Raw genomic sequence first — 56,539 nt, 5'->3', positions numbered from 1 at the left:
GTGGGTCACTGGGCTGGGGCAGCCGGTCGCCTGGTTCACCGCCGACGCGGCGGATCAGCAGCCCGGGATGTTCTGGGCGTACGTGCTCCAGGCCCTGCGGGCCTCGGGCGTGCCGGTCCCCAGCGACATTCGCTGTCCGGTCGACGCGAGCCGGGTGGACCGCAAACTGCTGGCACGGCTCGCCGCCGAACTGAGCGGACGCGACCGGCCGGCGATCGTCGTGCTCGACGAATACGACCGCGTGACCGCGCCGGAAATCGCGGAACAGCTGGAGTTCGTCCTGCACCATGCCGGAACGGGAATGCGCCTCATCCTCGTCACCCGCACCGAGCCGCTGCTGCCGGTGCACCGTTACCGGGCGGCCGGTGACCTGACGGAGATCCGGAACGCGGAACTGGCCTTCACACCCGAGGAGGCGGCCGTACTCCTGGAGCTGCACGGCCTGCGCCTGCCCGCGCACGCGGTGGGGGCGCTCGTGGACCGCACCGGAGGATGGGCGGCCGGTCTGCGGCTGTGCGCCCTGGCCGCGCGGGAGAGCCCGGATCCGGAGAGATACCTGAAGGAATTCGAGGCAGGGCGGAGTACGGTCGCCGACTACCTTCTGGCCGAGGTGCTCAAGCGGCGAACCGCCGAGACGCAGGACCTCCTACTGCGGGTCAGCGTCCTGGAGCGCCTCTGCCCCGATCTGGCCAACGCGCTGACGCAGCGCACCGACGCCGAGCCCCTACTCGCCGAGCTGCACCGCGAGAACGCGTTCGTCGAGGACCTCGGACACTCGTGGTACCGACTCCACCCGCTGTTCGGGGAGATCCTCCGGGCCCATCTGCGGGAGCGCTGTCCTGGACTGGAGCCCGAACTCCACCGGCGGGCGGCCCGGTGGCTGCTGATCTCCGGATCCCTCCCGGAGACGATCGTCCACGGCGCCGCCGCGGGCGACTGGGAGTTCACCGCCGGCGCCTTCGTCGACGGCCTGGCGATCGGACAGCTCTTCACCGGTCTGCGCCGTGACGAGCTGGCCGAGCTGTTCTCCCGGATGGGACCCGAGGCCACGAGCCCCGCGACGGACGTCGTCCGAGCGGCCCAGGACCTGTCCCAGTGCGACCTCGACCGTGGTCTGGCCCGTCTGCGCCATGCCGAGGCGGCCCTGGCCGCGGACGTGCCCGACGCGGCCACCGAGGTGCCCGGCCCGGCGGCGGCACGGCTGAGCTGCGCACTGCTGGAGGCTCTGGCGGCCCGTCTGGCCGGGTCCCCGCTCCAGGCGGAGAGGGCCGCGGAGGCGGCCGAGGAACTGAGACAGGCGGTTCCCGCCCACCTCCTGGGGCAGCATCCCGAACTCATCGCTCTGCTGCTGACCCATCTGGGCTCGACGCGCCTGTGGGCCGGGCGCTTCGAGGACGCCCGCACCGCGCTGTCCGCGGCGGCGGGCTGTCCCGGCGGGGCCTCGACGGTGCTTCCGCGCGAGGACTCCTTGGGGCACCTGGCGCTGATCGACTACTTGAACGGCTGGCACGGCAGGGCGGAGCGCAAGGCACGGGCGGCGACGACCGACTCGGAGCGGTTCGGTCTGTGCGGGTCGTCCGGCTCGGACATCGGGCGGGTGGTCCTGGCCGCCGTGGCCGTCGAACGGAACGAACTGGATCAGGCCCAAGCCCTCCTCGACGAGGCGGTCGGCTTGCGCCTGGCGACACGGGACCCGGTGTCGGCCACGGGCCGGTCCATCGCGACGGCACGTCTGCTGCTGGCCCGAGGCAAGACCCGAGCCGCCCTGGCGGCGGTGGACGCGGCGGTCTGCGCGGACGTGGCATCACCCTGGGCGCAGGCTCATGTCGCTCTGGTCGCCTCCGCCGCCCACCTGGCCGAGGGGCGGCCGGACGCGGCCGCCGAGGTGCTGCGACAGGTGCCGGACGACCAGCCGGCCTGTGTGGTGGAGGCCGCGCGGGCCCATCTGACGGCGGGCCGCCCCGCCGCCGCGCTCGACCTGCTCGACCGTCTGCGCACCGAGGGTCCGGCCGGTCCGGCGGTGACCGTGCGGGCCACGCTGACACGGGCGCAGGCCGCACTGGAGGCGGGCGACTCCGCCGCCGCGGGCAAGCTGGTGGGCCAGGCGCTGCTGGAGGCCCGGCGCGAGCGGCTGCGACGTCCTTTCCTCGAGGCCGGACCGTGGATCCGACGTCTCCTGGGCACGGCGCCACTTCGACCACTGGCCGCGGGCTGGTTGACGACCGGCGAGGCGCCCCGGCTCGAAACACCCGCGCCGCTCGTCGTACAGGAGCTGAGCGAACGCGAACGCGACGTTCTCCAGCGGCTGGCCCAGACGATGTCGACGGAAGAGATCGCGGCCGACCTCTGCGTGTCGGTGAACACGGTCAAGACCCACCTCAAGAGCGTCTACCGGAAACTGGCGGTGAACCGGCGCAACGAAGCGGTGCGCCGGGCGCGCGAGCTGCGGCTGCTGTGAACCCGTACCGGTGAGCACCCTCGCCCGTCACGGGTGAGGCGCGGGACGAGCCGTTCGGATGCGATGGGAGTGGCGGCACCACGCACCTCCCGACCGGGCGGGGCGCCCGAAGCATCACGAATCCGGCGATGCGGCCGACGCCTGTCCTCGGTCCGGTGCGCCGAATCGGAAAGAAGGCCCTGATGTCCCGGACCGAACCCGCCGTACCCGCAGCGGCCGACGCCGACCATCGGGCGCAAGCCGACTACACCGGTGGTGTCTACGGGTCCATGCTCGCCGCATCGGTGGTGATCGGCACCGGCACGCTGGGCTCGTTCCCCCACCTGGAACTGGCGGTGTTGCTGTTGGGCACCGGCGTGGCGTTCTGGATCGCGCACGTGCACGCCCAGCTCTTCGGGGCGCGTCTGGCCCGGCAGTCCCTGGACCGGAGGACCGTCGTCGAGGTGTGCCGTGCGGAGTGGCCGATCGTCAAGGCCGCCGTCCCGCCGACCGTGGCCGTGGCCGTCAGCCCGCTGCTGGGCCTCGACCTCCAAGGCACCTTCTGGCTGGCGCTCGCCGTCGCCGTGGCCGGGCAGGTGGGCTGGTCGGCGGCCGCCGCACGGAGTGCGGGCGCCTCCTGGTGCCTCACGGCCGTCACTGCCTCGATCAATCTGCTGCTCGGCCTGCTGATCATTTCGTTCAAGCTCGTCCTGACGCATTGAAAGGTCGTTCTGAGCCCATGCGCTACGAGATCCGTGTCGAGGGACACATGACGCAGACGCTGACCAAGGCGTTTCCGGAGATGGATCACGTGGTGATGTCCGGTCAGACCGTCCTGTTCGGCCCCGTTGTCGACGAGGCGCACCTGTACGGGCTGCTGGCCCGCTGCCAGTCGCTGGGACTTCACGTCGTGGAGATGCGCCGACTTCCGGAGTGACCGGGCGTACGCCGTCCCGAGGCTAGGGACGATCACCCGCCCCGGGGTAGGGACGATCACCCGCCCCGGGGTAGGGACGATCACCCGCCCCGGGGTAGGGACGATCACCCGCCGGGGGTGACCCGGCAGCGGGCGGCGCGCGGGACGCTGACCCGGTGAAGTCCCCGCACACCGTCCCGTCGGCGGTCCGGCGACGACCCGCTCGACCGCGTGAGGAGGAGCCATGACCGAATCGCGTGGTCCGGCGCCGCGTACCGAACCCGGGCCAAGGCCCGGAGGGCAGGCCTCCGCGCCGCCCACCGACCCCGAGGAACTGCTGGCGGGACTCGGCCGCTCATGGACCTGGATCCTGGGTTCGGCGATCTCGACGCTGGTGCCGGGCATCCTGGTACTGGTGTGGCCGGACGAGACCCTGCATATCCTGGCAGTACTCATCGGTCTCTACCTGGTCGTGACCGGGGTGTTCCGCTTCGTGGCGGTCTTCGGCCGCGATGAGCACGGCGAGCGGCTCCCCGGGCTGCTGCTTTCGGTGCTGTTCGTCCTGGCCGGGGTTCTCTGCCTGAGGAACCCGCTGCAGACCATCGCCGCGCTCTCGCTGATCGTCGGCATCGTCTGGCTCGTGTCCGGCATGCTGACCGCCTACACGGCCATCGCCATGAAGGCCCTCCCGCACCGTGGCGTCGTCTTCTGCGCCGCGGCGCTCGGCATCGTCGCGGGAGTCGTGGTGCTCGCCCTGCCGACCGAGTCCGCCCGCGCCCTGACCCGGCTGCTCGGCCTGTGGCTCGTGCTGCTCGGCCTGATCGAACTCGTCCTCGCCTTCGCCTGGCGGGCCGCACTGCGCCGCGCACGTGCCGCGGACCCGTACGGCTCCGCCCCGTCGCCCTGAGACTCCGCGCGGACGTTCACCCGTCCCGGGTGAGGCCGGACGAACCTTGCCGTGCGCATGCTGAATCGGGAGGAACGACTGCCGGGCGAACGCCCGGGATGGAGGAGCGACATGAGCACACGGATGTACCTCGCGTACGACTACCCGCTGTTGAGCGTCTTCTGGAGCATGCTCTGGTTCTTCCTGTGGATCATGTGGTTCATCCTGCTCTTCCGGATCATCATCGACATCTTCCGTGACGACGACCTGAATGGTTGGGCCAAGGCCGGCTGGCTCCTGTTCGTGATCCTTCTGCCCTTCCTGGGCGTCCTCGTCTACGTGATCGCCCGCGGCAAGAACATGGGCCGCCGAGAGGTGAACCAGGCCCGCGCGCAACAGGAGGCCTTCGACTCCTACATCCGGCAGACGGCGGGTGGCGGCACCGGAACAAGCAGCGTCGACGAACTGGCCAAGCTGTCCGAGATCCGCGCCCGAGGCGACATCACGGACGACGAGTTCCGCCGGGCGAAGGAACTCGTCCTGAGCGGTCAGGGCCCGTCCAGCGGCTCGGACACCGCCACCTCGTCCGGCCAGTGAGCGCCGGACGAGGCGACGCCGGGCAGCACGACGCCGGGCAGCACGATGCCACCAGGCAGCACGACGACGGCGGGTCCGCTCACAGGTGGAGGGTGAACCAGGTGGTCTTGCCGTCGTCGGTGGGTCGTACGCCCCAGTTGTCGGCGAGCGCGCGGACGAGGATCAGTCCGCGCCCGGACTCGTCGTCGGCGGCCGCGAAGCGGGGTTGGGGCAACTGCGGGCTGTGGTCGCCGACTTCGACCGTCAGGTCCGAGGCGGTCCGGCACAGGTGCAGTCCGATGGGGCCCTGGGCGTGCTGAACGGCGTTGGTGAGGACTTCGGAGAGCAGCAGCCGTGCGTCGTCCGCCTTTGTGGTGCATCCCCACGAGGTGAGGGCCTTGCTGAGGAAGGCTCGGCCCTCGGGGACGGAGTCGGGGACTGCCGGGAGGTCGAGGGAGACGGCGGCCAGCGGCGCGTCGGGCAGTCGAGTCAGCAGCAGGGTGACATCGTCGTTGTGACCCTCGGCGTCGGGCAGCAAGGTGGACAGGACGTGGTCGGCAGCCACCTCCAGGTCGGGGGCGGTCGTGAACAGGTCGCTCAGCGTGGTGGTGAGCTGCGAGAGCTGGTCCTCGATGTCGCTGCCGGGGGTTTCGATCAGTCCGTCGGTGTAGAGCACGAGGGTGGCGCCGGGCGGGATGACAGCGCTGCACTGCTGGTAGAGGACATCACCCACGCCGAGGGGCGCGTTGACGGGCGCGGGCAGCGCACGGGCGCCCTCGCCAGGGGTGGCCACCAGGGTGGGCAGATGTCCGGCGGAGCAGATCGTCACCGCGCCCGCGTCGGCCGCGATCACCAGGTAGCAGCAGGTGACCAGTTGGTCCGGGACGTCGAGGTCGGCGACGGCCGCGTCGAGGGCCTGCATGAGCTGGCGGGGCTGCATACCGGTCTTGGCCAGGGCGTGCGCCGCGGAACGCAACTGGCCCATGACTGCGGCGGCTTCCAGCCCGCGTCCCATCACGTCGCCGATCAGGACGCCGACGCGGCCGGCGCCCAGCGGGACCAGGTCGAACCAGTCGCCCCCCACCCCGGCCCCCTGGGTGGCGGGCCGGTAGCGGCTGGCGGTCGTCAGACCGGGGATGGCGGGCGGAGTGCCCATCAGACTGCGCTGCAAGGTCAGCGCGATGTGCCGCTGTTGTTCGTACAGGACGGTCAGCTCGGCTTCGGCCCGCTTGCGATCGCTGATGTCGCGGACGATGGCACACGCGCCGATGACCTCGCCGTCGCGGGAACGGGTCGGCCACAGAGTGATGTCGACGTCGAGGAGGTCGCCGTGCCGGGTGACCCGCAGTGTCTCGAAGTGCTCGACTCTTTCCCCGTTGCGCAACCGGTCCATCAGGTCATCGATCTCGTGGCCGTGGTCGGGCGGGGCCAGCAGGGACACGTGGTGGCCCATGACCTGGGCGCGTGTGTACCCGTAGAGACGTTGGGCCGCGGCGTTCCAGTAGGTGATGTGCCCGTCGAGGGTCTTGGCGAGGATCGCGTCCTGAGAGGACTCGACGAGCGCGGCCAGCTCGTTGATGCGTTCCTCGGCCGCCTTGCGGTCGCTGACGTCGCGGACGGCGGCGGAGACGAGGAGGCCGTCGGTGGTCTCGAGGGGGCTGAGGCTGATCTCGACGGGGAATTCGGTGCCGTCCTTGCGCAGGCCGTGCAGTTCGAGGCCGGCGCCCATGGGGCGCACCTGGCGGTTGTCGGTGTAGCCGGTGCGGTGCAGGGTGTATTGGGTTCGGAAGCGGTCGGGTACGAGCAAGTCCACTGTTCGGCCGAGGAGTTCCTCGCGGCCGTAGCCGAAGAGCGCTTCGGTCTGGGCGTTGACGAGTCTGATGGTTCCGGTGTCGTCCACGATCACCATGGCGTCCGGCGCCGCCTCCAGCAATCCCCGGAACCGGTCCTCGGCCGCCTTGCGGTCGCTGACGTCGCGGACGGCGGCGGAGACGAGGAGGCCGTCGGTGGTCTCGAGGGGGCTGAGGCTGATCTCGACGGGGAATTCGGTGCCGTCCTTGCGCAGGCCGTGCAGCTCGAGGCCGGCGCCCATCGGACGCACCTGACGATTCTCGGCGTAGCCGGTGCGGTGCAGTGAGTGGTGGGTTCGGAAGCGGTCGGGTACGAGCAAGTCCACTGTTCGGCCGAGGAGTTCCTCGCGGCCGTAGCCGAAGAGCGCTTCGGTCTGGGCGTTGACGAGTCTGATGGTTCCGGTGTCGTCCACGATGATCATGGCGTCGGGCGCCGCTTCCAGGAGCCCGCGAAACCTGTCCTCGGCGCCTACCGAGCCAGTACCGCACTCCCCGGCACAGCACGTCAACGCCGCGCAGCCCGACGCAGAGCCCGGTGTGGCCGAAGCCGAACTGATCGTTTCTCCCACGTTCGCCCCCCACGGACCCGCCGCATGGGGTCGTTCGGGCCATCTCAGCGCACTTGGGGCACGATCACTCGGGCATGTCTCATTCTGGCCGCACCGCGGTCGATCGTGTCTGAGGTGAGCGCGGGCTGCGTCCGTCTGCAGACATGTTCGGTCGCCGTTACGTCCGCTCGTTCTGGATGTCGATCTCCGCCCAGATCGACTTCCCTCCGGGCAGGTGGCGTGTGCCCCAACGCTCGGCGAACTGGGCCACGAGCAACAACCCGCGCCCGCCCTCGTCGAAGGTGCGGGCCCGCCGCATGTGCGGGGCGGTACTGCTGCCGTCGGAGACCTCGCAGATCAGCACGGTGTCTTGGATCAGGCGCAGCTGAATGGGAGGGCCGCCGTAGCGGATCGCGTTGGTGACCAGCTCGCTCACCACCAATTCCGCGGTGAAGGAGACCTCCTGCAGTCCCCACTTCGCCAGGCGACGGGAGACCTCGCCACGCGCGCCCGCCACGGCGGCCGGGTCGGCAGGCAGATCCCAGGTGGCGACCCGGTCCGAGTCGAGGGCGCGCGTGCGTGCGACGAGCAGGGCGACGTCGTCCGACGGCTGCGCGGGGAGCAGAGTCTGCACCAGGTCGTCACACAGGGCCTCCAGCGAGCGAGCGGGCCGCTCCAGGCGCCGGCGCAGCAGCTCCATGCCCTTGCCGAGGTCGTGTTCGGGGACCTCGACGAGGCCGTCCGTGTACAGCGCGAGCAGGCTGCCGCGGGGCACCTCCCATTCGACCGCCTCGAAAGGCAGCCCGCCCACTCCCAGCGGAGGGCCGACCGGCAGGTCGATGAACTCCGCCGTGCCGTCGGGCGTCACCACGGCGGGCGGGGGATGCCCTGCTCCGGCGGCCGTGCAGCGGCGCGAGACCGGGTCGTAGACCAGGTACAGACAGGTGGCGATGAGATCGGTGACGTTGTCGAGCTCCGGGTCCTCCGTGCCCGTGCCCTCCTCCGCCCTGAGGTGGGTGACCAGGTCGTCCAGATGGACGAGGAGTTCCTCGGGAGGGAGGTCGACGTCGGCCAGAGTGCGTACCGCGGTCCGCAGCCGTCCCATGGTGGCGGAGGCGTGCAGACCGTGGCCCACCACGTCTCCGACGACCAGGGCGGCCCGGGCCCCCGACAGGGGGATCACATCGAACCAGTCGCCGCCCAGCCCGGCCCGGGAGCGAGCCGGCAGGTAGCGGTGCGCCACTTCCACGGCCTCCTGGGCGGCGAGCCGCTGCGGAAGCAGACTTCGCTGCAGGGCCAGGGCAGTGGACCGCTCGCGCGTGAACCGGCGGGCGTTGTCCACGGCCACGGCGGCGCGCGCGGCGATCTCCTCCGCGAGGAGCAGATCGTCCTCGTCGAAGGGGTCCTGGCGCCGGTGGCGGACAAGTACGGCCACCCCGAGCGTGATGCATCGGGCGCGCAGTGGGATGACCATGAGCGAGTGCATTCCGAAGGTGCGGACCTTCACCGCGCGTTCGGGGTCGGCCGTCCCCCAGCTCTCGACGGCTTTGTCCCGGGTGCTGTGCAGCGAGGAATGCCCTGTGAGCAGGCAGTGGGCGGGCGGTGAGGAATCCGGGTAGTAGTCGACATCTCCCGGCTGGATCACCGACTCGGGGACGCCGGGAAGGACGGACTGCTGCGCGGCGCGGCGCAGACCGATGGAGCCCTCGCCGGGAGGCCTGGGCTCGAAACCGCGGAACAGCGAGTCCAGCAGGTCGATACTGATGAAGTCGGCGAGCCGGCCCACCGCGAAGTCGGCCATCTCCTGAGCGGTGCGCGTCACGTCGAGGGTGCTGCCCACCTGTGCGCTGACGTCGTTCAGCAGGGCGAGCCGTTCCCGGGCCCGGTGCTGCTCGGTGACGTCGAGCGCGACGACCTGTACGTGTCGCACCTCTCGTGCGGGGTTCCTGATGGGGGACACGGTGACTGCCCAGAACCTTCCGTGGGCTCCGGGCCGGGGTGGGCCATGTACGTGGAAGAGCTCCGGTTCCCCCGTGTCGAACACCCGGCGCATCCCCTCTTCGACCGTGGTGCACACATGGGGCGGCATGATGTCGGTGACACGCCGACCGCGCATCTGCCGCTCCGTGAGCCCCAGCTGACGGGTCGCGCCGGCGCTGCCGCGCAGGACCCGCAAATCGGAGTCGTAGATCATCACAGGAAGGTGGCTCTGCGCGAAGGCTTCCTCCGTCGTCGCCTCGTCCTTGTCCGGATGTGGCTCCTGACCCGGACGAGGCCGTTGTGGCGGCGTGGCCACGATGAGCCATTGCGCGTTGCCCTCACGGTCGAGTGACGGGTACGCCCCCAGCTCGGCTTCCACATGATGGCCGTCACGGTGTCGCAGCGGGGTCGTCCCGCCGCGACCCTCGAGTACCGCGGAGAAGTCCGCCGGGGCATCGGCGGCGCAGTCGAACAGACGCGCCGCGGGGCGCCCTACGACGTCCTCGTACGGGTACCCGAGCAACCGCTGCGCGCCGGTACTCCACCCCGTCACGGTCCCCCGCGCGTCGACGACCGCCGTGGCCGAGGTGACCGGGTCCGGAAGCTGACCGAGGCCGTTTCCCACGGGGCCGGCATTCTCCATGTCCCATCATCGCCCATCCTGCCCCCCGGGAACTCTCGGGTTCTGGGGAGACACAGCAGAGGCCGCAGGTCGGCGGAACGTCGCATCGCGTCGCGTTGGTTCCTTCCCCCACTTGTATCTCTCCTTGAGCGCACACGCAGGTCGGCGTCCGCCCCCCCGCGCAGGAAGGTGCTGCCGCACCGCGCTCGTCAAGGTGACAGTTGGGTGTGGCGCGGTGAGTCGGCGTACAGGTTTTCGGAGGTGTCGTCCGTCCGGTGGCTCAGATGTTCGGTGACCTCCACGACTCCGTCCACGCCTTGGCACATCCGAACGGCGACGGGGATGAGGGATTTCCGTTCGACGGTTCCCGTCAAGGAGACCTGGCCGTCCACGACCCGCACGGTCACCGAGTCGGGCGCGATGCCCAGGGTGCGGACCAGCACGTCCCCGGAGATCTCCTCGCGGATGGCACTGTCACCGCGCAGGAACACCCGCAGCAGGTCGGCGCGGCTGATCAGCCCGACCAGCCGGTCGGCTTCGTCCACCACCGGCAGCCGCTTGACACGGTAGCGCTCCACCACCTGCGCGGCCTCCACCACCGTCCACTGCGGCCGGGCCGTGATGGCCGGGCTGGTCATGAGCCCGCGGGCGGTGGTCGCCTCCTGCTTGGTCCGGTCGGCGGGGCGCGGGTGCAGGACCGGCAGCAGTCCCGCGGGGTCCAGCTGACCCGCCTCCTTGCGCAGCAGATCCGCCTCGGACACCATGCCCACGGGCCGGTCGTCGTCGTCCACGACGGGTATGGCCGTGATGTCGTACTCGGCCAGCAGTTTGGCGATGTCCTTGAACCCGGTGTCCTCCCGCACCCGTACGACCGAAGTGGTCATCAGATCGCTCACCATCCGGTGCCTCATGACTTCCGCCTCCTTCGTCACGTGCGTTTCCCTCCACTGTGCGGTGCTCTCGGCCGTAGCCCCATGGGCCGGTCGGCCCCGGCCACGGCCGACAGGTCCCGGGGGGAGGGGTGATTCGTCCTCGGTCAGTACCGGTCTCCTTGAGGGACGGCGCCGTGGAGGTCGAGGAAGAGCCGCGGTGTGCGACGGGGCGTGGGAGGCCCTTGCGGGCCGTAGCCGCATCGGATGAGCATCTGCACGTGGTCGAAGGGGGATGCAGTGGGGCGCAGGTCGTCGCGGAGGTCGGGTCCACTCCAGAGCCTGGTGCAGGAGTGAGGTGCGCAGACCGTGCGCCGTGGCGACGAGCAAGACGCACTCAAGCGCCTGACCGGCCCGGAGCCAGTCGGTGCGCCGGTCGTGGCCGGTGCTGAGCGACGCGAACGCGGGTGTCCGTTCGAAGGGCCGGGCCGGCAGCCGCCCCAGGGACCGCCGCGCGCCGAAATCACGCATGGGGAGCTGCTCGAAGGTGTCCTGCGGCCCCAGTGCCGCGGACGGGATGCCCGTGTCCTCGGCCCCGTCGCGGCTCGACCAGCGGCGGCTTTCGGCGCTGCGTGCCGGGTCGGCGTGGTTGCGGCGTTCCGCTTCGGTGGTGATCCGCAGCAGCCGCGCCGTCTCGCGCGGGCCGGTGACGGCGAGCGTGGCGCCTTCGGCCCGGGCGGCTTCGGCAAGCTCGTGGCGAACGGACACGGGAACCGGCTGGTCGCCGAAGGGGAAGCGGCTGCTGTGCCGGTGCCAGATGGCCTCGTACAGGTCGTCGCCGTGGAGTGTGCGGGGGCTGGTGCGCCCCGTGATGTGCACCGAGGCGAGCAGACCGGGGTGGCGGGGATCCGGGAGCAGCCGAGTGACCGGCTTCCAGCCGAAGTGGCTCACCGCGACCCGCAGGTTGAACAGGGCCGCGCCGGCGGCGATGTGCAGGGCCCGGCCGTGCGGATCCTCGTGCGGCAGTGCCCGTCCGGCGTCGGCGTGGATCTCCACGGTGGTCGATTCGGCGTCGAGGCGGAAGCGCCAGGGCTGCGTGTTGTGCATCGAGGGCGCGGCGACGGCCGCAGCGATCAGCTTCTCGAAGAGACGGTGTCCTCACCGTCGGCGTTCCGGTGCCGGAGTCGAAGACGGGCACCGGGACGATCCCCGTGCATGACGTCCGCCACGCCATCGCCGGCTCCGTCGCGATGCCCGGAGAGCCCGGAGCGCCGCCCATGAGGGCCGACCGGCCCTCGCGGTGGGACGCCCGTGGGGCGATGCTGAAGACGGTGACGAAGGGAGCCCCATGTCCGAGCGCCCGGGTGCGGCCGCCGGGGAAGGCCGACGCGGTCTCGTGCGGCGGGTGGCTCCAGGACTCACCGTACTGGCCGGCTACCACCGCTCGTGGCTGCGTGGCGACCTGCTGGCCGGAGTGACCGTCGCGGCCTATCTCGTTCCGCAGGTCATGGCCTATGCGGGCCTTGCGGGACTGCCGCCGGTCGCGGGGCTCTGGGCGATCCTCCCCGCCCTGCTGCTGTACACCCTGCTGGGTTCGTCACGGTTGCTGTCCGTCGGGCCCGAGTCGACCACCGCACTGATGACCGCCACCGTGGTGGGGCCGCTCGCCGCGGGCGCCCCGGACCGGTACGCCGCGCTCGCCGCCGGGCTCGCGGTCGTGGTCGGGGCGATGTTCCTGGTGGCGTGGGTGGCACGGCTCGGCTTCCTCGCCGACCTGCTGTCACGGCCGATCCTGGTCGGCTACCTGACGGGCGTGGCGCTCATCATCATCGTCGACCAGCTCCCCAAACTGACCGGTGTCAGCACCTCGGGATCCGAGTTCTTTCCTCAACTGCTCTCCTTCGTGAGGAACCTGGGGGACGCCCATCCCGCCACGGTGATCTTCTCCGTGGCGGCGATCGCGTTCCTCTTCGCGGTCGCGCGGTTCTTCCCCGGTGTCCCGGGCCCCCTGCTGGCCCTGGTGCTCGGCACGGCGGCCGTCGCGGTCTTCGGACTGGAGGACCACGGCATCGCCGTCATCGGCGCGGTACCGGCCGGGCTGCCAAGCCCCGGCCTGCCGACGCCGGGCGACCTGCCGCAACTGGTACTGCCGGCACTCGGCGTGCTCCTGGTCGGCTACACCGACGTCATCCTCACCGCGCGCGCCTTCGCGGCTCGCGGCGACGAACTCGACCCCAACCAGGAACTGCTGGCCCTGGGAGGCGCGAACCTGGGCGCGGGCGTGCTGCACGGCTTCCCGGTGAGCAGCAGCGCCAGTCGTACCGCACTCGCGCACTCGGCCGGGGGCCGCAGCCAGGCGTACTCGCTCGTCGCCGGGGCAGTGGTCCTCGCCGTGCTGCTGTTCCTCAGCCCGCTCCTCGCGCACACGCCGTCGACCGTGCTGGGCGCCCTGGTCGTCTATGCCGGGGTCCGCATGATGGATCTGGCCGGGTTCCGCAGGCTGGCAGCCTTCCGGCGCCGGGAGCTGCTCCTGGCCCTGGGCTGTCTCGCCGGAGTGCTGGCCCTTGACATCCTGTACGGCGTACTCGTGGCGGTCGGCCTCTCCGTCGCGGAACTGCTCACCCGGGTGGCCCGCCCGCACGACGCGGTCGAGGGTCTGGTGCCGGGCCTGGCCGGGATGCACGACGTGGACGACTATCCGCAGGCCCGCACGGTCCCCGGCCTGCTTGTCTACCGCTACGACTCTCCCCTGTTCTTCGCCAACGCCGAGGACTTCAAGCGGCGGGCGCTGGCGGCGGTCGACCGACACGAAGGTGCTGTCGACTGGTTCGTCCTCAACACCGAGGCCATCGTCGAGGTGGACATCACCGCGCTCGACGCGGTCGACGCCCTGCGCCAGGAACTCGAACAGCGTCACATCGTCTTCGCGCTCGCCCGCGTCAAGCAGGACCTGCGCGACGACCTCGACGCCTTCGGGCTGACCGAGGCCATCGGCACCGACCGGATCTTCCCGACTCTGCCCACGGCCCTGGCCGCGTACCGGGAGTGGCTCCGACGCGGCGGCCGTCACTGGGCGAGGGAGAAATAGTTCTCCTCCTCCTGCGTGAAGTGCAGGCGCAGCACGCTGTGCAGGCCGTACAGACAGGCGCGCAGGTCGTCGAGTTGTTCGGGGTGCGGTGCGCCGTCGGGCCCGCTGAGCGCGAGGTGTGTGGCTGTGCGTCCGGCGAGGCGCTCGATCTCGGCGTGGGCGCGGCTCATGGTGGCGGTGGTCTCGGGGCCGCCGAGCGAGGAGGCGAGGGCCGGGTAGAGCTGGTGCTCATCCCGTGGGAACTGTTCCGCCGCCCCACCACCCTGCTCTCCGGCAACGTGGGGCGACTGCCCGGGGCCGCTTGCGCGCGCAGTGCCGCCGAGATCCCGTACGGCAAGCCCAACAGCCCCCGCAGACAGGGCCGTTCGGCCCCCCGATCACGGCCCTTCGGCACCCGGTGCTGCCCGTCCCGCGCCACCAGAGTGGTCGCTGTCGGGCACCGGTCCGACACTCTCCGATTCCCCGAAGGGACCACCGCCATGGCCGTGCACGAGCACCCTCACCGGAGCCCGGGGTTCCACCTGCCGTCCTTCCGCAGGAACCGGGCCGCGTCCACCTCTGGGTCCGCCGTGTCGGCGAGCACCGACACGTACGCCTTGAGGGCCTACTCCTTCGCCTCGCTGCGCCTGCTGACCGGATTCGTTTTTCTGTGGGCGTTCCTCGACAAGACCTTTGGGTTCGGCTACGCCACCCCCTCCGGCAAGGGCTGGATCGACGGCGGCTCGCCGACCAAGGGCTTCCTCAGCGGCGTCGCCGCAGGGCCGATGCAGTCCACCTTCCACTCCTGGGCGGGCGACACCTGGGCGGACTGGCTGTTCATGGCCGGACTGCTCGGCATCGGGCTCGCCCTGATCGGCGGGATCGCGCTACGCCTGGCCGCGGTCGCGGGCACCGCGATGATGGCGCTGATGTGGGTCGCCGAGTGGCCGCCCGCCAAGCACCTGTCCGACGGAACGGCGAGCATGTCCACCAACCCGTTCGCGGACTACCACCTCGTCTACGCCGTCGTCCTCATCGCCCTCGCACTGGCCGCCGCCGGCGACACCCTGGGCGTCGGCAAGCTCTGGGCCAAGCTGCCGGTCGTCCGTGACCACGGCTGGCTGCGCTGACCGCGGAAGGGAGGGAGGCACCCGGAAAGGGCCGCCCTCCCACGCCCGCCCCGCGGTCCATAGGGCCGATCGGCCCCTTCCGGGGACCTGCGGCCCCTGCACCGCGAACCCCCACGACACGACGCTGGAACCGGGACCTCGCGATCCCGGTTCAGGAGGTGGAGAGCATGCCCCGCACCGTCACCGTAGGTCTCGACGGCTCGCCCGAGAGTCGTGCCGCCGCCGACTGGGCGGCCCGTGAGGCGAAGCTCCGCGGACTGCCGTTGAAGCTGGTCAACGTCTGGGAGCCGGTCCCGGAGCCCATCGCCCAGGCCCCACTGCTCGGCCCCGAGACCCACCAGCACTGGAGCGAACGGGTACCGCGTGAAGCGGCCGAGGAACTGCGGGCGGCTCACCCGGAGGTCGACGTGCTCATCGAGCAGGTCACCGGGCGGCCGGCCGAGGTGCTGACCGGCGCCGCGAAGGACGCCGAACCGCTGGTGCTCGGATCCCGTGGCCTGAGCGGGGTGGGTGGATTCATGGTCGGTTCCGTCGGCCTGGCCGTCGTGGCGCACGCCGAGCGTCCGGTCGTTCTCGTACGGGCCCAAGGAGACACCTCGGGCACCGACTCCGACGTGCCGCCCTCGCGGCCCGTCGTGCTCGGGTTCGACACCAGGGCTCCCGACGACACCCTGATCGGCTTCGCCTTCGAAGCGGCGCTCCTGCGCGGCACCTCGCTCCGTGTCGTCCACGGCTGGGACGCGCCGCCCTACATCGCACACGGTATGGCCCCGGATTTCGAACTGAACGCCCAGATCGCCGCGGAACAGGGCGCCGCCCTGACCGAGGCGCTGCGTCCCTGGAAGCTGAAGTTCCCGGACCTGGAGGTCGCCGAGGACTCGCTGTCCGGGAAGGCGGCCGATCACTTGGTGGACGCCTCCCACGAGGCCTCCCTGATCGTCGTCGGCCGCCGTATCCGCCGCGCGGCGCTCGGCGCCCACATCGGGCCCGTCACCCACGCGGTACTGCACCACGCCACCGCCCCCGTCGCCGTGGTCCCGCACGACTGACGCCCGGCACGACTCATCACCAGAGACGACTCACCATCCGAGGAGAGACCCCCATGAAAGCGGCAGTCGTACGAGCGTTCGGTGAACCCCTGGTCATAGAGGAGCGCCCCGACCCCGAGCCCGGCCCCGGCCAGGTCCGCATCCGGGTGGAGGCCTCCGGGCTGTGCCACACCGACATCCACGCCGCGCACGGCGACTGGCCGGTGAAGCCGAACCCGCCCTTCGTCCCCGGTCACGAGGGCGTCGGGCTGGTCGAGGCCCTGGGCGACGGTGTCACACACCTCGCGCTCGGGCAGCGCGTCGCGGTGCCCTGGCTCGGCTCGGCCTGCGGACGGTGCGAGCACTGCCTGTCCGGCTGGGAGACGCTCTGCGAGCAGCAGGTCAACACCGGATACGGGTGCGACGGCGGCTACGCCGAGAAGATGCTCGCCCGGGCCGACTTCGCCCAGCCGGTGCCCGACGGGATCTCCCCGCTCGACGCCGCCCCGCTCACCTGCGCCGGGGTCACGACGTACAAGGCCCTCAAGGTCGCCGGTGCCGGCCCCGCCCAGCTGGTCGCCATCTCGGGCATCGGCGGACTGGGCCATCTGGCGGTCCAGTACGCGAAGATCGCCGGGGCGACGGTGGCGGCGATCGACGTCACCGACGAGAAGCTCGAACTCGCTGCGGAACACGGCGCCGACCTCGTCATCGACGCCCGCACACACGACCCGGCCGAGGTGCTCAAGCGGTTCGGCGGCGCGCACGCGGCGATCGCGCTCGCCGTGAACGAGGCCGCGTTCGCCGCCGTGTACGGCGGACTCCGGCGCGGCGGAAAGCTCTTGATGGTGGCACTGCCCGCGCACGGGACCATCCAGGTCCCGATCTTCGACACCGTACTGAACGGCACGTCGGTGATCGGCTCGATCGTGGGTACCCGACAAGACCTGGCCGAGGTATTCGAGCTGCACGCGGCGGGCCGCACCCGGGTCATCCGCGAGTCCCGGCCCCTCGTCTCCGTCAACGAGTCCATCGACGCGGTGCTGCGCGGTCAGGTCAAGGCCCGGATCGTCTTCGACTTCGGTGAAGACTTCGGCGAAGGACGGTGAGGACGGTGGAGCTGCCCCTGGTCGTGGGTGTCGACGGCTCGGAGCCCAGCCTGCGCGCCGTGGACTGGGCGACGGACGAGGCCGCGCTGCGCGGCGTACCGCTGCGCCTGGTGTACGCCTCGCTGTGGGAGCGCTACGAGGGCGCCGCGCTCGCCGAGGGCGTCGGCAGGCCCTCGGAGCAGGTGATGGCCGACGACATCGTCGAGGCCGCCGCGCGACGGGCCCACCGCCGGGCGCCCGAGGTGACGGTCACCACCGACGTCCTGCCCGACGACGCGGCGAGCGTGTTGCTGAACGAGGCGCACACCGCCACCGCGCTGGTCGTCGGGTCGCGCGGCCGCAGCGGCCTCGCCGAACTGCTGCTCGGCTCGGTCAGCCTCAAGGTCGCCGGCCGCGCCGCGTGCCCCGTGATCGTGCTGCGCGGCGACCAGGACAACCAGGCAAGGGCCGGGACGCACCGGCGCGTGGTCCTCGGAGTCGGGGAGGGACCGCACGGCACGGAGGTCACACGGTTCGCCTTCGAGGAGGCCGAGGCCCGCAAGGCCGCCCTGGACGCCGTACGGGCCTGGCGCTGCCCGGCGTACGAGAGCACCGACGACCCCCTGCTCGCTGGCGAACCGGCCCGCTTGCACGAGCAGCGGGCCGCGGAGATCCTGGACTCGGCACTGAGCGAGGCCGCGGCCGAGCATCCCGCCGTGGCCCTGATCCGCAGGACCGCCGAGGGCAGCGCCCGCCGGGTCCTGCTGGACGCCTCGGACGACGCCGACCTGCTGGTCGTCGGAGTCCGGCGCCACCACGGACTCGCCGGACTCCAGCTCGGCCGGGTCGCTCACACGCTCCTGCACCACTCCGCCTGCCCGGTCGCCGTCGTACCGCAACGGGGGTGAGCGGCTCAGAGAGTCGCCGCGTGGTCGGGGACGTACGTCTGCAGATCGCGCGGCGGGCGCACATAGCCCGTCGACGGCGGCCGGGGCGGCAGTTCGAGAACCGGTGGCTTCACCTCGTGGTACGGAACGGAGCCGAGCAGGTGGGCGATCATGTTCAGGCGGGCCCGGCGCTTGTCGTCGCTCTCCACGATGTACCAAGGAGCCTCCGAGACGTCCGTGTGCACCAGCATCTCGTCCTTCGCCCGGGAGTACGCCTCCCAGCGGGTGATCGACTCCAGGTCCATCGGGGACAGCTTCCAGCGCCGCGTCGGATCCTTCAGCCGGCGCCGGAACCGCTTCTGCTGCTCCGCGTCGCTCACCGAGAACCAGTACTTGCGCAGCAGGATCCCCTCCTCGACCAGCATCCGTTCGAAGATCGGGCACTGGCGAAGGAAGAGCTGGTGCTCCTCCTTCGTGCAGAAGCCCATGACCTGCTCGACGCCGGCGCGGTTGTACCAGCTCCGGTCGAACAGCACGATCTCCCCGGCGGCGGGCAGATGCTCGACATACCGCTGGAAGTACCACTGGGTGCGCTGACGCTCGGTCGGCTTCGGCAGCGCCACGGTTCGTGCGACGCGCGGGTTGAGAAGCTCCGACACCCGCTTGATCGTGCCGCCCTTGCCCGCCGCGTCCCGGCCCTCGAAGATCACCACGAGCCGGGCGCCCTCGGTGCGCACCCATTCCTGAAGCTTCACCAGCTCCGTCTGCAGGCGCAGCAGCTCCCGCTCGTACGCCTCAACCGGCACCTTCGCCGTCTTCTCGCCGGCCATGCCGCCTCCTCCGCTCGATCACGCACACCGATGCCACGCCCCGCGACACACCTCGTGACGCACCCCGATGACTTACGGAGTCACCATGCCCAAGGTCGGACCGCCCAAGGTCGAACACCAGGACAGCACCGTACTGACCGACGAGGAACTGCGCACCCTGGACGCCCACTGGCGAGCCGCCAACTACCTTGCCGTGGGCCAGATCTACCTGCTCGCCAACCCACTGCTGACCGAGCCCCTGACCCCCGCGCACATCAAGCCGCGGCTGCTCGGCCACTGGGGCACCTCACCCGGCCTCAACCTGGTGCACACGCACCTCAACCGGGTGATCAAGGCCCGCGGTCTGGACGCGCTGTGCGTGTGGGGCCCCGGTCACGGCGGGCCCGCGGTCCTCGCCAACTCCTGGCTGGAGGGGACCTACAGCGAGACGTATCCGAACGTCTCGTGGGACGCCCCCGGCATGGAGCGGCTGTTCCGGCAGTTCTCGTTCCCCGGCGGAGTGCCCAGCCATGTCGCGCCGGAGACACCGGGCTCGATCCACGAGGGCGGTGAGCTCGGCTACTCGCTGGCGCACGCCTATGGGGCCGCCTTCGACAACCCGGACCTGCTGGTCGCCTGCGTCATCGGTGACGGTGAGGCGGAGACCGGACCGCTGGCCGCGTCCTGGCACTCCAACAAGTTCCTCGACCCGGTCCACGACGGCGCTGTGCTGCCGATCCTGCACCTCAACGGCTACAAGATCGCCAACCCGACCGTTCTGTCCCGGATCCCGGAGGCCGAACTCGACGAGCTGCTGCGCGGCTACGGCCACGACCCGATCCACGTCACCGGCGACGACCCGCACGAGGTCCACCGCGCGATGGCGGACGCCTTCGATCGGGCCCTGGACCACATCGCGCTGATGCAGCGCACCGCCCGCGAGGACGGCGTGGCCGAGCGGGTGCGCTGGCCCATGATCGTGCTGCGCACCCCGAAGGGCTGGACGGGACCGGCGGAGGTCGACGGCGTGCCCGTCGAGGGCACCTGGCGCGCCCACCAGGTGCCGCTGGCCGCGGTCCGCGAAAACCCGGAACACCTGCGGCAGTTGGAGACCTGGCTGCGCTCGTACCGTCCCGAGGAACTCTTCGACACCGAGGGACGCCCCGTCGCCGACGTCCTCGCCTGCGTACCCGACGGCTCGAAGCGCCTCGGCGCCACCCCGCACGCCAACGGCGGCCTGCTCGTCCGTGATCTGCCGATCCCCTCCCTCGACCGCTACGCCGTGCCCGTCGACAAGCCGGGTGCCACCCTGCACGAGCCCACCCGGGTCCTCGGCGACCTCCTCGAACAGGTCATGAACGACACCTCCCACCGCCGCGACTTCCGGCTGGTCGGCCCCGACGAGACCGCCTCCAACCGGCTGGGAGCCGTCCTCGGCGCCAGCGGCAAGGCGTGGCAGGCCCAGACCCTCCAGGTGGACGAGCACCTGGACCGACACGGCCGCGTGATGGAGATCCTCTCCGAACACCTCTGCCAGGGCTGGCTGGAGGGCTACACGCTGACCGGCCGGCACGGGCTGTTCTCCTGCTACGAGGCGTTCGTACACATCGTCGACTCGATGGTCAACCAGCACATCAAGTGGCTCAAGACGTCGAGGGAGCTGGCGTGGCGTGCCCCGATCGCCTCCCTCAACTACCTGCTCACCTCACACGTCTGGCGCCAGGACCACAACGGCTTCTCGCACCAGGACCCGGGCTTCGTCGACCACGTCCTCAACAAGAGCCCCGAGGTCGTACGGGTCTACCTGCCGCCGGACGCCAACACCCTGCTGTCGGTGGCGGACCACGTCCTGCGCAGCCGCGACTACGTCAACGTCGTCGTCGCCGGCAAGCAGCCCTGCTTCGACTGGCTCTCCATGGACCAGGCCCGCGACCACTGCGCCCGCGGCGCCGGGATCTGGGAATGGGCGGGCTCGGCGAACGGGGACCGCGAACCGGACGTCGTCCTCGCCTGCGCGGGTGACGTCCCCACCCAGGAGATCCTGGCCGCCTCCGACCTGCTCCGACGCCACCTGCCCGAGCTCGCCGTCCGCGTCGTCAACGTCGTCGACATGACCCGGCTGCTGCCCCGCGACGAACACCCGCACGGGATGAGCGACTTCGAGTACGACGGGCTGTTCACCAGCGACAAGCCGGTGATCTTCGCATACCACGGTTACCCCTGGTTGATCCACCGGCTCGCCTACCGCCGTAACGGCCACGCCAACCTGCACGTACGGGGCTACAAGGAGATGGGCACCACCACGACCCCGTTCGACATGGTCGTCCGCAACGACATGGACCGCTACCGCCTCGTCATGGACGTCATCGACCGTGTCCCCGGCCTCGGCGTGCGCGCCGCCGCCGTCCGCCAGCAGATGGCCGACGCCCGCACCCGCCACCATGCCTGGATCCGCGAACACGGCACCGACCTGCCCGAAGTCGCCGACTGGACCTGGACCGGCTGATCACCCACCCGACACCGGCTGAGACCCTCACACCGCACAGGAGTTCATCGCCATGACCGTACGCGTCGGCATCAACGGCTTCGGCCGCATCGGCCGCACGTATCTGCGCGCGGCACTCGACCGGGCGGAGGCGGGCACCCAGGACGTCGAGGTGGTCGCCGTCAACGACATCGCGCCGCCCGCCACCCTGGCCCACCTGCTGGAGTACGACTCGACGTTCGGGCACATCGGGCGGGAGGTCCTGCACGACGACAGCTCGATCACCGTCGACGGCCGGCGCATCTCCGTCTTCGCCGAGCGCGACCCGGCGGCCCTCCAGTGGTCCGACCACGGCGCCGACATCGTCATCGAGTCCACCGGCCGCTTCCGTGACCGCGATGACGCCGCCCTGCACCTGAAAGGCGGCGCCCACACCGTGCTGCTCTCGGCGCCCGGCAAGAACGCGGACGCCACCATCGTCATGGGCGTCAACGACGACACCTACGACCCGCACCACGACCGGATCGTGTCCGCCGCCTCCTGCACCACCAACTGCGTCGCGCCCATGGTCAAGGTGCTCCACGAGGCCTTCGGCATCGAGCGCGGCGTGATGACCACCATCCACGGCTACACCAACGACCAGTCCCTCCTGGACGGCCCGCACAAAGATCTGCGCCGGGCCCGGTCGGCGGCCCTGAGCATCATCCCGACCAGCACGGGAGCCGCCCGCGCCGTCGGGCTGGTGGTACCGGAACTGGCCGGCGCCCTGGACGGCGTCGCGGTGCGCGTGCCCGTCGAGGACGGCTCGCTCACCGACCTCACGGTGGTTCTGCGGACGGCCGCTACGGCGGAGGAAGTCAACGCCGCTTTCGCCGAGGCGGCGGACGGCCCGTTGAACGGCATCTTGCGTGTCTCGAAGGCGCCGATCGTCTCCCGGGACGTCATCGGTGATCCCTCCTCCTGCGTCTTCGACCCGGCCCTGACCCAGGCCAACGGCACCCTGGTGAAGGTCTTCGGCTGGTACGACAACGAGTGGGGCTACACCAACCGGCTCCTCGACCTCACCGCACTGGTGGCCGACGACCGATGAGCTCGGAGCGGAGCGGCACGGCCCGCGTACCCCGTGCCCTGCGGGGGACGCGGGCCGTGGTCCTCGACACCGACGGCGTCATCACGGACTCCGCGCGGGTGCACGCCGCCGCGTGGAAGACGGCCTTCGACGCCTTTCTGAGCCCACGCGGCGAACGCCCCTTCGACCCGCGCGAGGACTATCTGCGCTACGTCGACGGCAAGTCGCGCCTCGACGGCGCCGCGGCCTTCCTCGAAGCCCGGGGACTGCGGCCCTCCGATGCCGAGATCCGCGCCGTCGCCGCCCACAAGGAGCGGCTGTTCACCGAGCGGCTGCGTGCCGGGGGTGTCGACGCCTACCCGGGCACGGTCCGCCTGCTGCGCGCCCTGCAGTCCGCCGGGATCCCGCTGGCCGCCGCCTCCGCCTCCCGGCACGCGGCCGAACTCCTCGAACAGGCGGGAGTACGCGGTCTCTTCGACACACTGGTGGACGGAGGGGAGGCCGCCCGGTTGGGGCTGCCCGGGAAGCCCGACCCCGCTCTCTTCCTGGAGGCGACCCGCCGCCTAGGGGTTCCCGCCGAACACGCCGCCGTCGTCGAGGACGCCCTGGCCGGAGTCGAGGCCGGGCGACGCGGCGGATTCGGTCTCGTCGTGGGCGTCGACCGCGCCCGCACCCCGGCCACCCGGGCCGCCCTCCTGAAGCACGGCGCGGACCTGGTGGTCGACGACCTCGCGGAGCTGCTCACTCAGAAGGAGGACTGAGGATGCCCGACTGGACCTGGGCGTACGAAGGCTACGAGCCCGCGCAAGAGCGGCTGCGCGAAGCGCTGTGCACCCTCGGCAACGGCTACTTCGCCACCCGGGGCGCGGCTCCCGAGTGCGCGGCGGACCCCGTCCACTACCCGGGGACGTACGCGGCAGGCTGCTACAACCGCCTCACCTCGGACGTGGCCGGACACCGGGTCGAGAACGAGGACATGGTCAACCTCCCCAACTGGCTGCCACTGCGCGTGCGCACCGCCTCCGGGAACTGGCTGACGCCCGACACCCACAAGGTCCTCGACCACCGCCAGACCTTGGACCTGCGCGCGGGCACGCTGGAACGCACGCTGCGCTACGAGGACGAGCAGGGCCGGTGCCTCGCCGTACGGCAGGTACGGCTGGTCCACATGGCCGACCCTCATCTGGCCCTGCTGCGCACGGAGTTGACGGCCCAGGGCTGGTCCGGGGAGATCGAGGTCGAGACGGCGCTCGACGGGAGGGTCGCCAATACCGGAGTGGAGCGGTACGGCTCCCTCGCCTCCCGGCACCTCACGGACGTCCGGACCGGCACCGCGGAGCCGGACACGATCTGGCTGGACTGCCGGACCAGCACCTCCGACATCAGGATCGGCCTGGCGGCCCGCACGGTTGCCGATGTACCCGCCCAGAGCGTGGACGCACACGAGGACGCGCGGGCGGCTCAGCTGCTGCGGCTCTCCCTGACCGACGGCCGAACGGTCGCGGTCGACAAGACCGTCGCCCTGCACACCTCCCACGACCCGGCCATCGAGGAACCGGCGCACGCCGCCCTCGACCGGGTCGGCCGCGCTCCGGACTTCGCCACGCTGCTGGAGTCCCACCGCACGGCCTGGCAACAGCTGTGGCGCAATGCCGAGCTGGACGTGCCGAACAGCGCGGGCCCGGTCCTGCGGCTGCACCTCTTCCACCTGCTCCAGACGCTCTCCCCGCACACCGCGGAACTGGACGTCGGCGTGCCGGCGCGCGGGCTGCACGGCGAGGCCTACCGCGGACACGTCTTCTGGGACGAGCTGTTCGTCCTGCCGTACCTCAACCTGCACTTCCCCGAGGTCTCCCGCGCCCTGCTCACCTACCGCCACCGCCGCCTCGAACAGGCCTGCCGGGCCGCGCTCGACGCCGGGCACGCCGGTGCGATGTACCCGTGGCAGAGCGGCAGCGACGGTCGGGAGGAGACCCAGCAACTGCACCTCAACCCGCGCTCCGGGCGCTGGCTGCCCGACCACTCACGGCTCCAGCACCACGTCGGCTCGGCGATCGCGTACAACGTGTGGCAGTACTGCGAGGCGAGCGGCGACACCGAGTTCCTGCACACCAAGGGCGTCGAGATGCTCGTGCAGATCGCCCGCTTCTGGGCCGGCCTCGCGGTGTACGACGGGACGCTCGGCCGGTACCGGATCCGTGGCGTCGTCGGCCCCGACGAGTACCACGACGCCTACCCCGGCGCCGAGCGGCCGGGACTCGACGACAACGCCTACACCAACGTCACCGCGGCCTGGGTGATCGCCCGCACCCTCGACGTCCTGTACGACCTGCCCGACCTACCGCGCCGGGACCTCTGCGAGCGCACCGGCCTCGACGCGGCCGAACTCGAGAACTGGCAGGAGGTCTCCCGGAAGCTGTACGTGCCTTTTCACGCCGGGGTGATCAGCCAGTTCGAGGGCTACGGCGCACTGGAGGAGCTGGACTGGGACGGTTACCGGGCACGGTACGGCGACATCCGGCGGCTCGACCGGATCCTGGAGGCCGAGGGCGACAGCGTCAACCGCTACCAGGTGTCCAAGCAGGCGGACGTCCTGATGCTGGGCTACCTCTTCGCGCCCGCCGAGCTCCGCGGGCTGTTCCGCTGGCTGGGGCACGAGGTGGACGACGCCGTCTGGCGGCGCACTGTCGACCACTACCTGCGGCGCACGAGTCACGGCTCGACGCTGAGCAGCGTGGTGCACGGGTGGGTGCTGGCGCGGGCCCGGCGCGCGGAGGCGTGGACGTTCGTGCACGAGGCCCTGGCCGGGGACATCGCCGATCTGCAGGGCGGCACCACGGGGGAGGGCATCCACCTCGGCGCCATGGCGGGCACCCTCGATCTCGTCCAGCGCTGCCTGACCGGTCTGGAGACCCGGGGCGGCGTGCTGCGACTCGATCCGGTGCCGCTCCCGGAGTTCTCCGAGTACGGCTTCGCGATCCGCTATCGCGGCCACCGTGGAGTGCAACTACGCCTGACAGCAGATGAGTTGAGGATTGCCGTGCCCGCATCCGACCAGGACCCGATCGACATCGCCCTCGCGGACCGCACCGTGTCCGTGGCACCCGGGGAATCCCGCACCCTCACCCTGCCGGACCGGTGACCGGACGGTCCCGCGTCAGCGCGGAATCACGGCCACCGGGCACGCGGTCTGCTCCAGCACGTCCCGCACAGTGGGAGCGAGCGTCCGGCCCGCGCGGCCGACCACCAGGAGCTCCGCCGAGGCCGACGCCTGGACCAGGGCGGCCGACGGGCTCTGCAGGCGGACGTCCTCGTAGACGTCCACCTGCGGATACTTCTCCCGCCACGGCCGCAGCGCGTCCGACAGCAGTTGCACCTCCTGGTCCTCCCATGCGCCCCGGTCCTCCTCCGGCAGCGCGTACGGCATCCATCGCTCGGCGCGGGAGGGCAGCCGCCAGGCGTGCACGGCGTGCAGCCGGGCACTGCGGCGCCGGGCGGCGTCGAACGCGAAGTCCACGACGGCGCTCACCGGGTCGCGGGCATCCAGGCCCAGAACCACCTGGCCCGTACGCCACTCGCCGCCCGTACGGCCGTGGCCGCCGCCCGGCACCAGCACCACCGGCAGATCTGAGCGGGCCGCCACCTCATGGGCCACGGAACCCACGCCCGGCCCCGGGACACCGTCCTGGTCGCGCAGCCCGAGAACGGTGCACGCGGCCCGCGAGCCCAGCGAGAGCAGCGTCGCGGCGACCCCTCCGGCCGGTTCGGCCCCGTCAATGTGCACGATCCGCAACGGCAGTCCGCGCAGCCGCGCGTCTCCCGCCGCCCACTCGGCCGCCGCCCTGCTGGGCGCGGAGGCGTCGACCCCGACAACGATCGGCTCGGTCATGGCAGTTCGTCCCTCCATACGTACGGGATTTCAGGGTGCCCACCCTCCGCCGTGGACCGGCCCACGAGATATGGGCCGACCGGCCCATGCGGCGCACCCGACCAGCCCCTGGGGCGGGCCCGCGCACCGCTGGATGCTCGAAGGGTCGAGAGGTTTTCGAGGAGGCCCGAGATGACGGACGACGAGCGCGACCGCCCCACCGTGCACGCCCTGCTCGCGGACGGCACCACCGTGTGCATACGGTCCGTGCGGCCCGGTGACCACGAGCAGCTGCGCGGGCTCTACGAGGAGATGTCACCGCAGAACCTCCGGCTGCGGTTCTTCGCCGCCAGCCACCGCTCCGCCGACCTGGCCGCCGACCGGGCCGCGGCGCCGGCCCGCCCCGGTTACCGGGCGCTCCTCGCCGAGACGCAGGGCCAGGTGATCGGCCTGGCCGAGTACGAGACCGTCGACGACCCCGAGACGGCCGAGATGTCGATCGCCGTGGCCGAGGGACTGCACCACCGGGGTGTCGGCACCCTCCTGGTCGAACACCTCGTCTCCGCCGCCCGCGCGGACGGCGTCACCACGTTCACCGCCGACGCGCTCAGCGAGAACTACGAGGTGCTGCGGCTCTTCACCGACCTGGGCCTGCGTGCCGGACGCCGGTTCGAGGGTCCGGAGGTGCGCTGCACCATCGCACTCGACGAGGACGACACCTATCTCGCGGCCGTCGAGGCCCGTGGCCGGGCCGCCGACGTCGCCAGCCTGGAACCGCTGCTGCGCCCCGACGCGGTCGCCGTGGTCGGCGCCGGACGCAGGCCCGGATCGGTGGGGCGGGCTCTCCTGCACCATCTGCACGCGGGGGGCTTCACCCGACGGCTCTTCGCGGTGAACCCTCACGTCTCCTCGGTCCTCGGCGTGCCCTCCTACCCGTCGGTCAGCGCACTGCCCAAGGTCCCCGATCTCGCGGTCCTCGCGATACCGGCGGACGCCGTGCCCGCCACGGCCGAAGAGTGCGGCAAGGCCGGCGTACGGGCGCTGCTCGTGGTGACGGCCGGGCTCGACCCCGACCAGGCGGAAGCGCTCATGACCGCGTGCCGCACCTACGGCATGCGGCTCGTCGGCCCCAACTGCCTCGGCATCTCCAACACCGACCCGAGGCTCCGCCTGGACGCCACCTTCGCGGCCGATCACCCGCGCCCCGGCACGGCGGGTGTCGCCGTACAGTCCGGAGGCGTGGGCATCGCCCTGCTCGACGGGCTGTCCCGGCTCGGCATCGGTGTCTCGTCCTTCGTGTCGCTCGGCGACAAGTACGACGTCAGCGGCAACGACATGCTCCAGTGGTGGGAGAGCGACGGCCGCACCGACCTGGCCCTGCTGCACCTGGAGTCCTTCGGCAACCCGCGGGCGTTCTCCCGCACCGCCCGGCGCGTGACCCGCCTGATGCCCGTTCTGACGGTCGACGCGGGCCGTACCGAGGCCGGTCGCCGTGCCGCCGCCTCGCACACCGCGGCCGCCGCGCCCCGGACCATGACCCGACAGGCGCTGTTCACCCAGGCGGGCATCACCGCGACCCGCTCGGTGGGCGAACTCCTCGAAACCGCCGCCCTGTTGCACGCCCAGCCGCTCCCGGCCGGGTCCCGCGTGGCGATCGTCACCAACGCGGGCGGTGCGGGTGTCCTCGCGGCGGACGCCTGCGCCGAAGCCGGACTGTCCCTGCCCGCCCCCACCCCCGAACTGATCGACGACCTGCTCGCCGTGCTGCCCGAAGGGGCGGCCGTGGGCAACCCCGTCGACGCCACGGCGGCCGTCACGGAGGACCAGCTCAGGGACTGCGTGGACCGGCTCCTGCGGTACCCGGGCATCGACACCGTGCTGCTGGCCCTCGTCCCCACCGCCGTCGCCGTGGCGACCGGCGACGACCTCGTCCGCGCCGTCACCGACGGTCCCGGACGGCGGGAACGGCCCGTCGCCGTCGTACGCCTGGAGCAGGACCTGCCGGTCAAGCTGTTGCCCACGCGGGAGGGCGGCGCCATCCCCTCGTACGCCGAACCGGTCGCGGCGGCACGTGCCCTGGCGCACGGCGCCCGTCGTGCGGCCTGGCTGAAGCGGCCCGCGGGCACGATCCCGGAGCTGATGGAGGTCGACACGGCCTCGGCGCACACGCTCGCCGAGACCTACCTCGCAGCCCATCCGGACGGTGGCTGGCTCGACCCGCGCACCTGCGCCGAGCTCCTCGCCTGCTACGGCATCCCGCAACTCCCGTGGGCCTGGTCGGAGACCGAGGACGACGCGGTCATCGCCGCCGAACGGCTGCGCGGCGCCGACGGCCGCGTGGTCATGAAGGCCCACTGGCCCGGCCTGGTCCACAAGGCCGAACAGCACGCGATCCATCTCGACCTCCAGGGCGACGCCCAAGTACGCGCCGCCTTCCGGGACTTCGAGACCCGGTTCGCCGGACTCATGACCGGAGTCGTCGTCCAGCCGCTGGCGGCGCGCGGCACCGAGCTGTTCGCGGGCGTGGCGCAGGACGACGTCTTCGGCCCCCTGGTGCTGTTCGGGCTCGGCGGCACGGGGACCGAGGTGCTCGCTGACCACGCCGCCCGCCTGGCCCCGCTGACCGACCACGACGTACACGACCTGATCACCGCGCCGCGCTGTGCGCCCCTGCTGCTGGGCGCGCACGGCAGCCGGCCGGCCGACCTCCAAGGCCTCGAACAGCTCCTGCTGCGGCTGTCCCGCATGGCGGGCGACCTGCCGCAGCTCGCCGAGGCCGACTTCAACCCCGTCCTGGCGACACCCGCGGCGGTCACCGTGCTCGACGCACGCGTCCGCCTGCTGCCGCGCCGCGCCCAGGACCCCTATCTGCGCCGACTGCGCTGAGGAGGAACAGAGATGAGGCAGAACAAGGTCGGATCGGTGATGGCCACGGAGGTCGTCACGGCCCGGTACGGCACCCCTTTCAAGGAAGTGGCACGGCTGCTCACCGAGCACCGCATCAGCGGGCTGCCGGTGATCGACGAGGACGACAAGGTCCTCGGTGTGATCTCCGAGACCGACCTCATGGTCCGGCAGGCGGGCGTCCCTGAGCCCTACGAGACGCCGCGCCGCTTCCGGTTCACCGGGCTGACCCGCGGAGCCCGACGGGAGGCCGCGAAGGGGCACGCACGTACCGCCGGACAGCCGATGTCCGTGCCACCGGTCACCGTGCACGCCGACGAAACCATCGCCGAGGCCGCGCGGACCATGGCGCGCAGCCGCGTGGAGCGGCTGCCGGTGGTGGACGACGAGGACCGGGTCGTCGGCATCGTCACCCGCCGCGATCTGATCCAGGTCTTCCTGCAGCCGGACGACGTGATCCGCCGCGAGGTGATCGACGAGGTGCTGGTCCGCACGCTGTGGTTGAGCCCCTCGACCGTCGAGGTCGCCGTGTACGAGGGGGTCGTCACGCTGACCGGCCGTGTGGAGCGCAGGAGCGAGGCGGAGATCGCCGTTTCCATGACCGACCGGATCGACGGCGTGGTCGCGGTGGTCGACAGGCTGACCTACCGACTGGACGACTCGCACCTGCGGCCGGACGAACCGGCCCTGCACGGTGTCACCGAGGAATGGCTGCGCAAGCTGTGAAGCACGGCGAGAGGAGGGGTACCGCCATGCCGACCAAGGTGCTCGTCGCCTACGGGACGACGAACGGATCGACCGCGCGGATCGCGGAGACCATCGCAAAAGTCCTGCGCAAGGGGGGCGTGCCCAGCGAGGCGGTGCCCGCTCACTCGGTGACGGACGTCGAGCCGTACGACGCCGTGGTCGTGGGCGGTGGACTGTACGCGGGGCGCTGGCACAAGGACGCCCGCCGCTTCGTCCGTCGGCACGGCCGTGTGCTCGCCGGGCGTCCGCTGTGGTTCTTCAGCAGCGGTCCGCTGGATGCCTCGGCCACCGAGAAGGACATTCCGCCCGTCCCCGGAGTGCGGCGGGCCATGACCCGGCTCGGTGTCCGTGCGCATGTCACGTTCGGGGGCTGCCTGGAGGAAGGGGCCAAGGGATTCGTCGCCCGGAAGATCGTTTCCTCCGGGAAGGGCGGGGACTTCCGAGACTTCGGGCAGATCGAGGCGTGGGCCACGGACATCGGAACCGAACTGGCGTCCGGAGTGCGGTCGGGTTGAACCCCGTGCCGCTTCGGGACCGGGCGCTACCGGAACCTTTCCGGTTGCGCCCTCACGCCGACCTGAAGCGTGATGCGATCGGACGGGATCCCGACGACGGCCCGATGGCCTGAACTGTGTTCGGAATTCCCGTCGTCGGAGCAGTGCGTGGTGCTGTCGAGGCCTCCCAGGCAGTACCGTGAGGCCAGGCGAACTGGTGCGCGGCCTTGTCCGCTTGATGGGCCGGAGGAAGCGATGGGCGCGGAGATGCGTGGGGGATCCGAGCAGCATCTGCCCAAGCTCCGCCTCGACGAACTGCTGGGCGAGCTGCAGGTACGCATCGACGCCGTCCGTGGCACTCGGGACCGCCTGCACAGCCTGCTGGAGGCCGTCCTGTCCGTCGGACGGGAGCTGGACCTGCCCCAGGTGCTGCGCAGCATCGTCGAGGCCGCGGTGGTCCTGGTGGACGCCGAGTACGGGGCCCTGGGCGTGATCGGCGGCGACCGGAAGCTGTCCGCGTTCATCACCGTCGGCATCGACGAGGAGCGGCGGTCCGAGATCGGCGCGCTGCCCAGCGGGCACGGGCTCCTCGGCGAGCTGATCCGGCACCCGGTGCCCCTGAGGCTGCCGGAGCTCTCCGAGCACCCCGAGTCGTACGGCTTCCCCGCCCACCATCCGCCGATGCACTCCTTCCTCGGCGTACCGATCCGGGTGCGCGACGAGGTCTTCGGGAACCTGTACCTCACCGAGAAGCGCAACGAGCGGGAGTTCGACGCCGAGGACGAGTCCGTCCTGTCGACGCTGGCCGTGGCCGCCGGCGTCGCCATCGAGAACGCGCGGCTGTACGAGGAGACCAGGCTCCGCGAACGCTGGCAGCGGGCCAGCGGGAAGGTCACCAGTGTCCTGCTGACCGGCGCGCCCAGCGCGGAGGTGCTGGAGCTCATCGTCGACGAGGCCCGGAAGATCGTCTCCGCGGACATGGGCATGATCGCGGAGGGCGTGCCGGGCGAGGAGGCGCTGCGGCCCGCGCTGGCCGTCGGGCTCGGCGCGGAGCAGCGTGGCGGCCTGGTGATGTCGGCCCGGGACGGCTTCGTCGGAGCCGCGCTGAGCTCCGCGGAGCCTGTGGTCAGCGCCGACATCGCACACGATGCCCGCGCGGGCGAGGGCGAAGCCCATTGGGCCGAGCTCGGACCCGTCGTGGCGGTGCCGCTCGGTACCAGCGGGAAGGCCCGGGGCGTGCTGCTGCTCGGGCGGGTCCAGGGCGGCGCACCCTTCGGGGATGCGGACACCGGACCGCTGCTCGGGTTCGCCGACCAGGCCGCACTGGCGCTGGAGCTGGCCGAGCGACGGCGGGACGCGGAACAGATCGCGCTGCTCCAGGACCGCGACCGCATCGCCCGGGACCTGCACGACCTCGCCATCCAGCGGCTCTTCGCGGCAGGCATGACACTGCAGAGCGCCCAGCGCTTCATGGAGCATGCCGAGGGCATGGAGCGACTGACACGGACCGTCGACGACCTCGACGACACCATCAAGATCATCCGGTCCACGATCTTCGGCCTGCGGACGCACGGCGGGGCCGGCCGGGAGGGCAACGGCCTGCGCGGCCGGGTCTCCGAGGCGGTCACGGCCGCGACCACGTCGTTCGGGTTCGCGCCCGCGCTGCGGATCGAGGGGCTCGTCGAGACCGATGTCCCCGGCGACGTCGCCGACCACGCCGTCGCGGTGCTCGGTGAAGCACTGAGCAACGCGGCCCGGCACTCCGGAGCCCATGCCGTGGACGTCCGACTCCATTGCGCCGGGGGCGAGTTGACGCTCACCGTGACGGACGACGGCTGCGGGGTGTCGGGTGACGTACGGCGCAGCGGGCTGAAGAACATGGAGGAGCGGGCCGTCGCGCTCGGGGGCGTACTGACGCTCGGGGAACGGCCTGAGGGCGGTGGCACGCGGCTGGTGTGGCGGGTACCGGTGGGCGCACCCAGTGCGGGTCCGGGGCCCGGTCCCGCGAACGGCTGAGACTGCCGGTGACCTTGTGCGTCCGGTGTCCGTCGGCTGCGGGTGACGGGGGCCGGCCGCGCAGGTCACCGCGCCCCCGAAGGGCACTCCCGGGGTCAGCGAGCCTGGTGGTCGGCGGTGTCGGGGTGCTCCAAGTGGCTGGCCAGGACAGCCGCCTGGACTCTGCGTTGGACGCCCAGTTTGGCCAGCAGCCGGGAGATGTGGTTCTTCACCGTCTTCTCGGACAGATAGAGCTTCTTGCCGATCTCACGGTTGGTGAGTCCGTCCCCGATCAGCGCGAGGATGTCGCGCTCGCGGGGCGAGAGACCGGCGAGTTCGGGAGCGAGTGCCGGGGCCTCGGTGGGGTCCGCGCGCAGAGACCGCATGAGCCGGGCCGTCGTCGTGGGGTCCAGCATCGACTGGCCGGAAGCCACGGTGCGGATCGCCGCGACCAGGTCGGAGCCCTTGATCTGCTTGAGCACGTACCCCGAGGCTCCGGCCATGATCGCGTCGAGCAGGGCCTCCTCGTCGTCGAACGACGTCAGCATCAGACAGGCCAGCTCCGGCATCTGGTTGCGCAGCTCCCGGCAGACGCTGATCCCGTCGCCGTCCGGCAGGCGTACGTCCAGGACGGCCACGTCGGGCCGCAGCGCCGGGCCGCGCACCAGCGCGTGCTCGACGCTGCCCGCGTCGCCGACCACCGAGATGTCCGGCTCGGCGTCCAGGAGATCGGTCAGACCGCGGCGCACCACCTCGTGGTCGTCCAGCAGGAAGACACGGATGGGGTTCTGTTCCGTGAAGGTGCGCGCCTCGGCCATGACGACCCCTTGTTCAGTTTCAGTGGTGGACTGCGGACCACGAGCGGGTTGTGACGACGATCATCACGCTCGGGGGCGGAACGCACTAGGGCCGACCGGCCCAACTTCAGAGCGGTCCTGGAATCGACCGCCGGTCACCGCTCCTGCTGCCCGGACGGCCCCGGCAGCTCGAACTCGACGTCCACCACACCTTCGACGGCCCGCACCAGGCGCGCGGCCACGGGCACCAACGAGGTGTCCCGGACACGCCCGGCGAGGGTGACGACCCCGTCGTGCACCTGCACCCGCACCGGTGACAACGGCGCACGGAACAGATACGACACCACTTCGCGGCGCACTTCCTCGGCGATGTCCTCGTCGTCCCGCAGGAACACCTTCAGAAGGTCGCCGCGGCTGACGACGCCTTCGAGCAGGCCCACCTCGTCGACGACGGGGAGCCGCTTGACCTTGGCGTGCGCCATGGTCCGTGCGGCCTGCGCGAGAGTCGCGTTCGCCAGGACGGTGACGGCCGGAGCCGTCATCAGGTCCTCGGCGGTCACGGCGCCGGCCTTGGCGAGATCGGAGAGTCGCCGCAGCTGCGTGTACCGGTCCGGATCGCTGTCGCGGAACTCCTCCTTGGGGAGCAGATCGGCCTCGGAGACCACGCCGACCACCCGGCCCTCGCCCTCCAGGACGGGCAGCGCACTGACCTTCCACTGCTCCATCAACTGCACGATCTCCTTGAAGTTGGCCTTGCGGCCGATGGCGGCGACGGTGTGGGTCATCACGTCGCTGACGATGTGCGGGGTGCCGTGCACGGTGACTCCTCGGTGGATTGCGACGTGGTCAACTGAGGCTTCCGCTGCCGTAGGGCGCGTACATGTCCAACAGCCGGGTCCTGGCCGACCGCAGCCGGCGGGCGACCGTGTCTCCCACCCACTGACTCACGGCCATGCCCAGCGCCGGATCGCCCTGACACATCTCGCGGACGGCTTCGGCGTCGAACTCGTACGCGCGCACCGGACTCGTGGCCTCGGCGCCCAGGTGCCAGGTGTGCGGTCCGAACAGCCAGGACCAGCCGACGAGTTCGTTGTGCCCGACGGTCTCGATGACAGCCGGGTGGCGGCCGGGCACGCGCATGTCGAGGGCCACCGTGCCGGTACGGATGATCCAGAACCGGTCCGCTCGCCGGCCCTCCTCGAACAGACGCGTTCCCAGCGGGAACGACACCTCCCGGGCGATGTGCATCAGCCGCTCGCCGTGCTCGGCGGGCAATGCCCGCAGCATGCTGGAAGTGGGGGAAGCGTTCATGATCGTGTCCTCTTCCTCGAGCTCCTCTTCCAGGAGCGCGACCCTGCCACCTCCAATCTCTGCTCCCGGCCCCCCTTCCACCATGGGCCGAAGGGCCCCCGGAAGGGCCTGCCCGGCCCCTGCACCCGAGCACGGCCCGGCATCAGGCTCAATGGGAGAAGAGGAGTCCACCGGCATGCACGCAGGAGGTGCGGACCATGCTTCGACACGTCGCCGCGGGGATCGATGGTTCTCCAGAAGGCCTGGCCGCCGCGCACTGGGCGGCCAGGGAAGCCATGCGCCGAGGCACGGCGCTGCGCCTGGTGCACGCCTGGGAGTGGCGGCCGCGGCCGGCCCCGAGCGTCCCCGCGGACATGTCGCAGCGGTCCTGGGCCGAGGACATGCTGGCGCAGGCGTCGGACAGCATGCGCGCCGCACACTTCGGCCTGCAGGTCATCACCCACTCGGTCGCCGACGCACCGGTCGGGGCCCTGCTCGCGGCGGCCGAGGAGGCCGATCTGCTAGTCCTCGGCTCCCACGGGATCAGCGGCGTCGCGGGCTTCCTGACCGGATCGGTGTCACAGCGGGTGGTCGCCAGGTCACCGCGCCCCGTGGTGCTCGTGCGGGCGGGGGAGTGCACCGCCGACGAGCACTTCTCGGCGGTGGACGGAATCTCCCCCGACGAGATACCCGAGACCCCGTACCGCGAGATCGTGCTCGGCCTCGACACGGCCCGGCCCTGCGACGAACTGATCGAGTTCGCCTTCGACGCCGCCCGGCGCCGTGCCACCCCGCTGCGCGTCGTCCATGCCTTCAGCCCTCCGCCCGCCTACGCGGCGATCGACAGGCTCGCCCCCGAGAACGGCCCCGAGCTGCTCGCCGAGCACGAGCGCGCCGTGGTCGCGACGCTTCGCCCCTGGTGCGAGAAGTTCCCCGAGGTCGCCGTGACCGAGACCGTCACCGAAGGGCGGGCGGGCGGCGAGCTGATCCACGCCTCGGCCGGCGCGGCCCTCCTCGTGGTGGGTCGCAGAGTGCGCGAGGCCCGGCTCGGCACCCACCTCGGCTCCGTCGCGCACGCCGTACTGCACCACGCGCCCTGCCCCGTCGCCGTCGTCCCGCACGCCTGAACAGCCCCGGAGGATGCGAGATGACCAGCTACGTGTACGAGTTCCCCGAGGTCGGCCGTGACATGGCGGACCTGCTCGGCGGCAAGGGAGCCAACCTGGCGGAGATGACCCGGCCGGGACTGCCGGTACCGCCCGGCCCGTCGAGGACTACGAGCAGGTGATCCGGGACGCGACGGGCGAGGAGTTCCCGCAGGACCGCGGCGCGCAGCTGTACCGCTCGATCCGGCGGTCTTCCGCTCCTGGAACAGAGAGCGCGCCCGCCTCTACCGCCGCCGCGAACACCTCCCCGACGACCTGGGCACCGCAGTCAACATCCAGGTCATGGTCTTCGGCAACCTCGGTCCGGACTCCGGCACGGGAGTCGCCTTCACCCGCGACCCGGCCACCGGCGCCCGCGGCGTCTACGGCGACTACCTGCAAGGCCGCCCAGGGCGAGGACGTCGTCGCCGGCATACGCAACGCCGTGCCACTTGCCGAACTGGAACGGCTCGACCCGCCCTCGTACCCGCAACTCGTCAACCACATGGGCGCGTTGGAGCGCCACTACCGCGACCTGTGCGACATCGGGTTCACCATCGAGCGGGGCACACTCCGGATGCTCCGGACCCGGGTCGGCAAGCGCACCGCCGAGGCCGCCTTGCGTATCGCCGAGGCACTCGTCGACGAGGAACCGATCGGCGAGGACGAAGCGCTCGCCCCGGTCTCGGGCGCGCAGCTCGCCGCCTGATGTTCCCCCGCTTCGAAGCACACGCCGAGACGAAGCCGCTCGCCGAGGGCGTCCCGGCGTCCCCCCGGAGCCGCTGTCGGAGCGATCGTCTTCGACTCGGCCGAGGCGGTGCGGCGCGCCGCGTCGGGGGAGAAGGTGGTCCTCGTACGCCGGGAGACCACCCCCGACGACCTGCCGGGGATGGTCGCGGCCGAGGCCGTGCTCACCAGCCGTGACGGCAAGATCGGCCACGCGGCCGTCGTGGCGCGCGGCATGGGCAAGGTGTGCGTGTGCGGCGCCGAGGAACTGACGGTGGACGTCGAGGCACGGACGCTCACCGCCCCCGACCGGACCGTGCTCGCCGAAGGCACGGTGATCTCCGTGGACGGCACGGCGGGCACGGTCCACCTCGGGGCACTGCCGCTGACCGACTCGCCGGTGGGTCGCTTCCTGGACACCGGGGACCGCGACGGGGCATTGACCGACGCCGTGGCCCGCACCCTCGAACATGCCGACTCCGTACGCCGCCCGGGGGTGCGTGCCAACGCCGACACCCCCGAGGACGCGGCCCGCGCCCGCCGCTACGGAGCCGAGGGGATCGGACTGCGCCGCACCGAGCACATGTTCCTCGGCGAGCGGCGCGGCCTGGTCCACCGCCGCACGAGTTCCTGCCCGACCGCACCGAACTCGCCGTGCGTGTCGCCACCCACCCCACCGCGCACGACCGGCGCCTGCTGGCCGCCGTGGAGCGCACGCACGAGAGCAACCCGATGCTCGGGCTGCGCGCTGTGCGCCTCGGACTCGTCGTCCCGAGGCTGGTCGAGATGCAGGTACGGGCGATCGCCGAAGCCTGCGTGGAGCGGCTGCGGGACGGGGGAGACCCCCGGGCCGAGATCATGGTTCCGCTGGTCGGCACGGTGGAGGAGCTGCGGATCGTACGAGCGGCTGCGGAGCGCGTACTCGCCGAGGTGTGGAAGTCGCCGGGACTCACGGTCGACTGCCCCATCGGCACGATGATCGAACTGCCCCGTGCCGCGCTGACCGCTGGCGATCGCCGAGGCCGCCGATTTCTTCTCCTTCGGCACCAACGATCTGACGCAGACGGCGTGGGGACTGTCCCGCGACGACGTCGAGGCGTCCTTCTTCCCCGCCTACTTGCCTACCGGAACGACGACTCACGCACCCCGGGCACATGAGATCGGGGTGGACGTCCGTTACATGGGCCATCCAGCCGCCGGGCGAGCACTCCGCCCGGTGGCTGGATGGCCCAGGCCCTTGATGTCGCGCTCGGCGGTGCGCACCAGTTGCCGGCCGAGGTCGTGCATGGCCCTGCCCGCCGCGAGTTCGTCACCGATCTCGGGCACATCGGCGTCCGCGGGGTTGCAGTGCGCGGCCCCGTGGCCGGTGAGGGTCGTGGTCCCAGTGTTGAGCACCACACGTGACTTGGTCGTTCCCTCGTTCTCGGAGAGGTACAGGCGAACCTTCCACTCCACCATATGCGTCATCACTTTCTCCTCACCTTCGTACGGACACGGCAACCAGGCCAGGTCGGCGGCGAATCTCTTCCGGCCGGCGTCGGGAGCGGGACGCTCGACAGTGCGCCGCCCCTTCAGCATCACCCTCTCCAACAACGGCATGCCACCTTCAGGTGGCTGTTCGTCGGCGAGGCCGAGACTCCGACGCGGGTGCCGACGGCGTCCAGCAGGCCGGCGGCGTCGAGGACGCACCCGGCACCGCCCGGACCTGTCCGGCTGACGACAGAACCTAGGGCCGAAGGTCCTCGGCGGGCGGCCATCCAGGCCACACACCGGCGGGCCTGGCACTACGACCTGCCGCACCCGAGTCCGCATGCGCCGCGAGCGGATTTCGGGTACTCCTCGGATGAAAGGCAACCGTGTTCGGCGCGTCGGCGCAGACGATCGAGCAGCGAGCAAGCGGACCCGCTCACCGTCATTCCGGTTTCTTACGAGACGAAGGTAGTCGCCATGGAGCCAGTGGTCACCGTGGGCCTCGACGGCTCACCCGAGAGCCTTGCCGCCGCCCACTGGGCAGCCGATGAGGCCGAGCGGCGCAGGCTCACGCTGCGTCTGTTGCACGCATGGCCCCTGCTGGCGCCGGTACCGCCCCATGCCCCCGCGGAAGTGGATCAGAACTACTGGGCGAAGAGGATCGTGCACAACGCGCGGGCGGAGCTCCAGGCGAGCCACCCGGGCCTCTCGATCGTCGGCAATCTGGTCGCCGAAGACGCTCAGGACGCCCTGCTGCAAGCGGCGTCGGAGTCCGAGATGACCGTGCTCGGCTCGCGCGGGATCGGGGCCGTCGGGAGTTACTTCCTGGGTGACATCAGCATGCCCGTCGTGGCACGGGCCGATCGCCCGGTGGTCCTCGTGCGCGCGCAAACCCGCGAAGCGGGGCCACGGCCCGCTCCGGGTAAGGCGGGTGGCGTAGTCGTGGCTCTGAAACTGCACGGTCCATCCGACGACCTGCTCGAATTCGCCTTTGTCACTGCCGCGGCGCGGGGCGTGCCGCTTCGAGCCGTCCACGGCCGGAGCCTGCCGCTTCACGCGCACGTGCCCTGGGGTACGGACCACGCCGTCACCGAAGAGATCACGCGGGACGCGCAGAAGCACCTGAGTCTGGCCCTGCGCCCCTGGCGCGAGAAGTTCCCAGGTGTGGAGGTGGAAGACCACGTCGCACTCGAAAGCCCCGCCAAGGCCGTGATGCAGGCCGCCGACGGCGCCGGGCTGCTGGTCGTGGGCCGACACAAGCACGTCCCCGGACCGGCACCACGCCTGGGCCCCGTGACGCAGGCCGCTGCCCATCACGCGCGCTGCCCGGTCGCCGTCGTCCCCCATGACTGAGCCGGGCGGCCCGCGTGCGGAGGTGCGCGAGACCCATACCGCCGTGGTGTTCTTCGTCGGCGACCGCGCCTACAAGGTCAAGAAACCGGTCGACCTCGGGTTCCTGGACCACACCACCGTGGTGGCGCGCCGGGCCACCTGCGAGCGGGAAGTCGCGCTGAACCGTCGCTTCGCCCCCGACGTCTACCTCGGCCTGGGGGAATTCCACAGCCCGGAGACGGACATGCCCGAACCCCTCGTCGTGATGCGCCGTATGCCGGGGGAGCGCCGCCTTTCCCGGCTGGTGAGGGAGGGCACGGACGTTGACGAGGCCGTGCGGGCCGTGGCCCGGTTGCTCGCCACCCGGCACGCCGGCGCCACCCGTACCCGGGACGTGGACGAGCAGGGAACCCGGGATGCCCTCGCGGCACGATGGGAAGCGAGCTTCGCACAGGTCCGGGCCTTCGCGGACGACGGTCTCGTGCCCGAGGGGGTGGAGGAGGTCGAGCGACTCGTGCGCCGCTATCTCGCAGGCCGAAAACGGCTGTTCGACATGCGCATCGAACAGGGGCGGGTGGTGGACGGCCACGGCGACCTGCTCGCCGACGACATCTTCTGCCTCGACGACGGCCCCCGCGTCCTGGACTGTCTGGAGTTCGACGACCGGCTGCGCTACGTCGACGGCCTCGACGACGCCGCCTTCCTCGCCATGGACCTGGAACAGCTCGGTGCCCCGGAGACGGCGGCACTCTTCCTCGCCGCGTACAGCGAGTACTCCGGCGACCCGGCGCCGCCCTCGCTCCGTCACCACTACGTCGCCTATCGCGCGTTCGTCCGTGCCAAGGTCGCGCTCATCCAGGCGCGCCAGGGCGCGCCCGGCGCGGAGGGGGCGGCACGCCGACTGATCGCGACGGCCCTGCGGCATCTTCGTACGTCCGCTGTCGGCCTGACGCTCGTCGGCGGCCTTCCGGGCAGCGGGAAGTCCACGCTCTCCGGCGCCCTCGCGGACCGGCTGGGCGTCACCCTGCTCAGCAGCGACCGCGTCCGCAAGGAGCTGGCGGGCATCCCGGCCGAGGAGTCCGCCTCGGCCGGGTACGGCGAGGGCCTCTACACACCGGAATGGACCGACAAGACCTACGCGGCCCTGCTCGATCGCGCGTCCGCCCTGCTGGCCGACGGCGAGTCCGTCGTCCTGGACGCCACCTGGACCGGCGCGAGGCAGCGCGAAGCCGCCCTGCGCATGGCCGAACGGACAGGCGCCGACCTCGTGGCCCTGCACTGCCAGGTTCCGGATGATGTCGCGGCGGCCCGCCTGACCACCCGCGCACCCGGAGCATCCGACGCCGACCTCGACGTGGCCGCCACGATGGCGGCCACGGAACCGCCCTGGCCAGAAGCCGTCGTCATCGACACGAGCGGCCCCCTGGAGGCCGCGGTCGTCCGGGCGCTGGCGGCCGTACGCCCTTACGCCACCAGCCAGGCCCCGGTCTTCCGGCGCCCCTACATGGAGCCGGACTGAAACTGAAGAGGTGACCCGGAGGACCAAGCGGCTGAGGCCCAGGACGAGGTCGTACAGATCCTTCGGGCATTCTTCGGTGAACGCCATGGCCACGGCGGCGATGAGCGTCAGGACCAGGACGTTCCTCGCGCTTCACGTGGTCTTGCGCCGCCACTGCGGTCCGACCTGGTCCCACTCACGCCCCCACTGGTCGTAGCGCCGCTGGTCGAGCCGCCACTGTGCGACGCGCCCGGCGGCGAAGGCCAGGCCACCGAAGGCGACCGCGGCCGCGGCACCGAGACAGGCCGCTTCGGCGGAGGCCGCCGAGGCGGTCGGCGGCTGCGTGGTGAGCTGCTCCTTGCCGTTCAGCCAGACGACGACCTTCGAACCGACCCGGTGGCCGTAGTCCACCATGGCCTGGCCGGTACGGGGCGAGCCGTCCGTCGCCGTCCAGCGGACCGTCGCTCGGACACGGTTGTAGGGCGTATCCGTCCCGATCCCCACCGCTTGGGCCTCGCTCGCGACGAGGACGGCCTGGACCGGATGCCGCTCGTGCCGAAGCCGTGCGAAGGACGCGTCGGCGGCATGGGCCGTGAGCAGGCCGGTCAGGGTGCCGCCGATCGCGATGACCAGCCAGATGGCCAGTACGACCCAGGCCTCGACGAGGTCGTCGTGGCGTCGCAACGGATTGCTCCGCCACCGCCAGAGCAGCTGCCTCACACGCTTGGTCCTGCGCATCCGACCGCACCTCCTCATCGTCGTTGACTTGACGGTGCCATTGGGGAACGCGCGGCGGCAGGGGCCGACCAGGCGGCATCGCGGCCCCGCTCGGTCCCGCGATGGGGACCGATCGGCCCAAGCGGACGGGCATCGTCGCCCTCAGGCTGGACATACAAGGCCAATCCGTGCGTGAGGAGGCCGCGCAGTGGCGTCCCACCGCCCTCGGAGTCGGTGATGTCGACGAGGAGGGGTGGTCGCGCGCATCGGGGCGCTCGTACGCCGTCGTCCCCCGCCATCGGCGTCTGCCAGGCCCAGAAAGGGGTCGTCATGAAAGCACTCGTGTTCCACGGTTCCGGAAAGTCCGCGTGGGAGGACGTCGCGGACCCCGGTATCCAGGATGCCACCGACGCGATCGTCCGTGTCGACGCCGTCACGATCTGCGGAACCGACCTGCACATCCTCAAGGGCGACATACCGGAGGTGCGTCCGGGAACGGTGCTCGGACACGAGGCGGTCGGGGAGGTCGTCGAAGTGGGAAGCGACGTCCGCACGGTCCGTCCCGGTGATCGTGTCCTGGTCTCGTGCATCACGGCGTGTGGCCGCTGCCGCTACTGCCGGGAAGGCTCGTACGGGCAGTGCCGTGCGGGCGGGGGCTGGATCCTCGGCCACTTGATCGACGGCACGCAGGCAGAGTACGTCCGCGTACCGCATACGGATCTGTCGACATATCTGCTGCCCGGCGCGGTGGAGAGCAAGGACGCCGTGCTGCTGGCCGACATCTTCCCCACCGCCTACGAGGTGGGCGTGCTGAACGGGCGGGTACGGCCCGCGGACACCGTCGTGGTGGTCGGGGCGGGGCCCATCGGGCTCGCCGCGATCGCCACGGCACGGTTCTACACCCCGCAGAAGATCATCGCCGTGGATATGGCTCCGGCCCGGCTGGACGCCGCCAAACGCCTCGGCGCCGACGCCGTCGCCTCGGCAGGGGAGGAGGCGGAGCAGCTCGTAGCCGACCTCACCGAGGGACTGGGGGCCGACGTGGTCATCGAGGCGGTGGGGGTGCCGGCGAGCTTCGAGGCGTGCACGCGCATGGTGCGGCCGGGCGGGCACGTGGCCAACGTCGGGGTGCACGGCAAGCCCGCGACACTCCACCTCGAAGACCTGTGGATCAAGAACGTGACGATCACCACCGGCCTGGTCGACACGTACTCCACGCCCACCCTGCTGCGCATGATGGCCGCCGGCCAGCTCCCCACGTCGTCCCTGGTCACCCACACCTTCCCGATGGACGCGATGGAGGAGGCGTACGAGGTGTTCTCGCGGGCCGCGGACACCGGCGCGCTCAAGGTCGTCCTGGGCGGGCCGCAGCACGATGCCCTGACGATCAGGACGCCCTGACAGTCAGGACGCCTCGACAGGAGGAAGTGAACGGCCATGTGCGAGCACACAACGCCGAACGCCGCGTCCGCCACCGCGGACAGCGCACAGGGCGACATCGGACGTCGCATCGCTCAGCGACGTGAGGAACTGGGCCTGACCCGGGAGGAGACGGCCTCCCGGGCGGGCACGGCTCCCGGCTACGTCCAGTACCTGGAGGAACAGTCCACCGCGATGCCCGGGACCGCCGTCCTCATCCGGCTCGCGGACGTGTTGAGCACGAGCGTAACGGCCCTGCGCGGAGGCGACGCCGATCTGCCGCCCGGCGTGGGCAGGGCCGCCCTCCACCCCGAGCTGGTCGAACTCAGCGCCGAGGAATGCCGCATCCGGCTCTCCAGGCACGGTGTCGGCAGGATCGCGATGGACACCCCCGACGGGCCGATCATCGTCCCCCTGAACTACACCGTGATCGATGATTCGGTCATGTTCAGGACGGCACCTGACGCCGTGCCCGCCACAGCCGTCGGGGCACACGTCGCCTTCGAGGTCGACCACATCGACGAGGCGCTCAGCCAGGGCTGGAGCGTGCTCATCCGCGGCTTCGCCCGGGCCGTGACGGACCCTGACGCCGTACGCCGACTGACGGAGCTCGCGTACAGCGGTCCCTGGGCGGGCGGCGAGCGTGACGTATGGGTGCGCCTCGAGCCCACCGACATCACCGGGCGCCGAATCGCGGTGCGGTGACGTCATGGGTCGGTTGTGGGCACGAAAGGGTGGCCGCTCTCAGGCCGCCCTGGACCGAACGGCCCTCGCCCCTGTTTCTCGCCCGCCGCAGGATGAAAGGCGTACCGCTGTACCCCAGTGGCGGGTTGAGCCCGTCCACCCCGTGAAAGTCGAACCCGGTGATGAATCCCAACGACGGCTTCCGTGAACTCGACCGCGAGGAGTGCCTGCGTCTGCTGGAGCGGGCACCGATCGGCCGTGTCGTCCACACGCGCCACGCCCTGCCCGCCGTCCTGCCGGTCAACTTCTGCCTCGACGTCGACTCCGCGGTACTGATGCGTACGTCCGCCGACTCGGAACTGGCCGCCGCGATCGACGGCGTGGTGATCGCGTTCGAAGCGGACGAGGTGGATGCGACGGCGCACTCCGGCTGGAGTGTCGTGGTCACCGGCCGCGCGACGGTGGTGACCGACCCCGTGGAGCACGGCCGGCTGACCAGGATCGGCCCGCGCTCATGGGTGGCCTCACCCAAGGAGGTCTTCATCCGCATCGAGCCCGAGTTGGTGACCGGCCGTCAACTCGTGGCAGGGCGCACGGTCTACGGCGTCGACCTCTTCTCCTGAACGGTTCCGCCGCTTGCAACGGCCCAGTGCGCCGCCTCCCCGGTCGACGGGGAGGCGGCGCACTGGGCCGTTCGGGACGATCCGGCCGGGACCAATGGCCCCCGTGGGGGACAGGTGGCCACTGACCACGATCACGGCATCCCAGCAGGATCGTTCCCGGATCGACTCTTCCGCAGCCCGTCCCCAGCGACCCGCGCAAGGAGCACAGCCATGTCCAGCACCCCAAGCAGCGGCGAGAAACCAACACCCAAGGCGGCACTGGGCCTCCCCTCGGCGACCGCGCTCGTGATCGGCAGCATCATCGGCACCGGAGTCTTCGCACTCCCCTCGGCCCTGGCACCGTACGGGCCGATCTCGCTCGTGGCGTTCGGCGTGGTCACCCTCGGCGCGCTCGCGCTGGCGGTCACCTTCGGGGCGCTGTCGAAGCGCTTCCCGGCGAGCGGCGGGCCGTACGTATACGCCCGTGAAGCCTTCGGCGAGTTCGCCGGCTTCCTCAACGCCTGGTCGTACTGGATCACCGCGTGGGCCGGGAACGCCGCCATCGTGGTGGCGTGGGTCGGATACGTCGAGGTGTTCGTCAACACCGGCCACCACACGGCGATATCGGTGCTCATCGCGCTGGTCGGGCTGTGGATCCCGGCCGCGATCAACCTCACCGGCGTACGGAACATCGGCGCCTTCCAAGTGATCACCACCGTGCTGAAGTTCATCCCGCTGGTCTTCATGGCCACGGTCGGGCTGCTGTTCGTGGACGCGCACAACTTCGGTTCCTTCAACGCCGGCGGCCAGTCGGCGATGGGCGCGATCTCGGCCGCCGCGGCCATCGCCCTGTTCAGCTACCTCGGTCTGGAGGCCGCCTCCGTGGTCGCCGGCCGGGTCCGCGAGCCCGGCCGCAACGTGCCCCGCGCCACCGTGTACGGCACCCTTGCCTGCGCGGTCATCTACATCCTGGGCACCCTTGCCGTCTTCGGCACCGTCTCGCACGGTGAACTCGGCGTCTCCACCGCGCCGTTCACCGACGCCGCCAACAACATCTTCGGCGGCACCTGGGCCGGCGACACGGTCGCGGTGGCCGCCATCATCTCCGGCATCGGCGCTCTCAACGGCTGGACCATGCTCTGCGCCGAGATGCCGTACGCCGCCGCCCGCGACGGACTCTTCCCCAGGGCCTTCGCGAAGCTGCGCGGCGAGAACGGCGTCCCGGTCTTCGGCATCGTCGCCTCCACCGTCCTCGCCTCGATGATCACCGTCTTCAGCTACACCCGCTTCGACGACGTCTTCACCAAGATCGTGCTGCTGAGCGTGCTCACCGCCGTGATCCCGTACCTCTTCTCCGCCGCCGCCCAGCTGTACTGGCTGCTGGTCCGAGGCCGCGAGAACCTCAGCCCTCGGCGGCTGGCCCGGGACGTCACCGTCTCCGCGCTGGCGATGGCCTTCTCGTAGTGGTCGATCCAGGGCAGCGGCTACCAGACCGTCTACTACGGGCTGTTCGTCCTGCTGCTCGGACTGCCGGTGTACGTGTGGCTGAAGCGCGACCGCGGGGAGTACGGCGAGAGCGGCGGCGTGCGGCGCGCGGCCGAGCCCGGTGAGGTGCGGGCCCCGGAGACCGCCGTGACGGCCAAGCGACTCTCCGTAAGTTGTTGGGTGGCCCGGGAGGGCCGGATGTGGCTGAAGCTTCCTTGCCGTTAGTGGCTCCGTAGGAGTGGCCGTCCGGCTCTCCGGGGCGCCCTGGCTGCTGATTGAGATCTGCGCGCCTTGTGCGGTCGCTGTTTACGGAGATGACAGCGGGGTGTTCCTCGGGCCGACGGCATGCTGTGCGGAACGAGGAGGGGCGAGTGAGTAAACGGCCTGGCTGCGTATGGTGCGGCATCGATGGGGGCAAGGGGCATCACTGGGCGGCGGTGGTTGACGAGACCGGTGCCACGGTGTGGTCGAAGAAGATCGACAACGATGAGTCGGCCATCTTGGCTGCGCTGGGCGAGATCCTCGACCTGGCCGACGAAGTCCGCTGGGCGGTGGACATCTCCGGGACCCCCTCCGCGCTGCTGCTGGCGCTCCTTGCGGCTCACGGCCAGCAGGCCGTCTACGTACCTGGCCGCACCGTCAACCGGATGGCCGGCGCCTATCGGGGCGAGGCCAAGACCGATGCCCGCGACGCCTACGTGATCGCCGAGACTGCCCGCCACCGACGGGACTTGGCGACCATCGATGTCCCCGCCCGGCTGACCGCCGACCTGGCGCTGCTGACCTCGCACCGAACCGACCTGGTCGCCGATCGAGTCCGGCTGGTCAACCGGCTCCGGGACGTGCTTACCGGTATCTTCCCCGCGCTGGAACGGGCCTTCGACTACTCCAAGCACAAGGGTGCGCTGGTGCTGCTGACCGGCTACCAGGCTCCAGCCGCGATACGCCGCCGCGGACACGCCCGCCTCACGGCCTGGCTCGCCGCCCGCGGGGTGCGCAATGCTGACACCGTGGCGGCCGCCGCCCTGGAAGCCGCCCGGGCGCAGATGACTGCGCTGCCCGGCGAGGACGTCGCTGCCACCATCGTCGCCGACCTGGCCGTGCAGATTCTGGCCTTGGAGGAACGGCTCAAGCGCATCGACCAGCAGATCCGTGACACCTTCCGCGCCCACCCGCAGGCCGAGGTCATCGAGTCCCTGCCCGGTATGGGCCCCATCCTCGGTGCCGAGTTCGTCGTCGCGGCAGGCGACCTGACCGCCTACGCAGACGCCGGCCACCTGGCCTCGGCCGCCGGGCTGGTGCCCGTGCCGCGTGACTCCGGCCGCCGGACCGGCAACCTTCACCGGCCCAAGCGATACAGCCGCCGCCTGCGCCGGGTGTTCTACCTGTCCGCGCAGACCAGCATTATCCGCGAGGGCCCGAACCGGGACTTCTATCTCAAGAAGCGCGGCGAAGGACTCAAGCACGTCCAGGCCATCATCGCCCTGGCCCGCCGACGAGCCAGCGTGCTGTGGGCGCTCCTGCGCGACAACCGGGTCTTCACCTCCGCCCCACCGGTCACGCAAGCGGCTTGACTCCGTCATTGAGACTCCCGCGGCCTGCGCGCGAGCCGTACCGGCGGCTTCCGGAAGAGCCCCCTCGACCACCACGACTGACCGCACCACTCCACCCGCCCGGCACCCGTACGACCACAGGAGCAGCCCCGCCATGAACACCTTCCACGTCGACTCCGAAGTCGGCCGCCTCCGTCAGGTGATCCTGCACCGCCCCGGACTCGAACTCTCCCGGCTGACCCCACGCAACGTCGACGCCCTGCTCTTCGACGACATCCTCTGGGCCAAGCGGGCCCGCGAGGAGCATGACGCCTTCGCCCAGGTCCTGCGCGACCACGGAGCCCGTGTGCACTACTTCGCCGACCTGCTGGCCCAGACCCTCGACGTCCCGGAGGCCCGTGACTGGCTCCTGGACCGGGTCGTCACCCGCGCGAGTGTCGGCCCCGCCCTGCTGGACCCGGTGCGCGAGCGCTGCGCCGAGCTGGACGGCGAGACCCTCGCCGGCTACCTGATCGGCGGCATGCTCAAGAGCGACCTGCCGCTCGCCACCCCGCACAGCCTGGTCTGGAACGCGCTCGACACCGACGCCTTCGCGCTCGCCCCACTGCCCAACCACCTCTTCCCGCGCGACAACTCCTGCTGGATGTATGACCGGTTGTCGGTCAACCCGATGGCCAAGCACGCCCGGCGGCGCGAGAGCCTGCACGCCGAGGCCATCTACCGGTTCCACCCGATGTTCGCCTCCGCCGCGCCCGAGCCGATCCTCGACGGCCCCGTGGGGACGCTCGAAGGCGGCGACGTGCACGTCCTCGGCAACGGCGCCGTCATGGTCGGCATGGGGGAGCGGACCACCGCCCAGGCCGTGGAGAACCTGGCCGGGCGGCTCTTCGCCGACGGCACGGCCACCCGGCTCATCGCCGTCCAACTCCCCGCCACCCGTGCGTACATGCACCTCGACACCGTGCTGACCATGCTCGACCGCGACGCCTTCGCCATCTACCCGGGCCTCGCCGACGCCCTGCGCTCGTGGACCCTGCGACCCAGTGACGCCCAGGCGACCGGCTTCGACGTCACCCCCAACTCCGACCTGGCGACCGCGCTCGCCGAGGCCCTCGACCTCGACAAGGTGCGGATGCTCTCCGCGCCGCAGGACACGGCGGGCGCCGAGCGCGAACAGTGGGACGACGGCAGCAACTTCCTCGCCCTCGCGCCCGGAGTCGTCGTCGGCTACGAGCGAAACGTCACCACCAACACCTACCTCCGCAAGCAGGGCATCGAGATCGTCACCATCGCCGGCGCCGAACTCGGCCGCGGCCGGGGCGGCCCGCGCTGCATGAGCTGCCCGATCGAACGCGACCCGGCCGACTGAGCGCCGCCGTCACCGACACGGCCGTACGCCGCGACGACACCCCGGCCCCCGCCCGCACCAGCCGCACCAGCGAGGAACCCCATGACCACAGACCTGCGAGGCCGCTCCTACCTGAGCGAACTCGACTTCACCGCAGCCGAGATCCACCGCCTTCTCGACCTGGCCGCCGAGCTCAAGGCGGCCAAGCGCTCGGGCACCGAACAGCCCCGGCTGACCGGCAAGCACCTCGCGCTGATCTTCGAGAAGACCTCCACCCGCACCCGCTGCGCCTTCGAGGTCGCCGCCGCCGACCAGGGCGCCGCCACCACCTACCTCGGCCCCGGCGACACCCACGTCGGCAGCAAGGAGTCCATCGCCGACACCGCCCGCGTCCTCGGCCGCATGTTCGACGCCATCGAGTACCGCGGCTCCGCCCAGTCGATCGTCACCGAACTCGCCGCCCGCGCCGGTGTCCCCGTCTACAACGGCCTGACCGACACCGCACACCCCACCCAGAGCCTGTGCGACGTCCTCACCATGCACGAGCACAGCCCCAAACCACTGCAGGACATCGGCTACTGCTATCTCGGCGACGCTCGCAACAACATGGGCAACTCCCTGCTGTCGATGGGCGCCCTGCTCGGCATGGACGTACGGATCGCCGCGCCCAAGGCGCTGTGGCCGGAGCCGGAGCTGGTCGCCACCTGCCGCGCGCTCGGCGAGGGCAGCGGGGCCCGGATCACCCTCACCGAGGACGTCGAGACCGCAGTGCGCGGCGCGGACTTCCTGCACACCGACGTCTGGGTCTCCATGGGCGAACCGGCCGACACCTGGCGCGAGCGCATCGAACTACTGGCGCCCTACCAGGTCAGCGACAAGACGCTCGCCCTCACCGGCAACCCGGACATCAGGTTCATGCACTGCCTGCCCGCCCTTCATGACCACAGCACCCGCCTGGGCCGCGAACTGCTCGACACCTACGGTCTCGACGGCCTCGAAGTCACCGACGAGGTCTTCTCCTCGCCCGCGTCCGTCGTCTTCGACCAGGCGGAGAACCGACTGCACACCATCAAGGCCGTACTCGTCGCCACCCTGGAGGACTGAGCCATGCGCATCGTCATCGCCCTCGGCGGCAACGCCCTGCTGCACCGCGGTGAACGCCCCGACGCGGCCGTCCAGGAAGCGAACATCGACCGGGTGACCACCGCGATCGCCGCCCTCGCCCAGGAACACGAGATCGTCATCACCCACGGAAACGGCCCCCAGATCGGTCTGCTCGCCGTCGAGAGCGCCGCCGACCCCGCCCTGAGCACCCCCTACCCGCTGGACCTGCTCGGCGCCCAGACCCAGGGCATGATCGGCTCCCTGCTGGCCCGCACCCTGCACGACGCCCTGCCCGGACGGCGGATCGCCGCGCTGGTCACCCACACCCTTGTCCGCGCCGACGACCCGGCCTTCGACCACCCCACCAAGTTCGTCGGCCAGGTGTACCCCTACGAAGTCGCCTCCACGCTCGCCCGAAAGCGCGGCTGGCACATCGCAGCCGACACCACCGGCTGGCGCCGGGTCGTCCCCTCCCCGGCACCCGAACGCGTCCTGGAGACCGACACCGTCCACGAACTGCTGAACAGCGGCACACTCGTCATCTGCGCCGGCGGCGGAGGCGTCCCCGTCACCGCCGACCAGGACACCGGCGCACTCACCGGTGCCGAGGCCGTCATCGACAAGGACCTCACCGCGGCGCTGCTCGCCGAAGACCTCAAGGACAACTTCCTGCTCATCTTCACGCTCGTGCGACGCGATGGCCGCCGGGAGGCCCGGGCAGGGCCTGTGTCCTGGCCGTCCGGCCTTCGGCGAGGGCCGTTCGGCCCTCTGGGCATGGGCGTTCACGCGACGGTCAGGTCCGGCCTGACGAGGGTGCCCGACCTGCCGTGGACGATCTCGTACGCGCCGAAAGGGAGACATCCCAGTCCACCGACGCGAGGACCGTTCCGCCACGCGCCTCCCACGCGGCGGCGAAGGCTTCGGCAGCCGCCAGGGAATTTGCATCGCGGCTGTGACCGATGGTCACGGTCTCGATCCGCGCCTTCGGAACGGTCAACAGGCCGATGAGGGCGGCGAGTTCGGCGTCCGTGTGCGGTGTGGGCGCGGGCAGGTCATTGAACTCGGCCAGCTCGGCGGCACCGATCAGGGGTGAGCGGGACCGCTCCCGCTCGGCGAGGATGGTCATGACGAGGCGCTGCTGCTTTCTCGGGTCGTTTTCCAGCGGGCGTACTCGTCGGGCAGGCAGACCGCGCAGGGCCGGTATCCGGCCGCGATCGCGGTGGCCTCGTCCGGAAAGAACACGCGGTGCTTGACGTAGTGGCCGCGGGCGATGGCCTGGAGGGCGGAAGGGCAGTTGAGACGCCCGTAGAGGCGCCCGCGCCGGTGTCCGCCGAGTGCGCCAGGCGTGCCACTCCGACAGAGCTGCCCGTCCGGACCGAGCAGTGCGTACGTGCGGTGCGCGGCGGGGGGCATCATCGATCTCGATCCCTTCCTGTTCAAAGTCACAAGTGATGTCGCACCCCCAACCTTGCGGCTTGTGGATCGCCTTGCCCGGCGGGATTCGGACGGCACGTTGTGGAGACGGCGGTGCCCGGTTCCTACAGAGGCTGGGTTGTCGACGTTCCCGCGACGAGGCGCCGGACGGCCTCGACGACCGCGTCGCGGTGCTGTCGGGTCTGCTCGGCAGCCTGGTCGTTGGTGGCCATGGGGCTGGTGGGCATCCATGCGTTGGCGAGGGCGAGGGTGAAGACGAGCAGGTCTTCGGGGGTGAAGGCCGTGGTCAGCAGGCCGTCGGTCTGCGCCTCGGTGATCGCGGCGGTCTTCTGCCGCATGGAGGCTTCCAGCCCTTGAGGCTCGTGGTCAGTGCCCGAACGTTCGAGGCGGTGCCAGGTGGCCAGCCGGAGCTGGTGCGGGTTGGCGAGGAGGAAGTCGAACAGGCGACCCGCGTAGCCCGGCAGGTCCTCGGGCGTGAAGGGGACCTCGTCGAGGACGCGGGCGACATGCGCATCCATGACCGCGTCGAACAGCTGCTCCTTGTTGCCGAAGTACGTGTAGATGAGGGCCTTGTTCACCTCTGCCGCGGCCCCTATGCGGTCCACTCGGGCACCGGCGATACCGCGGGCCGCGAACTCGTCCGTCGCGGCTTTGAGCAGGCGGGCCTTGGAGGCCTCGGAGTCCCGGGGGCGGGCGGGGGGCTGGTGCTGGGGCATGCATCCAGAGTAGTGCAACTAACTGTTTATTTGACACACCCCGCGAGTGGTCGCACTATATAAATGAATGTTTAGTTAGCAGGGTCCAGCCCTGCGGTTCCCGGCCTTCCCCAGCCACCGCCTTCCCGGAAGCGAAGAGACCTCATGACCAAGACCTGGCTCATCACCGGCAGCTCCCGCGGCTTCGGCAGGGCACTCGCCCGCCACGTCCTCGACAACGGCCACCGTGTCGTGGCCACGGCCCGCCGCCCTGAGCAGCTCAAGGACCTCGTCGAGCGCTACGGCGACCGAGTCCGCGCCGTCGCCCTCGACGTCACCGACCCGGCGGCCGCCCGCGCCGCCGTGCAACTGGCCCTGGACGCCTTCGGCAGGCTCGACATCGTCGTGAACAACGCCGGGTACGCCAACAGTGCCGCCATCGAGGACATGCCGGACGAGGACTTCAGGGCCCAGATCGAGACGAACCTGTTCGGCGTCGTCAACGTCACGAAGGCTGCCCTGCCCGTACTGCGCCGACAGGGTTCCGGCCACTTCCTCCAGTTCTCCTCCATCGGCGGACGCGTGGGCGGATCACCGGGCCTGAGCGCCTATCAGACCGCGAAGTTCGCCGTCGAAGGCTTCTCCGAAGTCCTCAACGCCGAGGTCGGGCCCCTCGGTATCAAGGTCACCATCATCGAGCCCGGTGGCTTCCGCACCGACTGGGGCGGCTCGTCCATGACCGCCCTGCCCGTAAGCCCCGCGTACGAAGAGACCGTTGGCGCGATGAACCGCTACCGCGAACAGACCGCCGCCACCTGGCCCGGAGACCCGGCCCGGGCAGCCAGGATCATCACCGACCTCGTCGGGCTAGACGAGCCGCCGCTGCGCCTGTTGCTCGGCGCCGGAGCTGTCGAGATGGCGGCCACTGCCTCCCGTACCCGTGCCGCCGAAGCCGAGCGGTGGGCCGACGTCAGCCGCTCGGCGGACTTTCCCGCGGGCGAATGACGGAGGCGACGGGGAGGAGATGACGGGGAGGAGGTGACGGGGCAGAGCACGTACACCGGATCAGCCCCCGCGGCGGCTCGACTCATGACGTTGTTGACGGCGGGGTTGCGGCGGTCGCCCGGTCGGGATCGGATGCGGAGGGTTTCGCGCGGACCACGGCTTGATCGCCTCGTGGTCCGAACAGGTGCAGGATTTCGACGGCGCTGTTGTTCGCCGGACCGAACCAGTGCGGTTCTCGGGTGTCGAACTCGGCCACTTCGCCCGGGTGGAGTGTGCAGTCCTGCTGTCCGAGGATGAGGCGTAGTTCGCCCGCGAGGACGTAGAGCCACTCGTAGCCGTCATGGGTCACCAACGCCGGCTCGCGGGGAGCCAGTACCTGCTTGAACACCTGCACCCGACCCGGGTACTGCGTCAGAGGCACAAGGACGCTGCCGTGACCTTTGCGCAAGGGCTTGAGATGCACCCGAGGATCACCGGTGGCCGGCGCGGCCACCAGCTGGTCGAGTGCGACGCGGTGCGTACGCGCGAGCGGGATGAGCAACTCCAGGGTCGGGCGCCGCTTGCCCGACTCGAGACGCGACAGCGTGCTCACCGACATTCCGGTCGTCGCCGCGAGCGCCTCCAGTGTGAGTCCGCGGTCCCGGCGCAGCGTGCGCAGCCGGGGGCCGATGCCGTCGATGATCTGTTCCAGCTCCGCGTCCATGGGGTCCAGTTTGCAGCCTTCGCAAATTTGGTGGGCGGCGGGTGCGGTCCGGCCTGAGCCTTGCCGGGCAGCCCCTTCCGGACGTGAGAGGTACCAAGTGACCGCGACCACCCATCCCATTCAGCCACTTGACCCCGTTCAGCCCGTTCTGAGCGCACGCAGACGCTGGACGGTGCTGGCCGTCTGCTGTCTGAGCATGTTCCTGGTGGGCCTGGACACCACCATCGTCAATGTCGGATTGCCGGCGATCGGGCATGGTCTCGGTATCGGGACCCGCAGCCTCGAATGGACCGTGGACGCGTACACGCTCGTCCTGGCCAGTCTCCTGATCTCCTCCGGCGCGCTGGCGGACCGGTTCGGACGCCGACGGGTGTTCCAGGTCGGCCTGGTCGTGTTCGGTGCGGCTTCGCTGGTCTGCGCGATCGCCCCTTCGGTGGGCATGCTGATCGCGGCCCGCGCCGTCCAGGGAATCGGCGCCTCGATGCTCAGTCCCGTGGCTCTCGCGATCGTGGTGAACGCGATGCCCGACCCGAGGGAGCGAGCGCAGGCGATCGGTGTCTGGGCGTCGGTCTTCGGGCTCAGCATGGCAGCCGGCCCTGTTACGGGTGGCGCCCTCATCGCGGGCTTCGGCTGGCGGTCGGTGTTCTGGATCAACGCGCCGGTCATCGTGGCCGCCCTCGTGCTCAGCGCGCTCTTCGTGCCGGAGTCCCGGGCACCGCGGGCACAGCGGCTCGACCTCCCGGGGCAGGCCCTGCTGACCGTGGTCATCGGCGTCTCGGTCGGCGTCCTCATCGAGGGACCGCGCATCGGTTGGGCGTCGCTTCCGGCGCTGGTCGCGTACGCGATCGCCGCCGTGGCGGCAGTCGGATTCGTGTCGGTCGAATCCCGCCGGAGCGAGCCGCTGATGGATCTACGGCTCTACCGGCATCCGGTCTTCAGCAGCGCCGTGCTGGGCGCCGTGGCGGTTTTCGTCGCCCTGAACGTGACGCTCCTGCTCAACACCCTCTACCTGCAACACGCCCGAGGATGGACACCACTGGCCGCCGGGGTGGCGACGTTGCCCATGGCCCTCGGAGCGACCGTCTGCGCACCCCTGTCCGGCCGCCTGGTCGGTCGTATCGGACCGCGGTTGCCGCTTGTCCTGGCCGGCGGCTTCATCACCGTGGGCGGACTCTGCCTGGTCGGGCTCGACCAGCACACGAGCGTGCTCCTGCTCCTGTCGGCCTACTTGCTCATCGGCGTCGGGTTCGGCTTCGCCAACGCGCCGATCACCAACACCGCGGTGAGCGGACTGCCTTCCACCCGTGCGGGCGTGGCCGGAGCGATCACGTCCACCGCACGCCAGCTCGGCTCCGCGCTCGGCATAGCCATCGCCGGCGGCCTGGTCGCGGGCACCACCCCGACGGGACTCGCGCACGCGTCCCGCCCGGGCTGGATCCTGGTGTCCGCCTGCGGACTGTTCCTGCTCCTCGTGGCTCACGCGGCACGGCCGAAGGAGGACACGATTCACCCCACCTCCCCGCAGACGCGGTGAGCCGAGTGGTCAACGCATCTCGGACACCGCCTCGACCCCGACATTGACTTCGTCGACAGGGCCGGCCATGGCAGCCAGCCGCCCGGCCCTCGCGTCCAGCGGTGTCAGCTCCTGCGGTATCGGTACCCCTGCTATGGAGAAAAGGTCTGCGGTGCGCAGGCCGAGCGCGGGCGCGAGCTGTCCGAGCAACCTCGGGGAGGGTCTTCCGGCTCGTCTGGTGCAGCGTGGCGATCTCTTGCGACCGAACGTCGTCCTGCTCAACCGGTCTTTCTGCCGTGGGCGGCAGTCGCGCTCCGACAGGAACTGTTCGATGGAGCCGCAGCCCCGGCCGCGTCATCCGTCACCCCTCGGGGCTACTGAACTTGATTGGGTGATGTCGGTGCCGTTCGCCTGACAGTTGGCCGGCGGCGGTAGCCCTGTGTCTGTGAGGTATGCGCAGGGCGGCGGGCTGACCGACGCTGAGAGGGCTGCAAGGGAGCGGATACGGCTCCAGGCCGTGGAACGCTTCGCGGACGGGCAGAAGAACCAGCAGATCGCGGCTGAACTGCGGGTGAGTGTGAGGTCCGTGGAGCGGTGGCGGCGGGCGTGGCGCGAGTGCGGTGAGGCCGGGCTGCTCTCGAAGGGCTCTCCTGGAAGGACCCGGCTCAGCGAGGCCCAGTTTGCGAGGTTGGAGCGGGAGTTGGAGCGCGGCCCGCTCGTTCACGGGTGGGCGGACCAGCGGTGGACGCTGGCGCGGATCAAGACGCTGATCGGCCGGCTGTTCCACGTCTCGTACACGGTGGAGGGCACCTGGCAGCTGCTCAAGCGGCACGGCTGGTCGTTGCAGCAGCCCGCCCGCAGGGCCATCGAACGCGACGACGAGGCGGTCGAGGTGTGGAAGAAAGAGACCTGGCCGCGGGTAAGAGCATCGCGGCGGAGCGCGGGGCCTGGATCGTCTTCGAGGACGAGGCCGGGCAGTCGATGACTCCGCCGCGCGCCAGAACTTGGGGCCGGATCGGCCATACCCCGGTCGTGCGGGTGAGGGGACGCGGCTCGGGCCGCGTCTCGATGGCGGGGATGACCTGTTACAAGCCCGGCCAGCGGTCGCGGCTGATCTATGCAGTGCGCGAGTACACCGGCCGCAAGAACACGCCGAAGGGCTTCGGCTGGCGCGACTTCCGCGACCTGACCGTCCGCGCCCGCATCCAGCTCGGCGTCCCGATCGTGCTCGTCTGGGACAACGTCCGGCTCCACCTGACCGCCGGGATGCGGAAGTTCATCGACGCCAACACCGAATGGCTCACCGTGTTCCAGTTGCCGACCCACGCACCTGACCTCAACCCCCAGGAAGGCATCTGGTCGCTGGTCAAACGCGACATCGGCAACCTCGCCGCCGCCGACCTCAGCCAGATCACCACAGCTGTGAAGCACCGTCAAAACGATCCAGTACCGCCCACACCTCATTGATGGCTGCCTCGCCGGCACCGGCCTCACCCTGGACGGCTGACCGACATCACCCAATCAAGTTCAGTAGCGAGGAGGCTCGGTCAAGCTCAGCTTCTCCACAGGGCACCGCCCACCGCACCCTTGAAGACGCCGCTGCCCTCCGCCCACGTCACGACGAAAGCCGATCGCCAGCCTGACCTGGCATTAGGACGAATCTAGGACGGTTCAAGGACCAGCGTCTGTAGCGTCTCCGCGGAGTCATCGGCGACCGGGTGGTAGGACACCCGGCCACCGTTGCCCCCGCCGTCCACCCGCAAC

General features: G+C 71.0%; 47 protein-coding genes and 4 pseudogenes (1 of these 51 cut by a window edge). 35 read left to right on the top strand and 16 right to left on the bottom strand.

All coding sequences use genetic code 11. The features are described from left to right. The 5 genes from ACFZDJ_RS26520 to ACFZDJ_RS26500 all read left to right on the top strand — a co-directional run. Window positions 1-2,458, top strand: partial view of a LuxR C-terminal-related transcriptional regulator gene (locus ACFZDJ_RS26520; protein ID WP_391062186.1) — the 3' portion only. 215 nt of this gene lie to the left of the window's left edge; only the last 2,458 of its 2,673 coding nucleotides appear in the window; its start codon lies off the left edge, out of view; its stop codon occupies window positions 2,456-2,458. A 182-nt stretch (window positions 2,459-2,640) separates the two neighbouring features. Continuing rightward, on the top strand, window positions 2,641-3,159 hold the full coding sequence (locus tag ACFZDJ_RS26515) for a hypothetical protein (protein ID WP_168514859.1): 519 nt from the start codon (window positions 2,641-2,643) through the stop codon (window positions 3,157-3,159). A 17-nt stretch (window positions 3,160-3,176) separates the two neighbouring features. Beyond that, entirely contained in the window at window positions 3,177-3,374 is a 198-nt protein-coding gene (locus ACFZDJ_RS26510; RefSeq protein WP_168514861.1) for a hypothetical protein, read from the top strand. Window positions 3,375-3,597: 223 nt separating this feature from the next. Further along, on the top strand, window positions 3,598-4,260 hold the full coding sequence (locus tag ACFZDJ_RS26505; protein WP_384923440.1) for an HdeD family acid-resistance protein: 663 nt from the start codon (window positions 3,598-3,600) through the stop codon (window positions 4,258-4,260). 111 nt (window positions 4,261-4,371) lie between these two features. After that, window positions 4,372-4,836: an SHOCT domain-containing protein gene (locus ACFZDJ_RS26500; protein ID WP_391062182.1), complete on the top strand. Its 465-nt coding sequence runs from the start codon at window positions 4,372-4,374 to the stop codon at window positions 4,834-4,836. Here ACFZDJ_RS26500 and ACFZDJ_RS26495 read toward each other — a convergent pair. The 5 genes and pseudogenes from ACFZDJ_RS26495 to ACFZDJ_RS26475 all read right to left on the bottom strand — a co-directional run. Further along, window positions 4,788-4,919, bottom strand: coding sequence for a hypothetical protein (locus ACFZDJ_RS26495; protein ID WP_391062180.1), 132 nt, complete (start codon window positions 4,917-4,919; stop codon window positions 4,788-4,790). The two genes, ACFZDJ_RS26500 and ACFZDJ_RS26495, sit on opposite strands and share 49 nt — an antisense overlap. Further along, entirely contained in the window at window positions 4,916-7,174 is a 2,259-nt protein-coding gene (locus ACFZDJ_RS26490; RefSeq protein ID WP_391062512.1) for a PAS domain S-box protein, read from the bottom strand. Before ACFZDJ_RS26490 ends, ACFZDJ_RS26495 begins: the two co-directional genes overlap by 4 nt. Before the next feature lie 217 nt (window positions 7,175-7,391). After that, a complete protein-coding gene (locus tag ACFZDJ_RS26485; RefSeq protein WP_391062177.1) occupies window positions 7,392-9,836 on the bottom strand; it encodes a SpoIIE family protein phosphatase in 2,445 nt (814 codons plus the stop codon). 188 nt (window positions 9,837-10,024) lie between these two features. After that, on the bottom strand, window positions 10,025-10,726 hold the full coding sequence (locus ACFZDJ_RS26480; RefSeq protein WP_391062510.1) for a CBS domain-containing protein: 702 nt from the start codon (window positions 10,724-10,726) through the stop codon (window positions 10,025-10,027). Window positions 10,727-11,065: 339 nt separating this feature from the next. Continuing rightward, window positions 11,066-11,791 (bottom strand): annotated as a pseudogene (locus tag ACFZDJ_RS26475) (Acg family FMN-binding oxidoreductase); the annotation flags it as partial. Between the two features lie 241 nt (window positions 11,792-12,032). Between ACFZDJ_RS26475 and ACFZDJ_RS26470 the strand changes: the two are divergent. Continuing rightward, window positions 12,033-13,772, top strand: a complete 1,740-nt coding sequence (locus ACFZDJ_RS26470; RefSeq protein ID WP_391062174.1) for a sulfate permease — start codon at window positions 12,033-12,035, stop codon at window positions 13,770-13,772. Here ACFZDJ_RS26470 and ACFZDJ_RS26465 read toward each other — a convergent pair. Further along, a pseudogene (locus tag ACFZDJ_RS26465) lies at window positions 13,751-14,005 on the bottom strand (hemerythrin domain-containing protein); the annotation flags it as partial. The gene ACFZDJ_RS26470 and the pseudogene ACFZDJ_RS26465 overlap by 22 nt on opposite strands. A gap of 246 nt (window positions 14,006-14,251) precedes the next feature. On the opposite strand from ACFZDJ_RS26465, the gene ACFZDJ_RS26460 reads away from it, so the two are divergent. The 4 genes from ACFZDJ_RS26460 to ACFZDJ_RS26445 all read left to right on the top strand — a co-directional run bounded on the left by ACFZDJ_RS26460 (window position 14,252) and on the right by ACFZDJ_RS26445 (window position 17,905). Continuing rightward, window positions 14,252-14,881: a hypothetical protein gene (locus ACFZDJ_RS26460; protein ID WP_391062171.1), complete on the top strand. Its 630-nt coding sequence runs from the start codon at window positions 14,252-14,254 to the stop codon at window positions 14,879-14,881. Between the two features lie 167 nt (window positions 14,882-15,048). After that, entirely contained in the window at window positions 15,049-15,930 is an 882-nt protein-coding gene (locus tag ACFZDJ_RS26455) for a universal stress protein (RefSeq protein ID WP_391062168.1), read from the top strand. Between the two features lie 53 nt (window positions 15,931-15,983). Continuing rightward, window positions 15,984-17,018, top strand: coding sequence for an alcohol dehydrogenase catalytic domain-containing protein (locus tag ACFZDJ_RS26450; protein ID WP_391062165.1), 1,035 nt, complete (start codon window positions 15,984-15,986; stop codon window positions 17,016-17,018). Window positions 17,019-17,023: 5 nt separating this feature from the next. Beyond that, window positions 17,024-17,905, top strand: a complete 882-nt coding sequence (locus ACFZDJ_RS26445) for a universal stress protein (protein WP_390935778.1) — start codon at window positions 17,024-17,026, stop codon at window positions 17,903-17,905. A gap of 5 nt (window positions 17,906-17,910) precedes the next feature. On the opposite strand, the gene ppk2 is transcribed toward ACFZDJ_RS26445, so the two are convergent. Next, complete coding sequence (ppk2, locus tag ACFZDJ_RS26440) at window positions 17,911-18,714, bottom strand: polyphosphate kinase 2 (protein WP_355432866.1); 804 nt, start codon at window positions 18,712-18,714, stop codon at window positions 17,911-17,913. Between the two features lie 85 nt (window positions 18,715-18,799). Here ppk2 and ACFZDJ_RS26435 point away from each other — a divergent pair, with 85 nt between their 5' ends. From ACFZDJ_RS26435 to ACFZDJ_RS26420, 4 genes are read left to right on the top strand one after another with little or no spacing between them, the layout of a single operon-like run. Next, window positions 18,800-21,199 carry a phosphoketolase gene (locus ACFZDJ_RS26435; protein ID WP_391062163.1) on the top strand — a complete coding sequence of 800 codons (2,400 nt, stop codon included), beginning with the start codon at window positions 18,800-18,802 and terminating at the stop codon, window positions 21,197-21,199. Window positions 21,200-21,251: 52 nt separating this feature from the next. Next, window positions 21,252-22,268 carry a type I glyceraldehyde-3-phosphate dehydrogenase gene (gap, locus tag ACFZDJ_RS26430; protein ID WP_391062160.1) on the top strand — a complete coding sequence of 339 codons (1,017 nt, stop codon included), beginning with the start codon at window positions 21,252-21,254 and terminating at the stop codon, window positions 22,266-22,268. Further along, entirely contained in the window at window positions 22,265-23,008 is a 744-nt protein-coding gene (locus ACFZDJ_RS26425; protein WP_391062157.1) for an HAD-IA family hydrolase, read from the top strand. Before gap ends, ACFZDJ_RS26425 begins: the two co-directional genes overlap by 4 nt. A 2-nt stretch (window positions 23,009-23,010) precedes the next feature. Beyond that, entirely contained in the window at window positions 23,011-25,389 is a 2,379-nt protein-coding gene (locus ACFZDJ_RS26420; RefSeq protein ID WP_391062155.1) for a glycosyl hydrolase family 65 protein, read from the top strand. A gap of 15 nt (window positions 25,390-25,404) precedes the next feature. On the opposite strand, the gene ACFZDJ_RS26415 is transcribed toward ACFZDJ_RS26420, so the two are convergent. Further along, on the bottom strand, window positions 25,405-26,136 hold the full coding sequence (locus ACFZDJ_RS26415) for a universal stress protein (RefSeq protein ID WP_391062152.1): 732 nt from the start codon (window positions 26,134-26,136) through the stop codon (window positions 25,405-25,407). Between the two features lie 171 nt (window positions 26,137-26,307). Between ACFZDJ_RS26415 and ACFZDJ_RS26410 the strand changes: the two genes are divergently transcribed. The 4 genes from ACFZDJ_RS26410 to ACFZDJ_RS26395 all read left to right on the top strand — a co-directional run bounded on the left by ACFZDJ_RS26410 (window position 26,308) and on the right by ACFZDJ_RS26395 (window position 32,276). Then, window positions 26,308-29,001 carry a GNAT family N-acetyltransferase gene (locus ACFZDJ_RS26410; protein WP_391062149.1) on the top strand — a complete coding sequence of 898 codons (2,694 nt, stop codon included), beginning with the start codon at window positions 26,308-26,310 and terminating at the stop codon, window positions 28,999-29,001. A gap of 12 nt (window positions 29,002-29,013) precedes the next feature. Further along, window positions 29,014-29,745 (top strand): CBS domain-containing protein, encoded by a 732-nt coding sequence (locus tag ACFZDJ_RS26405; RefSeq protein WP_391062147.1) that lies wholly within the window; start codon window positions 29,014-29,016, stop codon window positions 29,743-29,745. A gap of 26 nt (window positions 29,746-29,771) precedes the next feature. Continuing rightward, window positions 29,772-30,281, top strand: coding sequence for a flavodoxin domain-containing protein (locus ACFZDJ_RS26400; RefSeq protein WP_391062145.1), 510 nt, complete (start codon window positions 29,772-29,774; stop codon window positions 30,279-30,281). A gap of 234 nt (window positions 30,282-30,515) precedes the next feature. Next, entirely contained in the window at window positions 30,516-32,276 is a 1,761-nt protein-coding gene (locus tag ACFZDJ_RS26395; RefSeq protein ID WP_391062142.1) for a GAF domain-containing protein, read from the top strand. Between the two features lie 95 nt (window positions 32,277-32,371). Here ACFZDJ_RS26395 and ACFZDJ_RS26390 read toward each other — a convergent pair whose 3' ends face one another. From ACFZDJ_RS26390 to ACFZDJ_RS26380, 3 genes are all read right to left on the bottom strand, one after another. After that, window positions 32,372-33,073 carry a response regulator gene (locus ACFZDJ_RS26390; RefSeq protein ID WP_390935800.1) on the bottom strand — a complete coding sequence of 234 codons (702 nt, stop codon included), beginning with the start codon at window positions 33,071-33,073 and terminating at the stop codon, window positions 32,372-32,374. 134 nt (window positions 33,074-33,207) lie between these two features. Next, window positions 33,208-33,870 carry a CBS domain-containing protein gene (locus tag ACFZDJ_RS26385; protein WP_390935802.1) on the bottom strand — a complete coding sequence of 221 codons (663 nt, stop codon included), beginning with the start codon at window positions 33,868-33,870 and terminating at the stop codon, window positions 33,208-33,210. A 28-nt stretch (window positions 33,871-33,898) separates the two neighbouring features. Beyond that, on the bottom strand, window positions 33,899-34,363 hold the full coding sequence (locus ACFZDJ_RS26380; protein ID WP_391062139.1) for a cyclic nucleotide-binding domain-containing protein: 465 nt from the start codon (window positions 34,361-34,363) through the stop codon (window positions 33,899-33,901). A gap of 197 nt (window positions 34,364-34,560) precedes the next feature. On the opposite strand from ACFZDJ_RS26380, the gene ACFZDJ_RS26375 reads away from it, so the two are divergent. The 3 genes and pseudogenes from ACFZDJ_RS26375 to ACFZDJ_RS26365 form a co-directional block, all read left to right on the top strand. Further along, window positions 34,561-35,469 carry a universal stress protein gene (locus tag ACFZDJ_RS26375; RefSeq protein WP_391062136.1) on the top strand — a complete coding sequence of 303 codons (909 nt, stop codon included), beginning with the start codon at window positions 34,561-34,563 and terminating at the stop codon, window positions 35,467-35,469. Between the two features lie 20 nt (window positions 35,470-35,489). Next, entirely contained in the window at window positions 35,490-35,630 is a 141-nt protein-coding gene (locus tag ACFZDJ_RS26370; RefSeq protein WP_391062133.1) for a hypothetical protein, read from the top strand. Next, window positions 35,600-37,429 (top strand): annotated as a pseudogene (locus ACFZDJ_RS26365) (putative PEP-binding protein); the annotation flags it as partial. The gene ACFZDJ_RS26370 and the pseudogene ACFZDJ_RS26365, both read left to right, overlap by 31 nt. On the opposite strand, the gene ACFZDJ_RS26360 reads toward ACFZDJ_RS26365, so the two are convergent. Further along, entirely contained in the window at window positions 37,390-37,680 is a 291-nt protein-coding gene (locus ACFZDJ_RS26360) for a dsRBD fold-containing protein (protein WP_390935865.1), read from the bottom strand. The pseudogene ACFZDJ_RS26365 and the gene ACFZDJ_RS26360 overlap by 40 nt on opposite strands. Window positions 37,681-38,160: 480 nt before the next feature. Here ACFZDJ_RS26360 and ACFZDJ_RS26355 point away from each other — a divergent pair, with 480 nt between their 5' ends. Together ACFZDJ_RS26355 and ACFZDJ_RS26350 are read left to right on the top strand one after the other, a co-directional pair. Continuing rightward, a complete protein-coding gene (locus ACFZDJ_RS26355) occupies window positions 38,161-39,036 on the top strand; it encodes a universal stress protein (protein ID WP_391062129.1) in 876 nt (291 codons plus the stop codon). Continuing rightward, on the top strand, window positions 39,029-40,534 hold the full coding sequence (locus ACFZDJ_RS26350; RefSeq protein ID WP_391062126.1) for an AAA family ATPase: 1,506 nt from the start codon (window positions 39,029-39,031) through the stop codon (window positions 40,532-40,534). Before ACFZDJ_RS26355 ends, ACFZDJ_RS26350 begins: the two co-directional genes overlap by 8 nt. Before the next feature lie 132 nt (window positions 40,535-40,666). Here the strand turns inward: ACFZDJ_RS26350 and ACFZDJ_RS26345 are convergent, their stop codons facing one another. Further along, window positions 40,667-41,251: a hypothetical protein gene (locus tag ACFZDJ_RS26345; RefSeq protein ID WP_390935812.1), complete on the bottom strand. Its 585-nt coding sequence runs from the start codon at window positions 41,249-41,251 to the stop codon at window positions 40,667-40,669. Window positions 41,252-41,560: 309 nt separating this feature from the next. Between ACFZDJ_RS26345 and ACFZDJ_RS26340 the strand changes: the two genes are divergently transcribed. The 8 genes and pseudogenes from ACFZDJ_RS26340 to ACFZDJ_RS26305 all read left to right on the top strand — a co-directional run bounded on the left by ACFZDJ_RS26340 (window position 41,561) and on the right by ACFZDJ_RS26305 (window position 50,433). Continuing rightward, entirely contained in the window at window positions 41,561-42,631 is a 1,071-nt protein-coding gene (locus tag ACFZDJ_RS26340) for an alcohol dehydrogenase catalytic domain-containing protein (RefSeq protein ID WP_390935814.1), read from the top strand. Window positions 42,632-42,667: 36 nt separating this feature from the next. Then, entirely contained in the window at window positions 42,668-43,354 is a 687-nt protein-coding gene (locus ACFZDJ_RS26335) for a helix-turn-helix domain-containing protein (protein WP_384923363.1), read from the top strand. Window positions 43,355-43,515: 161 nt separating this feature from the next. Beyond that, a complete protein-coding gene (locus ACFZDJ_RS26330; RefSeq protein WP_384923360.1) occupies window positions 43,516-43,956 on the top strand; it encodes a pyridoxamine 5'-phosphate oxidase family protein in 441 nt (146 codons plus the stop codon). 285 nt (window positions 43,957-44,241) lie between these two features. Continuing rightward, window positions 44,242-45,645: pseudogene (locus tag ACFZDJ_RS26325) on the top strand (APC family permease). A 146-nt stretch (window positions 45,646-45,791) separates the two neighbouring features. After that, the gene (locus ACFZDJ_RS26320) at window positions 45,792-46,994 is read left to right on the top strand and encodes an IS110 family transposase (protein WP_391062123.1); all 1,203 of its coding nucleotides are present in this window, start codon (window positions 45,792-45,794) and stop codon (window positions 46,992-46,994) included. Between the two features lie 133 nt (window positions 46,995-47,127). Further along, the gene (locus ACFZDJ_RS26315; protein ID WP_391062120.1) at window positions 47,128-48,342 is read left to right on the top strand and encodes an arginine deiminase; all 1,215 of its coding nucleotides are present in this window, start codon (window positions 47,128-47,130) and stop codon (window positions 48,340-48,342) included. A gap of 81 nt (window positions 48,343-48,423) precedes the next feature. Further along, window positions 48,424-49,425, top strand: a complete 1,002-nt coding sequence (gene argF, locus ACFZDJ_RS26310) for an ornithine carbamoyltransferase (RefSeq protein WP_391062117.1) — start codon at window positions 48,424-48,426, stop codon at window positions 49,423-49,425. Window positions 49,426-49,428: 3 nt separating this feature from the next. Beyond that, entirely contained in the window at window positions 49,429-50,433 is a 1,005-nt protein-coding gene (locus ACFZDJ_RS26305; RefSeq protein WP_391062113.1) for a carbamate kinase, read from the top strand. A gap of 114 nt (window positions 50,434-50,547) precedes the next feature. Here ACFZDJ_RS26305 and ACFZDJ_RS26300 read toward each other — a convergent pair whose 3' ends face one another. Both ACFZDJ_RS26300 and ACFZDJ_RS26295 read right to left on the bottom strand, forming a co-directional pair. Continuing rightward, complete coding sequence (locus ACFZDJ_RS26300; protein WP_391062110.1) at window positions 50,548-50,841, bottom strand: Ada metal-binding domain-containing protein; 294 nt, start codon at window positions 50,839-50,841, stop codon at window positions 50,548-50,550. Between the two features lie 122 nt (window positions 50,842-50,963). Continuing rightward, window positions 50,964-51,575: a TetR family transcriptional regulator gene (locus tag ACFZDJ_RS26295; RefSeq protein ID WP_391062108.1), complete on the bottom strand. Its 612-nt coding sequence runs from the start codon at window positions 51,573-51,575 to the stop codon at window positions 50,964-50,966. A gap of 144 nt (window positions 51,576-51,719) precedes the next feature. On the opposite strand from ACFZDJ_RS26295, the gene ACFZDJ_RS26290 reads away from it, so the two are divergent. Next, entirely contained in the window at window positions 51,720-52,559 is an 840-nt protein-coding gene (locus tag ACFZDJ_RS26290; RefSeq protein WP_391062105.1) for an oxidoreductase, read from the top strand. A gap of 82 nt (window positions 52,560-52,641) precedes the next feature. Here ACFZDJ_RS26290 and ACFZDJ_RS26285 read toward each other — a convergent pair whose 3' ends face one another. Further along, on the bottom strand, window positions 52,642-53,262 hold the full coding sequence (locus tag ACFZDJ_RS26285) for a helix-turn-helix domain-containing protein (RefSeq protein WP_391062103.1): 621 nt from the start codon (window positions 53,260-53,262) through the stop codon (window positions 52,642-52,644). A gap of 97 nt (window positions 53,263-53,359) precedes the next feature. On the opposite strand from ACFZDJ_RS26285, the gene ACFZDJ_RS26280 reads away from it, so the two are divergent. The 3 genes from ACFZDJ_RS26280 (at window position 53,360) to ACFZDJ_RS26270 (ending at window position 56,242) form a co-directional block, all read left to right on the top strand. Beyond that, window positions 53,360-54,796, top strand: coding sequence for a DHA2 family efflux MFS transporter permease subunit (locus tag ACFZDJ_RS26280; RefSeq protein ID WP_391062100.1), 1,437 nt, complete (start codon window positions 53,360-53,362; stop codon window positions 54,794-54,796). Between the two features lie 424 nt (window positions 54,797-55,220). Then, complete coding sequence (locus tag ACFZDJ_RS26275) at window positions 55,221-55,760, top strand: winged helix-turn-helix domain-containing protein (RefSeq protein ID WP_391062097.1); 540 nt, start codon at window positions 55,221-55,223, stop codon at window positions 55,758-55,760. Then, window positions 55,670-56,242 (top strand): transposase, encoded by a 573-nt coding sequence (locus ACFZDJ_RS26270; protein WP_391062094.1) that lies wholly within the window; start codon window positions 55,670-55,672, stop codon window positions 56,240-56,242. Before ACFZDJ_RS26275 ends, ACFZDJ_RS26270 begins: the two co-directional genes overlap by 91 nt. The last annotated feature ends 297 nt before the right edge of the window (window positions 56,243-56,539 follow it).

The organism is Streptomyces sp. NPDC007896 (assembly GCF_042959425.1).
Classification (GTDB): domain Bacteria; phylum Actinomycetota; class Actinomycetes; order Streptomycetales; family Streptomycetaceae; genus Streptomyces.
The sequence above is the reverse complement of the archived record's forward strand: the minus strand, read 5'-3'. Positions and strand labels throughout refer to the sequence as shown.

Excerpts from the sequence above, each read along its gene's own strand:
- ACFZDJ_RS26450 (WP_391062165.1), top strand. The coding sequence starts at position 15,984 with ATGAAAGCGGCAGTCGTACGAGCGTTCGGTGAACCCCTGGTCATAGAG.
- ACFZDJ_RS26290 (WP_391062105.1), top strand. The coding sequence starts at position 51,720 with ATGACCAAGACCTGGCTCATCACCGGCAGCTCCCGCGGCTTCGGCAGG.
- ACFZDJ_RS26480 (WP_391062510.1), bottom strand. The coding sequence starts at position 10,726 with ATGAGGCACCGGATGGTGAGCGATCTGATGACCACTTCGGTCGTACGG.
- ACFZDJ_RS26375 (WP_391062136.1), top strand. The coding sequence starts at position 34,561 with ATGCTTCGACACGTCGCCGCGGGGATCGATGGTTCTCCAGAAGGCCTG.
- ACFZDJ_RS26295 (WP_391062108.1), bottom strand. The coding sequence starts at position 51,575 with ATGCCCCAGCACCAGCCCCCCGCCCGCCCCCGGGACTCCGAGGCCTCC.
- ACFZDJ_RS26305 (WP_391062113.1), top strand. The coding sequence starts at position 49,429 with ATGCGCATCGTCATCGCCCTCGGCGGCAACGCCCTGCTGCACCGCGGT.
- ACFZDJ_RS26300 (WP_391062110.1), bottom strand. The coding sequence starts at position 50,841 with ATGATGCCCCCCGCCGCGCACCGCACGTACGCACTGCTCGGTCCGGAC.
- ACFZDJ_RS26350 (WP_391062126.1), top strand. The coding sequence starts at position 39,029 with ATGACTGAGCCGGGCGGCCCGCGTGCGGAGGTGCGCGAGACCCATACC.
- ACFZDJ_RS26420 (WP_391062155.1), top strand. The coding sequence starts at position 23,011 with ATGCCCGACTGGACCTGGGCGTACGAAGGCTACGAGCCCGCGCAAGAG.
- ACFZDJ_RS26455 (WP_391062168.1), top strand. The coding sequence starts at position 15,049 with ATGCCCCGCACCGTCACCGTAGGTCTCGACGGCTCGCCCGAGAGTCGT.
- ACFZDJ_RS26340 (WP_390935814.1), top strand. The coding sequence starts at position 41,561 with ATGAAAGCACTCGTGTTCCACGGTTCCGGAAAGTCCGCGTGGGAGGAC.
- ACFZDJ_RS26335 (WP_384923363.1), top strand. The coding sequence starts at position 42,668 with ATGTGCGAGCACACAACGCCGAACGCCGCGTCCGCCACCGCGGACAGC.
- ACFZDJ_RS26460 (WP_391062171.1), top strand. The coding sequence starts at position 14,252 with ATGGCCGTGCACGAGCACCCTCACCGGAGCCCGGGGTTCCACCTGCCG.
- ACFZDJ_RS26435 (WP_391062163.1), top strand. The coding sequence starts at position 18,800 with ATGCCCAAGGTCGGACCGCCCAAGGTCGAACACCAGGACAGCACCGTA.
- ACFZDJ_RS26515 (WP_168514859.1), top strand. The coding sequence starts at position 2,641 with ATGTCCCGGACCGAACCCGCCGTACCCGCAGCGGCCGACGCCGACCAT.
- ACFZDJ_RS26345 (WP_390935812.1), bottom strand. The coding sequence starts at position 41,251 with ATGCGCAGGACCAAGCGTGTGAGGCAGCTGCTCTGGCGGTGGCGGAGC.
- ppk2 (WP_355432866.1), bottom strand. The coding sequence starts at position 18,714 with ATGGCCGGCGAGAAGACGGCGAAGGTGCCGGTTGAGGCGTACGAGCGG.
- ACFZDJ_RS26485 (WP_391062177.1), bottom strand. The coding sequence starts at position 9,836 with ATGGAGAATGCCGGCCCCGTGGGAAACGGCCTCGGTCAGCTTCCGGAC.
- ACFZDJ_RS26390 (WP_390935800.1), bottom strand. The coding sequence starts at position 33,073 with ATGGCCGAGGCGCGCACCTTCACGGAACAGAACCCCATCCGTGTCTTC.
- ACFZDJ_RS26405 (WP_391062147.1), top strand. The coding sequence starts at position 29,014 with ATGAGGCAGAACAAGGTCGGATCGGTGATGGCCACGGAGGTCGTCACG.
- ACFZDJ_RS26395 (WP_391062142.1), top strand. The coding sequence starts at position 30,516 with ATGGGCGCGGAGATGCGTGGGGGATCCGAGCAGCATCTGCCCAAGCTC.
- ACFZDJ_RS26315 (WP_391062120.1), top strand. The coding sequence starts at position 47,128 with ATGAACACCTTCCACGTCGACTCCGAAGTCGGCCGCCTCCGTCAGGTG.
- ACFZDJ_RS26370 (WP_391062133.1), top strand. The coding sequence starts at position 35,490 with ATGACCAGCTACGTGTACGAGTTCCCCGAGGTCGGCCGTGACATGGCG.
- ACFZDJ_RS26285 (WP_391062103.1), bottom strand. The coding sequence starts at position 53,262 with ATGGACGCGGAGCTGGAACAGATCATCGACGGCATCGGCCCCCGGCTG.
- ACFZDJ_RS26360 (WP_390935865.1), bottom strand. The coding sequence starts at position 37,680 with ATGACGCATATGGTGGAGTGGAAGGTTCGCCTGTACCTCTCCGAGAAC.
- ACFZDJ_RS26400 (WP_391062145.1), top strand. The coding sequence starts at position 29,772 with ATGCCGACCAAGGTGCTCGTCGCCTACGGGACGACGAACGGATCGACC.
- ACFZDJ_RS26470 (WP_391062174.1), top strand. The coding sequence starts at position 12,033 with ATGTCCGAGCGCCCGGGTGCGGCCGCCGGGGAAGGCCGACGCGGTCTC.
- ACFZDJ_RS26415 (WP_391062152.1), bottom strand. The coding sequence starts at position 26,136 with ATGACCGAGCCGATCGTTGTCGGGGTCGACGCCTCCGCGCCCAGCAGG.
- ACFZDJ_RS26425 (WP_391062157.1), top strand. The coding sequence starts at position 22,265 with ATGAGCTCGGAGCGGAGCGGCACGGCCCGCGTACCCCGTGCCCTGCGG.
- ACFZDJ_RS26410 (WP_391062149.1), top strand. The coding sequence starts at position 26,308 with ATGACGGACGACGAGCGCGACCGCCCCACCGTGCACGCCCTGCTCGCG.
- argF (WP_391062117.1), top strand. The coding sequence starts at position 48,424 with ATGACCACAGACCTGCGAGGCCGCTCCTACCTGAGCGAACTCGACTTC.
- ACFZDJ_RS26510 (WP_168514861.1), top strand. The coding sequence starts at position 3,177 with ATGCGCTACGAGATCCGTGTCGAGGGACACATGACGCAGACGCTGACC.
- ACFZDJ_RS26500 (WP_391062182.1), top strand. The coding sequence starts at position 4,372 with ATGAGCACACGGATGTACCTCGCGTACGACTACCCGCTGTTGAGCGTC.
- ACFZDJ_RS26330 (WP_384923360.1), top strand. The coding sequence starts at position 43,516 with ATGAATCCCAACGACGGCTTCCGTGAACTCGACCGCGAGGAGTGCCTG.
- gap (WP_391062160.1), top strand. The coding sequence starts at position 21,252 with ATGACCGTACGCGTCGGCATCAACGGCTTCGGCCGCATCGGCCGCACG.
- ACFZDJ_RS26505 (WP_384923440.1), top strand. The coding sequence starts at position 3,598 with ATGACCGAATCGCGTGGTCCGGCGCCGCGTACCGAACCCGGGCCAAGG.
- ACFZDJ_RS26380 (WP_391062139.1), bottom strand. The coding sequence starts at position 34,363 with ATGAACGCTTCCCCCACTTCCAGCATGCTGCGGGCATTGCCCGCCGAG.
- ACFZDJ_RS26355 (WP_391062129.1), top strand. The coding sequence starts at position 38,161 with ATGGAGCCAGTGGTCACCGTGGGCCTCGACGGCTCACCCGAGAGCCTT.